The sequence below is a fragment of the Kitasatospora sp. Ki12 genome (genome assembly GCF_054601375.1).
The window spans coordinates 1,589,319-1,646,989 of the sequence record NZ_BAAIHT010000002.1 but is presented as its reverse complement, the minus strand read 5'-3'; the positions used below and the strand labels follow the sequence as shown (position 1 = coordinate 1,646,989).

Below are 57,671 nucleotides of genomic sequence, written 5' to 3'. Positions count from 1 at the left end.
CGACTGCTACGCCCGCCTCGCCGGCGAGCTCGCCGACGCCACCGGCGTCCGCCCGATCCGCGACCTCCCGCTGGCCGGCTACTACCCGGCCGACCTGCCCCGGCCGCTGGGCGAACTCACCCTCGTCAGCCCCACCGAGGCCGCGCTCTGGCAGGCCGTCAACCGGCTGGTCACCGACCACCCGGTGGAGTCCGTCGAGGTCGCCCTGCTCGGCGACCGCCCCCGGCACACCACCGTCACCCTGCGCTGGCCGGCCGAGGACCCGCTGCTCGACCCCTGGTACCAGGTGCGGCTCGGCACCGCCGCGCTCACCGGAGACCCGGAGGCCGTCCCGGTCCGCCCCTACCTGGCCGCCGACGACCACGTCGAGTGCCTGATCGCCCTCGCCGAGGAGGGCCTCGGCCGCCCCTTCCACCCCGGCGACGTGCTCGACGTGTCCCAACTGGCCGGACAGCCCTTCGAACCCGTCGAGACCGCCGCCGTGGTCGCCGCTTACCGGCTCGCGCCGGAGACCGTCGCCCTGCTCGACCTCGCCGCCGCGCACGTGCCGCTGGGCCCGCTGGCGGGCGTGCGCACCGTACTGGAGGCCGAGGTCGGCCCCGAGCTGCGGCGCCGCACCACCACCCGCCCGCTCCGGCCGCGCCACGGCACCCTGCTGCGCCGCACCGTCACCCGGCACGAGTGGGACGAGGCCGTCCTGCTCCCGTCCGGCGCCGCCACCCTGCTGCTCACCCCGGTGGCCGACTACCTGCTCGGCCCGGCGGGCGCCCGGCCCACCGTCTCGGAGCGGGCCGCCGCCCACGCCGCCCTGCGGGCCTGGGACGCGCTGGCGCCCGGCGTCGCGGCCCCGGCCTCCTGCACCGGCCTGTCGGAGCCGCGCCACCGGTGACCGCCGCCGCCGGTGAACCGTCGGAACCCGGTGAGGGGAGGCCGCGCTGAACGGATGCCGTGCGCCCCGGGGTTCAGTTCCGGACCGGGGCGGGTCGAACCCCGGTGGGCGCGCCGTCCGTGCTACCGACTGAGGCCGGCGGCAGCCGGCACGAGGACGGACGCGGGAGGACGACGATGGCCTGGTACCAGGGGCGGAGCCGGATCACGGTGACGGCGGTCGAGGGGCAGTGGCCGCAGCGGGCGGTGGTCACGGTCCGGGGCGGCGCGCGGCTGGAGCTGCCGGGGGAGGTCGGCGCGGTGCGGGTCGTCGAGGGGGAGAGCTGGCAGCTCGACCTGGAGCACCGACACCAGGGCGAGTGGTGCCCGAACATCCGTGCGGTGCAGGGGCGTTGGCAGGAGATCGGGGGCGTCTCCACCCAGGTCGTGCACAGCCGCAACCGCGACCAGGCCGGTGACCGGCAGGACCGCAACCTGGTGCTGCGGATCGAGCGGCTCGCGCCGGCCGGTACGGACGTCCCGGCGGTGACCGCCGCCGCCCGCCGGACCACCGTCGCGCGGCACTCGCCGGGGGCCCCGGCCGGCCCGGCCGCGCCGCGCACCTCGGCCGGACCGGCGAACGGACCGGCGAACGGACCGGCCGTCCCGGGCGTACGGACCTCCGGCTCGGGCGGTGCGGAGCAGTACGGGGCCCGGCCGACCACCTCGACCGGCAGTTCCTGGAACGGCTGACCGGGCCCGGGCCCGGTGCGGGATGGCACCGTTGGGAAACTTTCCTAACCAAAGTCATTGACCCCCGGGCCCGGTGCCCCGATTCTGTGAGACACCTCCCTGACCTGCCGTCACCGTTCCACTGGATCGACGAAAGTGAGTTGGCATGCGCAAGTCCATCGGAGTCCGTCTCACCGCCCCGCTGCTCGCCGCCGCCCTCGGGCCGGCCGCCCTCCTGCTGGCCCCCGTGACCTCCGCGGCCGCCGCCCCTGCCGCCGCGGCGGCCGTGCCCGGCATGGCCGCCGCGCCGTACGAGTACCTCGGCTGGGGCAGCCCGCAGAAGCCGACCGACGTGATGAAGGCGACCGGGGTCAAGTGGTTCACCCTGGCCTTCGTGCTCTCCGACGGCGGGTGCACCCCGAAGTGGGACGGCACCCGGGCGCTCACCGGGGGCTCCGACCAGGCCGCGATCGACTCGATCCGGGCGGCCGGCGGTGACGTGGTGATCTCGGTCGGCGGCTGGAGCGGCAACAAGCTCGGCGAGAAGTGTTCGAGCGCGAGCGCCCTGGCCGGCGCCTACCAGAAGGTGATCGACGCCTACCGGCTGAAGGCGCTCGACATCGACATCGAGGACACCGAGTTCGGCAACGCGACGGTCCGTCAGCGGGTGGTCGACGCGCTGAAGATCGTCAAGACCAAGAACCCCGGCATCGTCACCTACGTCACCCTGGGCACCACGCCCAGCGGCCCGGACGCCAACGGCAAGGACCTGATCAAGCGGGGCGCGGCCGCCGGCCTGGCCAACGACGGCTGGGTGATCATGCCCTTCGACTTCGGCGGCCACAGCGGCAGCATGGGCCAGGCGACGGTCAGCGCGCTGGAAGGGCTGAAGGCCGCGGTCAAGAGCGCGTACGGCTACGGCGACGACGCGGCGTACCGGCACATCGGCGTCTCCTCGATGAACGGGAAGACCGACGAGGCGGGGGAGAGCGTCAGCACCGGCGACTTCCGCACCATCCTCGGGTACGCCCAGCAGCACCACCTCGCCCGCTTCGCCTTCTGGGCCGTCAACCGGGACCGCGCCTGCGGCTCCGGCACGGACGCCGACGCCTGCAGCGGCGTCGCGCAGTCCCCGTACGAGTTCACCAAGATCGTGGCCCAGTACCGGGGCTGAGCCCGCCGGGACGGGCTTCCCCGGCCCGAACGCCGAGGCCCCGCACAACGGGTGTGCGGGGCCTCGGCGTTCAGTCGACGGCGTCCGGACGACAGACGGGTATCACCGCTCGTGGAGCGCCCGCGGGTCGCCGTCGACCGGGGTGGTCCCGGGCAGGGCGATGAGTTCGGGCTTGAACAGCGGCGGTGCGCTCATCGAGGGCTCCCAGGTCGCCAGCCGCTCGTCCTGGGGGACCTCGATCCGGCGGTCCGCGGCGAGGTCGGTGACCACCTTCAGCAGCAGCCGCACGCCGAGCGGCGCCAGGTGGTCGCGCCACAGGCTCCGCGCGGTCGAGCCCGGGGGCACGATCAGGTGCTCCTGGGCGGCGAGCGGGCCGGCGTCGGTGCGCTCGGTGAGGTGGTAGACGCTTCCGCCGGTCACCTTGTCGCCGTCGCGGACGGTCCACCGGATCGCGTCCCGGCCGCGGTGCAGGGGCAGCAGGCTGGGGTGGTAGCCGATGGTGGCGACGGCGGCCCGGGCGCGGGTCTGGCGGCCCAGGAAGGCGTGGGAGTGCGCGGCGACGATGACGTCCACCCCGTCGGGGACGTGCCGCGCGCGCAGTTCGGCCGAGTCCGTCCACGGGATGTCCCGGGGGTACGCCCAGGCGCGCAGGCGGTCCCAGGACATCGCGTCGCCCTCGTCGGTGCGCCCCTTGCGCAGCCGGGGAGCGGCCGCGCCGACGATCTTGTGACCTTCGTCCAGCAGGGCTTCGGCGACCTGCACCGCGAACGCCCCCTGTCCCGACAGGTAGATGTTCATCCGCGATCGGCCTCCTTCAGACCGCAGGGGTCGGGTTCGAACCGCAGCGGCATGGTGGCGAACCCGGTCAGGAAGTTGGACCGGATCCGTCGTGCCGGGCCGGTCCGCTCGAAGCCCGTGGTGAAGTCCCGCAGGGCCTTGAGCAGTTCGGCGATCTCCACCTTGGCCAGGTACGAGCCGACGCAGAAGTGCGGGCCGTAGCCGAAGGCCAGGTGCTTGTTGGGGGTGCGGCCGAGGTCGAACTCCCCGGGCCGGGCGAAGACCCGCTCGTCCCGGTTGCCGGAGGCGTGCCACAGGGTGACGACCTCGCCCGGCCGCAGCCGTACGCCGTGCAGTTCGGTCTCCCGGACGACGCTGCGCCCGAAGTGCATCGTGGGCGAGGCCCAGCGCAGCACCTCGTCGACGGCGGTGCCGACCGCGACCTCGCCGTGCTTGAGCCGCCGCCACTGCTCGGGCCGGTCGGCGAGGGTGCGGACGCAGTCGATCATCGTCAGCCGGCTGGTCTCGTCGCCGCCGATGATCAGGCTGTAGCAGTTGAGCACGATGTCCTCGTCGGACAGCGGCACGCCGTCGACGGAACTGTCGATCAGCAGGCTGATCACGTCCTCGCCGGGGGACTCGCGCCGCTCCTCGACGACGTCCATGAAGTACATCAGGATCTCGTTGCGGGCCATCTCGGAGTCGAGCTCGGAGTCGACGTCGGAGCCGGCCCCGTCGACCCCGTCGCCGTCCTCGTGGTCGGCCGACAGCGCCGCCTTGGTCAGCCCGAGCAGGAGGTCCCGGTCCCGCTCGGGCAGTCCGAGCAGCTTGGAGATGGTGGTCATCGGGATCCGGCCGGCGATCCGGTCCGCGAAGTCGCAGCCGCCGGACTCGACGGCCTCGCGGATCCACTGCCGGGTGTTGGCCCGCACCGCCCGCGCGGTCTCGTCCAGCACCCGCGGGGAGAGCACCCGCTGGAGGATCTTGCGCAGTTCGTGGTGGCGGGGCCCGTCGGTGACGGCCAGCATTCGGCCGGCCCCGGCGTCGCCGCCGCCGAGCAGCGTGACGAGCACGTTGCCGCGCTCGGAGGTGAAGTGGGTGTCGTCGCGGTAGACGGCCATGATGTCCTCGTGGCGGGAGACCACCCAGAACCCCCGGCGGCCGTCCGCCGGAGGGTTCCAGTGCAGCGGGGCGGTGTCCCGCAGGGTGCGCCAGAAGCCGTCGAGGCCGGGGCCGTGGTCGGCGAAGGTGCCCGGGTCGCCCAGGTCCACGGTGTCCAGTGCCCGTGTGCTCACGGTCACCAGTCCGTTCGCCAGAACCGGCGCGGCCGGAACGGGTAGGTGGGCAGCGGCACGCGGTGGCTGGCCTCCCCCCGGTGCAGGGCGTCGAAGTCCACCTGCCCGCCGGTCACCCAGACGGCGGCCAGTTCGGACAGCGCCCGGGGGTCCGCGCCGGACGGCACGATCCCGGCGTCACCCCGGGAGAACGCGCCTGGGTCACCGGCCGGGGCGGCGGCGGTCGAGGTGGCGGCCGGCCCGGTCGCCTCCCCGGCCAGCGCCGCGATCAGCTCGGCGCGGCTGCGGACCACGGCCGCCCACCGGCGGGGCATGACCTTGCGGCCGAGGTTGAGGCTGTAGCAGACGTCGTCCAGCCGTAGCCCCGGGTCGGCCTCCAGCCGCTCCTTGAGCCGGGCGCGCTGACGGGCCAACGCCTCGTCGTCCAGGGCGGAGAGGGTGGCCAGGCGCGGCCTGCCCGTCTCCTCGGGGGCGCGCCGGGCGGGCGTCGGCGGCTCCTCCAGCACCAGGTGCGCGTTGTAGCCGCCGCCGCCGATCGAGGTGATGCCCGCGCGGCGGACGCCGGCCTCCGGCTCCCAGTCCGCGCCTTCGAGCTGCGGCACGAAGGGGGTGGCGGGGAAGTCGAGGTCCGGGTTGACCTCGGTCAGGTTGATCGTCGCCGGGAGCTTCCGGTGGTACAGGGCCAGCGCGGCCTTGATCGCGCCGAAGCCGCCGGACACCACCCCGCCGTGGCCCACGTTGCCCTTGACCCCGCCGATCGAGGTGGTCGCGGTCTGCTTGCCGAAGGCCATGCTGGCCGCGTGCACCTCCAGTTCGTCGGTCATCGGCAGGCCGAGGCCGTTGGCCTCGTACATGGACACGGTGTCGGGTGCGACGCCGCCCACCTCCATGGCGGCGGCGATGCACGCGCTCAGCCGCTCGGGCTGGGCCAGGCCGTACGCCACCGCGCTGACCCCGTTGTTGTTGACGGCCGAGCCCTTGACCACGGCGTAGACGTGGTCGCGGTCGGCGACGGCCCGGTCGAGCGGCTTCAGCAGCACGGTGACGACGCCGCTGGACAGCGCGGTGCCGGTGCCGTTGGCGTCGAACGGGCGGCAGTGGCCGTCCTTCGACAGGACGCGGTTCTCCTCCCACAGGTGGCCGCGGGGGTGCGGCAGGCGGACCATCGCGCCGCCGGCGACCGCCAGGTCGGTCTGGCCGAGCAGGAGCGACTGGCAGGCCAGGTGCACCGCGTAGTGGAAGCCCGCGCAGACGGCGGCGACGGTGACGGCCTCGCCGGTGAGCCCCAGGTAGTACAGGGCGTTGGAGGTCATGGTGTCCGGCGACCACGCCAGACTGGCCTCGATCGCCTCGGGGCCGACCGACACCCGGTCCGGCGGGGAGCTGTAGAGCGCGGCGGTCTGCGGGTTGTTGGCGCCGTACATCCCGACCTCGGCCTTCAGCCGGTCCGGGTCGTAGCCGCCGTCCTCCATGGCCTCCCAGGCGCTCTCCAGGAACAGCCGGTTCTCCGGGGTCATCGCGGCGGCCATCCGGTCGCTGATGCCGAACACCGCCGGGTCGAACTTGTCGTAGGTGTCGAGCAGGCCGCAGGCCCGGACGTAGAACGGGCTGTGGATCAGGGTCTCGTCGACGTGGATGTCGTCCTTGGCCAGGAACGACACGGACTCCCTGCCGTGGACGAGGTTGTCCCAGAACTCCTCCTTGGTACGGGCCCCGGGTGCCCGCAGGGACATGCCGATGACGGCCACGTCGCCCGGGTCGTAGTCCTGCGGGGCGTGGTCCTGTGCTGGTCGGTCGGTCATGGGGAGGCTCCTGTTCGGTGATCGGGTGGGGTGACGGGGACGAGTGCCGAGGGCTCAGCGGCCGGTGCCGGTCGCACTGCTGCTGCCGCCGCCGCGGCCGCGCAGCGCGGCCCGACGGGCCCCGGCGCGCTCGCGGGCCGACCGGACCACCTCGGGGGCGGCGCCGCTCTCGTCGTCGAGCCAGCCGGCGAGGGAGGAGATGTCGCGGAAGCTGAACAGGTCGGGCACCCGGACGCGCCGGTCGAAGCGCCGGGTCATCAGCCGGGCCAGCCGGACGAGCAGCAGCGAGTCGCCGCCCAGGTCGTAGAAGGCGGACCGCACGTCGATGCTGGACGGTTCGAGGTCGAGCAGCTGGCCCCAGATCTCCGCCAGCGCCACCTCGGTCGGCGTGCCGGCGGCCGTCCGGGGCCCGCCGGCGTCGGCGGCCGGCGGCTCGGGCAGCGCGGCGCGGTCGAGCTTCCCGCCCGGCCCCAGCGGGAGGGCGGGCAGCAGGACGAGCGTCGCGGGCACCATGTACTCGGGCAGTTCCGCGGCCAGCCGGGCGGTGACGGCGCCGCGGAGCGCGGCCTCCGGCGCCGTGCCGTCCGCTGTCGGGCCGCCCGACGTCGGGCCGTCCGCCGGGGCGCCGTCGCCGGCCGGCACCACGTACCCGACGAGCCGGTTGCCGCGCACGGCGGCGGCGGCCTCCCGGACCCCGGGGCAGCCGGTCAGCCGGGCCTCGACCTCCTCCAGCTCGATCCGGTAGCCGCGCAGCTTGACCTGATGGTCGGTGCGGCCGAGGAACCGGAGTTCGCCGTCCTCGGTGAACCGGACGAGGTCCCCGGTGCGGTACATCCGCTCGCCGGCGCGGAACGGGTCAGGCACGAACCGTTCCGCCGTGGTGGCCGGCCGGTTGACGTAGCCGTGGGCGAGGCCGGCGCCGCCGAGGTAGAGCTCACCGGGCTCACCGTCCGGGAGCGGGCGCAGCTCCCCGTCCAGCACGTAGACCCGGTCTCCGGCCGTCGGCGGGCCGATCGTCGGCTCGTCCGTGCCGCCCTCGGGCACCAGCCCGAAGGAGCAGAACACCGTCCCCTCGGTGGGGCCGTAGGCGTTGAACACCCGTTCCGCGCCGGTCTCCCGGTAGACCCGGTCCGCCAGCTTGCGGTGCAGGGCCTCGCCGCCGAACACGACGCTGCGCACGTTCGGGGGCAGGGCCCCGGCGTCCAGCAGGCTGTTCATGACCGACGGGACGACGTTCAGGTGGGTGATCCGGTCGGCGTGGCGGCTCTCCGCCAGGTGCAGGGCGCTCTCGACGAGCACGACGGCGCCGCCGCGGCACAGCGCGTTGAAGAGCTCCATCACCGACATGTCGAAGCAGATCGAGCTGGCCGCCGAGACCCCGCTCAGGTCGCAGCCCGCGAGGGCCCGGTCCAGGTCGGCGAGCATCGCCACGCAGGCGCCGTGCCGGACGGCGACGCCCTTGGGACGCCCGGTGGAGCCCGAGGTGTAGATGACGTACGCGGTGTCCTCTGGCACGACCGCCACCGGCTTCGCGCCGGGCTCGGTGGTCACGGCCTCGCCGAGCACGACCACGGTCGGCCCGGGCGGGCAGGCGGCCCGGGACGCGGGCGTGGTGAGCAGCAGCCGGGTGCCGCTGTCCCGGACCATGAAGGCCAGCCGGTCGGCGGGGTAGTCCGGGTCCAGCGGCAGGTAGCAGGACCCGGCGCGCAGGGCCGCCAGGACGGCGACCAGCAGGTCGGGGGTGCGCTCGACGCAGATGCCGACCGGGACGCCCGGCCCCGCGCCGTCGGCGACCAGCCGCTCGGCCAGCACCCGGGACCGCTCGTCCAGTTCGCCGTAGGTCAGGACGCCGGCCTCGGAGTGCACGGCGGTCGCGTCGGGGTTCTTGGCCGCGTGCTCGACGAACGCGGAGTGCAGGGTTTCGGTCACGGTCACTGGTCCGTCTCCTGGGGGAGGCCGGACGGCGCGATGGCGCCGAGGGCCAGGTCGGGTCGGGCGATCGAGTCGAAGAGGACGGTGCGGAACAGCGCGAGCAGCGCCGTCACGGTCCGCCGCTCCAGGTAGCTCGGCTTGAACTGGACGTGGCCGGCCACCCGGCCGTCGATATCGGCCATCGAGATCTCCAGGTCGAACTTGGCGAGGTGCCTGCGGACCTGGAGCGGTTCGAGCGGCAGCGCGCCGTCCGGCGCGATCGTGTCGCCGACGCCGTGGAAGAGCTTGACGGAGCGGGGGAAGGCGTCCGAGGACAGCCAGTTCACCACCACGTCGAACCACGGGGAGCGGCCCTCGGCCCGCGGCGGCTTCAGCTGCGAGGCCAGCAGGTCGAGCGGGTAGTTCATGTGCTCCAGGAGGCCGAGCGAGAAGGCGTGGACCTCGCGCAGCAGCTCGCGGAAGCCGCGGTCACCGGTGGGGTTCGCCCGCACCAGCACCGTGTTGAGGTAGTAGCCGACGGCGGACTCCCAACCGGGCTCGGCCCGTTGGGCGATGGCGGTGGCCAGGACCGAATCCTCGGTCCCGGTAGCGCGGTTGAGCGTGGCGAAGAACCCGGCCAGGACGACGGTGCTGGTCGACACGCCCTCGCGGACCGCGAACTCCCGTAGCAGGCGCGTCTCTTCGGCGCTCCAGCGGAACGCCAGGTCGCGGCCCTCGTAGGTGACGCCCGGCGGCCGCTCCTTGGCGGACAGGTCCAGATGGGCGGGCGGGTCGGCCAGCTTCCGCGACCACCAGTCCAGCGCCGCCTCGGCCGCGGGCCCCGCGAGCCACTGCCGCTCCCAGGCGACGAACTCCGTGTACGGGGCGGCCGGCCCGCGGTCGGCGGGGACGGACCCCTCGTAGTGCTCCTGGAGTTCGCGGATCATGACGTCCGCCGAGGCGGCGTCCGAGGCGATGTGGTGGACCAGCACCAGCAGGGAGTGGTCGGCCGGACCGCGGGTCAGCAGGACGATCCGCACCAGCGGCCCGTCGTCCAGGTCGAGCGGACGGTGCCCGTGCCGGGCCAGTTCCTCGTGGGCCTGCTCCTCGTCCAGCCCGGCGCCGTCCACCACGAGGAACTCGTACACCGGCTCGTCCAGGACGACCTGGTACGGCCGCCCGCCCGCCTCCACGAAGAGGGTGCGCAGCGCGGGGTGCCGGGCCAGCACGGCCCGGACGGCGCGCTCCAGCGCCTGCTCGTCGACGGCCTTCCGGATCCGGGCGGCCACCATGAAGTTGTACGGGACGGCGTCCGGCGCGACCATCTGCATGAACCAGAGCGAGGCCTGGCCGTGCGAGGCCGGCGCGAGGGTGAGGCCGAGGTCGTCGGCGCGCAGCCGCTCCGGGGCCGGGGCGTCGGAGGGCTCCAGGAGTCCGCGGGCTTCCAGCTCCTCCACGACCTCCTCGGCGTCGAGTTCGGAGAGTTCGGCGAGGCTGTCGAGGAGGGGCCGGTCCGGCTCGGGCATCGGGGCGGGGGCCGGAGTCGGCGCCTGTGGGGCCGGTGCCGGTGCTTGAGCGGCCGGTGCCGGTCCGCCGGTGAGCCCGACGACGTGGCCGACGACCTCGGAGATGGACCGGCCGTCCAGGAACACCACCGGCGACACCCGGTGCCCGAACAGCGCCTGCAGGCGGTTGACGAGGCGGATCGCCAGCATCGAGTCCAGGCCGAAGTCGAGCAGGCTGGCGTTCGGGTCGAACCTGCTCACCGGTACGCCCAGCGCGTCGGCGAGTTCGGCGAGGACGACGTCCGCCACCGGCCGGTCCTCGACCGGCTGTGCCACGGTCTGTGCCACGGCCCGTGCCACGGGCGCGGCGTCGACCGTCGGAGCCGCGGTCGGCGCGGGTGCCAGACCGGGTTCGGTGTCGATCCAGTAGCGGTCCTTCTGCCACTGGACGAGCGGTGTCTCCACGACCTCGGCGTCGTCGGTGAACAGCGGGTCGAAGGTCAGCGGGACGCCCCTGACGTACAGCGAGGCGGCGGCCCTCAGCAGGCAGCGGAGGTCGCTCTCCGAGCGCCGCAGGGAGTTGACCGCGTGCACCTCGGTGCCGCGGCTCAGGGCGATCTCCTCGACCGCGCCGCGCAGGGTCTCGTGCGGGCCGATCTCGATGAAGGTGTCGACGCCGCGGTCGACCAGCGCGCCGATCGTCTCCGCGAACCGGACCTGGTTGCGCAGGTTGTGCACCCAGTACTCGACGTCGGTGACCGGGTTCACCGTGTCGGCCAGGGCGGTGGAGTGGAAGTCGAGGCCGGGCGCCAGCGGGGTGATGCCGTCGACGCGCTCGCGCAGCGGCTGGAGCAGCGGGTCCATGCCGGGGCTGTGCACCGGCCGTTCGACCCGGATCCGCCGGGTCGGGACGCCGTCCCGCCGGAGGTCGGCCTCCAGGGCGTCGACGGCTTCGGGCGAGCCGGAGACCGCCGCGCTGGTGGGGCTGTTGACCACGGCGACGGCCGCGTGCGCGGCGTACGGGGCGAGCCGCGGCAGCAGCTCCGCCTCCGGCAGGTCCACCGAGATCATGGCGCCCGCGGCGGCCTCGCGTTCCAGCAGGTGCGAGCGGGCGACCACGACCCGGGCGGCGTCCTCCAGCGACAGCGTGCCGGCGACGCAGGCGGCGGCGACCTCGCCCAGGCTGTGCCCGACGACGGCGGTCGGCCGGATGCCGAGCTCCAGCCAGACCTTGGCCAGCGAGACCTGGAGGGCGAACAGCACCGGCTGCTGGACGTCCATCTCCTCGTACCGGGCCTCCTCGGTCGGCGCGGCGAGCTGGTCGAGCACCGAGCAGCCGCCGGCCGCGCGCACGGCCTCGTCGCAGGCGGTCATCCAGGTGCGGAAGCCGGCGTGCGAGCTCAGCAGTTCGCGGCCCATGCCGACCCACTGGGTGCCGCCGCCGGAGAACACCAGGGCCACCCGGCGGTCGGTGCTGCCGGAGAGCGTGCCGGTGACCACGTCGGGGTGCGGCTGCCCGGCGGCGACCCGGGCGAGTCCGTCCAGCACGTCCTGGCGGTTGCGGGCGAGCAGCGCGATCCGGTGGTGGTGGTGGGTGCGACGGGTGGCGAGGGTGTAGGCGAGGTCGGAGACCCGCAGGCCCGGGTCGCGTTCGAGGTGGTTGGAGAGTTCGCGGCAGGTGTCGGTGAGCGCGTCCGCGGTGCGGGCCGTGACGGGGACGAGCTGGACCGGCTCGTCGGCCGCCACCTCGCCGCGGCTCGGGGCGACGTGCCGGCCGCGGTCGCCGGCCAGGAACGGGTGGGCCGCGACGGGGTGCCCGGCGGCGTACAGGGCGCCGAGCGAGCCGAGCAGGGTCGCGGCCTCGTCGGCGCCGCGGCGCAGCGAGGGCAGGGTGGCGGCGGTGAGGATCTCGGACGCCGACTTGAGCAGCAGGGGGTGCGGGCTGAGCTCGATCACCGCGTCGACGTCGTGGTTGCGCAGGGTGGTGAGCGCGTCGACCACCCGGATCTCCCGGCGCAGGTTGTCCGCCCAGTAGTCCGGTCCGAGTTCGGCGCCGTCGACGAGCGCGCCGGTGACCGTCGAGATCATCGGGACGCGGGTGGTCCGGGGTGCGATGCCGTCGAGTTCGAGCTTCAGCGGGGCGAGGACGTGGTCGACCAGCGGGGAGTGCGGGGCGTGGCCCATCCGCACCCGGTGGCTGGTGACGCCCGCCTCGGTGAGCCGGTGGACGAGGTCGTCGATCTCCTGCGGAGTACCGGTGACCAGGGTGGAGTTCAGGCCGTTGTGGCCGGAGACGGTGAGCCCGCCGGTCAGGTGCGGCTCGACCCCGGCCGCGGGGGTCATCACCACGATGCCCTCGCCGCGCCCCACGGCGAGTTGCTGGAGCAGCCTCCCGTGGTGGGCGGCCAGCCGGGAGGCGTCGGCGAAGTCGAGCGCGCCCGCGATGTGGGCGGCGGCGAACTCGCCCACGCTCTGCCCGACGACGACGTCCGGCTCCACCCCCAGTGAGCGCCAGGCGTCGGCCAGCGCGACCTGGAGGGAGAACAGCAGCGGCTGGAAGACGTCCATGTCGTCGAGGCGTCCGTCGGGGGAGAGCAGCTGGTCGACCAGGGAGAAGCCGAGCAGTTCGCGCATCCGCCGGTCGGAGCGCAGCAGGGACCGGCGGAACACCGGCAGGCCGGCGAGCAGCTGCCGCCCCATGCCCGCCCACTGCGAGCCGTTGCCCGAGAACAGGAACGCCACCCGCGGCCGGCGGCCGGTCCTCTCCCCGACGCTCAGCCCGGCGGCCGCCCTACCGCTGCCGAAGGCGTCGAGCTGGGCCCTGAGTTCGGCCATGTCGCGGGCGGTGGCCGCGAGGCGGAACGTTTCATCGCCGGGGCTACGGCCGCAGAGCGCGCGCAGGTCGGTCTCGTCCCGCAGCGCCAGCGCCCGCTCCGCCAGCTCCTCCCGGGAGTCCGCGGCCAGCAGCAGGAGCGAACTCTCCGGGCGCGGCAGCTCCTCGACCGCGACGTGGCAGATCGCGCCGCCGAACCCGAAGGAGCTCACCCCGCCCCGGCGGGCGTCCGAGCGCCGCGGCCACGGCGTCAGCCGGTCCTGGACGGTGAGGCCGTACTCGTCGAACAGGATCTGCGGGTTCGGCGCGCTGTAGTGCAGGCTCGGCGGCAGCACGCCGTTGCGCACCGACATCGCCAGCTTGACCAGGCCGACGATGCCGGCCGCCGCCTCCAGGTGCCCGACGTTGGACTTCACCGAGCCGAGCCGCAGCGGCTCAGCCCGGTCGCCGCCCAGCACCGCACCGATCGCGTTGGCCTCGATCGGGTCGCCGAGCGGCGTCGCGGACCCGTGGCACTCGACGTAGTCCACCAGGTGCGGGGCGATGCCCGCCCGCCGGTACGCGGTGCGGAGCATCTTCTCCTGCGCCTGCGGGTTCGGCGCCGTCATCCCGTTGCTCAGACCGTCGTTGTTGGAGGAACTGCCCTTGATCAGGCAGTACACCGGCAGATCGCGCTCCAGCGCCACGCTCAGCGGCGCGAGCACCACCACACCGGCGCCCTCGCCGCGGACGTAGCCGTTCGCCCGGGCGTCGAAGGACTTGCAGCGGCCGTCCGGGGCGAGCGCGCCCATCTGCTCCATGGCGGTGTAGTAGTCGGAGACGAAGCTCAGGTTCACGCCACCGGCCAGCACCAACTCGCTCTCGCCCAGCCAGATCGACTGGCACCCCACGTGCACCGAGACCAGCGAACCGGCACACGCCGCGTCGATGGCCATGCTCGGGCCCTGCAGACCCAGGACGTAGGAGACCCGGTTGGCGATGATGCCGTCGTGCATGCCGGTGGCGGTGTGCGGGGTGATCCCGCTGTCCGGCCCGCGGTAGTGCGCCAGCGCGGCGTAGTCACCCCAACAGGAGGCCATGAACACGCCGGTGTCGCTGCCGACCAGACTGTGCGGCGCGACCCCCGCGTCCTCCAGCGCCTCCCAGGCCAGCTCCAGGATCAGCCGCTGCTGCGGATCCATCTGGACGGCCTCCCGGGGCGAGATGCCGAAGAACAGCGGATCGAACCGGTCGATGCCGTCGATGAACCCGCCCCAGCGCACCCGGTCGTTCAGCAGCGCTCTTCGCCCGGCCGGCACCGGCCCGACGGCGTCGCCGCCCTCGACCAGCAGCCGCCAGAACGAGGACGGGTCCGGCCCGCCGGGGAAGCGGCAGCCGATGCCCACGATCGCGACGGGCTCGCGCGCGGACGCCCGGCGCTCCAGGCCCGGATCGGGCTCCTCGGCCCCCGGGCCGTCGACCAGCGCACGGGCCAGCCCGTCGACGGTCGGGTACTGCCACATCCAGGTGGCCGGGACCTGCCGCCCGAGGAACTCGGACAGCGAGGCCGCGAGGGCCACCGCCTTCGCCGAGTCCAGCCCGTACCGGTGCATCGGGGCCCAGCGGTCCAGGGTGTTCGCGGGAATGCCCAACAGTTCGGTGGCGCGCGAAAGCAGGAAATCCGTGACGGTGGGCAGGTCTCGCGCTGCGCGTTCTCGAGGCATGGCGACTCCCTCAGCGGGGCGGATGGAATGGAGGGTGAAAGGAGTGGAGGGCGACGGGAACGACGGGGCGTTCGAGGGCCCGAGGCGGCAGCCGCACGGTTCAGCGCCGTTCCGCGGTGCCCGGGTGGCGTCCGGAGGGTGCCCGGCGTGAATCGGGCCTCCGGTGACGCGCACGGTCGTCGGGAATCGGACCGTCGTCGTGAATCGGACGGTCGGACTCGGGTCGGGGAATTCCGTCGGGGGACGAGCCGCCGTCAAGTCGTCCTGACTCAGGGGAAAATCTCCCCGTGCGTGCGTCGATCACGGGATCACGCGTCGCGTGGAATCCTCACCTGCGCGGCCACTGCCGGCGAAAGCCGAGGTCCATGGGGTCAAGAGTGACGATGATGTGGATTGGTGGGGGACCGGATCGCGTACTGACCCGACCGGCGGGCATCAGCGTGCCACCGGGGGAATGGCGAAACAAGGGTAATTCGAGCAGTGGTCCGGGCAGTGGCGGAATCCGATCTCCCCGGTGTCCGATTCGATCTCCTCAGGAGCGGTAAACGCGCAGTAATTTGGATGTCCTGGCCGAAATCAGGCACCCGGCCCCACGGCCGTCCCCGCAATCCGTCCACGAGATGAACTCCGTTTCCACCGGCCCCCCCTTGTGCCGCTCACTGCGACGAGCCGGAGGAATCGACCGGAGCCGAACCACCCGGCGCCATATCCGGAACGGCGGGGTAGACAGCGGATGAGTGATCAATGCAAGCTGACCGCATGGCAGTTGAGACTCTTGACGCGTCGTCGGCAGGCACCGACGGCCCCTTAGCCGGATGTGACCTCGCCGTACGTGACCTCGCCGGCAGGCCCGCATGACCGACACCACGGGCACCACGGGCACCGCAGGTGGTGCCGACAGCAACGACACCGCGGACAGCAACGACAGGGCCGGTGGGCCGGTGCGCCGGCCGGGACTGGCCCTCGGCGTGCTCGCCGGGGCGCTCGCGCTGGACGTCAGCGGCCTCGGCGTGCTCAACGCCGCCCTGCCGTCGATCGGCACCCGCTTCGACCTCGGCGACACCACCCTCCAGTGGGTCATGACCGCCTACGCCGTCACCTTCGCCGGCTTCCTGCTGGTGGGCGGCCGGCTGGCCGACGTGCTCGGCCGGCGGCGGGTGTTCGAGGTCGGCGTCGCGCTGTTCACCGCCTCCGCGCTGGTCGGAGCGGCCGCCCCGGACACCGCGGTGCTGTTGGGCGCCCGCGCCGTCCAGGGCATCGGCGCCGCCCTGTCCGGCCCGGCCGCGCTGGCCCTGCTCACCGAGACCTTTCCGGCGGGCCCGGCGCGCAACCGGGCGTTCGGCGTGTACGCGGCCGTCGGCGCGGCGAGCTTCAGCGGCGGGGTGATGCTCGGCGGCGTCCTCACCCAGTTCCTCGGCTGGCGCTCGGTGCTCTGGTTCTCGGTGCTGCTCGGACTCGCCGTCCTGGCCGCGACCCGGGCCGGACTGCCCGGCGGCACCGGCCACAGCGGCCGGCTGGACCTGCCCGGCGCGATCACCGGCACCCTCGGCCTCACCCTGCTCGTCGTCGGCGTCAGCACCGACGGCGCCTCCGCCTGGGCTGTCCTCGCCGCCGCGGCCGTCCTGCTGGTGCTGTTCGTCGTACGGGAGCACCGCACCGCCGACCCGGTGCTCCCGCTCAGCCTGTTCCGGATCGCCTCGGTGCGGGCGGCGAGCCTGGCGGCCTTCCTCCAGTACACGGCGTCGGTCGGGATGCTGTTCTTCGCGCCGCTCTACCTGCAGGGGATGCTGGACTACTCGCCCTTCGCGTCCGGCCTCGCCCTGGTGCCGATGTCCCTGGCGGTGTTCCTCACCGCCAACTTCGCCACCGGCCGGCTCCTCGCCAAACACGCCCCGCGCACCCTGATGGCCGTCGGCCTCGTCCTGATCGGCGTCGGCACCGCCCTGTGGGTCGGCACCCCGAACGACGGCGGCTACGTGCAGCACGTCCTGCCCGGCCTGGTGCTCAGCGGCATCGGCCAGGGGCTCAACTTCCCCTCCATGACCTCGGCCGGCCTCACCGGCGTCCCGGAGCGACAGCACGCCGTGGCGGGCGCGGTCAACGTGGTCACCCAGCAGATCGGCGCCAGCGCGGGAGTGGCGGTGATGGTCCTCGTCGCCGAGACCGACGACGACCACCTCTCCGGCTACCACCTCGCCTACCTCACCGCCGCCGTCGCCTGCGTCCTCGGCGCCGCCCTCATCGCCCTGCGCCGCGAGCCCCGGCCGGTCCCCGCCGCGGACTGACCCGTTCACTCGCTCACCATCGACGGCGACCCGGAACAGGACGGCGAAAGCGGACCGCCCGGTGGCCGGCTCGGCTGAGCGGGCGACCGGGCGGTCCGGGGTGTCGGGGCGGTCAGACGGTCCTACGTTGTTGATGGGTTGGACGGGCCAGTCGTATGGTCCTGAGGCCCAGAGACGCCGGGTATGGCTTTCAGTCGGTTGCCCTCGATGGTTCCGGTCACCTGGCCGCCCGGCGCCTCACGACGACTCGGCCGCTGATTAGGAGCTGCGAGCCCCTCGGGTGCATCGCTGAGTAGGACCACGCTGGCGAGGTCGTCCGGAGCACTGAGCACGAGCGAGCGACCGGAGGAACAGGTGGCCCAGATCTGGGCGGGCACGGACATCGGCAAGACCCACCACCACTGCGTGGTGCTGGACGCCGAGGGTAGACGGCTGCTGTCGCGCCGGGTGCTGAACGATGAGCCGGAGCTGATGGCCCTGCTCGCCGACGTCCTCGCCCTGGACGAGGACGTGGTCTGGGCAGTGGACGTCGCAGACGGCATGGCCGCCCTGTGGATCAACATCCTGCTCGGCCACGGCCAGCAGCTCGTCTACATACCCGGCCTGGCGGTCAACCGGGCCTCGGCCGGCTACCGGGGCACCGGCAAGACCGACGCCAAGGACGCGACCGTCATCGCCGACCAGGCCCGCATGCGCCGCGACCTCACGGTGCTGCGGCCGGACGACGAGCACGCCGTCGAACTGCGGATCCTCACCGGCCGGCGAGCCGACCTGAGCGCCGACCGCACCCGCCGGATCAACCGCCTGCGCGGCCAACTCACCGGCATCTTCCCCGCGTTGGAGCGATCCCTCGACCTGGACAACCTGGGGCCGCTGATCCTGCTGACCGGCTACCAGACGCCCGCCGCGCTGCGGCGCGCCGGCCGCACCCGGCTGACGACCTGGCTCCGCAACCGCAAGGTCCGCGGCGCCGAGGCCCTGGCCCAGACCGCCACGGAGGCCGCCGAGCGCCAGCACACCACCGTCCCCGGGGAGAAGATCGCCGCACAGGTGATCCACACCCTGGCCAAGGAGGTGATGGGCCTCAACGAGCAGATCGCCGAGATCGACAAGCTCATTGCGGCCCGGTTTCGCGAACACGACCTCGCCGAGGTGATCGCCAGCATGCCCGGCATCGGCCCGCTGCTGGGCGCGGAGTTCCTGGCCGCCACCGCCGGCGACATGAGCCGGTACGGCAGCCCGGACCGCCTGGCCAGCCTGGCCGGAGTCGCGCCGGTCCCGCGCGACTCCGGCCACGTCAGCGGCAACCTGCACCGGCCACGGCGCTACCACCGCGGCCTGCAACGCGTGTTCTACACCTCCGCGCTGATCAGCATCCGCAGCTGCGAGGCATCCCGCCGCTTCTACGAACGCAAGCGCGCCGAGGGCAAGCGCCACACCCAGGCCGTGCTCGCGCTGGCCCGCCGACGAGTGAATGTCCTGTGGGCCCTGATCCGTGACGGACGGTGCTACCAAGGCGACCTCCCAGTCACATCAGCGGCTTGACAACAGCATTAGGAGGTGACCCTGCCGACGGGCTGCTCGACGGAAGCGGCGGCGGGGGTGTTCTCCTGCGGCGCGGGGAGCACGGCCATGATCACGCCGGAGATCACGATGGTCGCCGCCCAGGCGAGCCCGTACCGGCCGACGGGGGTGTCGGAGAGCGGGCCGGCGAACCAGTCGCACGTGGTGAAGGCGAGCCCCATCACCAGGGCCAGCACCCAGGACACCATCGCCTGCCAGCAGAAGCCGCCCACGTACCAGTACCGGCTGTTCCTGGTGGTGTCCATCAGCGCGTCGGCGTCGTAGCGCACCGCACGCGACCGGCGGCGGAACATGTCGACCGCGTAGACGCCGATCCAGGCCGAGAAGGAGACCGCGAGCAGGATCAGGAAGGTGATGAAGGAGCCCAGGAAGCTCTTGGCGACCAGCATCAGCAGCAGGCCGCCGACCAGCGAGATCACGGCGTTGATGCTGACGGCCATGGCGCGCGGCAGCCGGACGCCCATGGTCTGCGCGGTGAAGCCGGCCGAGTACATCGAGAGGCTGTTGATCAGCAGCATGCCCACGATCGCGGTCAGCAGGTAGGGCACGGCCAGCCAGGTCGGCAGCAGGTCGCCGAGGAAGGAGACCGGGTCGGCGGCCTCCGCCAGCCCGGGCGAGGCCACCGCCATCACGGCGCCCATCAGCACCATCGGCACCATCACCAGGCCGGCCCCGGAGACCGTCACGCCGACGATCTTCCGGCCGGAGGCGGCGTGCGGCAGGTAGCGGGCGAAGTCCGGGCCGGTGGGGACCCAGCTGATGCCGCCGGCGGCGATGGTCCCGACCCCGGCGACCATCATCGCCGTGGTGCCCGCGGGCTTGGAGAAGACCTCGTTCCAGTGGATGGTCGCGATCAGGTAGCCCAGCACCAGGACGCTGAAGACGCCGAAGAGGTACGTCGACCAGGTGTTGCAGACGTTCAGCGCCTTCCGGCCCATCCCGGAGACCAGGAAGGTGCAGGCGACGAAGGCGAAGAGCGTGATCACGATCAGGACGGTGTTGCTCTTGACGCCGAACATCAGGTCGAGGACGGTCAGCACGGCGTAGGCGCCGGTGACGGCGTTGATCGTTTCCCAGCCGAACCGGGCGATCCAGAGGATCGCGCCGGGGAAGAGGTTCCCGCGCACCCCGAAGGTGGCCCGGGACAGGGTCGCGCCCGGCGCCCCGCCCCACTTCCCGGAGACCGACAGCACGCCGACCATGCCGAACGACACGAGCGCGGCGCAGGCGGCGACGACCAGGACCTGCCAGAAGTTCAGCCGGTTGAACACCACCAGGGCGGCACCCATGGTGAGCAGCAGCACGCTGATGTTCGCCGCGACCCAGGTCGGGAAGAGCTCGCGGACTCTGCCCCGGCGCTCGTGGTCGGGGACGGGTTCGATACCGCGGGTCTCTATCGCGCTGCCGGTGTCGACGGCGGACGGGTTGTCCATGAGGGTGGCTCCGGGCGTGTGAAGCGGGAGATAAATCGGGCAAATGGAACATCTATGGAACTCTTCGCGCGTAGCGCGGAAGTTGAGTCATCCTACTTGTTCCTGATGTGCCCGATTGATGCGCCCGCTCGCCCGCCCCGTGATCCGGCACCGCTCGCCCGTACCGCCGTCCGGCCCCGCCGTGCCGGGTCAGGCCGCCGCCCCTCCGGCGGTGTGCCACGGCACGAAGGCGTTCGTCAGGCCCGCGAGCGCCGTCCGCAGCTCCGGGTAGTGGCGCAGCAGCACCGTGACCATGGTGTTGTCGTCGATCCAGGCCAGACCGGCCTTCGAGTAGACCTCGGGGGTGTAGTACTCGGTGAAGAACCGGTCGCTGTTCAGCCGCCGTGAGGCCATCAGGACGAAGATCCGGAAGGCCGTGTCGCTGAAGGCGAATCCGGTGGGCAGCTTCTCCGCGTACATCCCGACCGTCACGTCGACCTTCTCGATGTCGCCCTCGTAGACCCGCTCGATCTCCTCGGCCCACTCCGCGTTGTCCGTCAGCTCCCGGAAGCTCCGCGCGGGCTCCAGCCGCAGCAGGCGGCGGAACTCGTTGTAGCGGGGGATCCCGAGTTCCCTGCTGCGCAGGATGTCGGTGGCGGCGAGGTCCTGCAGGTTCCCGTCCGGGCGCCGGTACTCCTGCAGGAACCTCGGGAAGTTGTGCAGGGTGACCAGGCCCGGCGGGAGCGTGCCGAAGCTGTACAGCAGGTCGGCGGTCCGCAGCGTCCCGAGGACCTTCAGCGCGTCGGGCCCCGAGATGTCACGGAAGGTGCACTGCCGCAGGCCGGCGTCGTCGTCGGCGGAGCGCAGGTCCCAGTCGTCGCGGACGAGGGGGTGCATCCGGTAGACGGCCACGAACTCCTCGGTGAGCGAGTACGGGACGCCGTAGTGGTCGGTGTCGCCGCCGGGGATGCCGCTGACGACCTCGCTGTCGCTGATCCGGCCGAACAGCCCGTGCACCCGTTCGCCCGCGACGCCCCACCAGTTGGCCCGGAGCGCGGCGACGGTGGTGGGGTGGCTGATCACGGCCGGCGTCCACTCCACGGTGTGGATCTTGGCGAGGAGCGCGGCGTTCACGAGCCTGGCCCGCTGGAACAGCTCCTCGTCGTCCCAGGACGGGTAGGCGCCGTGCAGGTGGTCGCAGATCGCGTTGTGCTCCCGGACGAACAGGGCGTGCATCATCGCCAGGCCCAGCCAGAAACCGGGAAGCCGGGCGGGGTCGCGGGAGGGGTCCGAGGCGAACGGGCTCTGCCCGTTGTCCCAGGTGTGGAGCCGGCCCAGCTCCCCGGTGCGCAGCAGGCGCTGCTCGGCCTCGTCGGTCCCGTAGATCTGGGAGGCGTCCCACCAGTGGGAGGAGACGTTGACGCGGGTGTCGGGGGTCCCGGCGGGCGCCCGTGGGTCCCGGGTCGGGTCGTCCGGGGTCCGCATGATCCGCATCGGCCGCTCGGGCCACGGGTCGTCGTCCAGGAGCTGCACCTCCCAGGGGCGGTCGGTGGGGCTGGTGCCGTGGCTGAACCAGTCGCGGATCATGAACTGGAGCCAGGCGGCGACCAGGGAGTTGACCGACCCGGCCGGGATCAGCTCGTGCCGGGTCAGCAGGACGCGGCTGACCTCGCGCGGGCTGGGCCCGGTCAGGACCGACTCGGCGGTGGCGGGGGCGATCCGGTCCAGCGGGATGTTGCGGCCGAAGCGCATGCCCGCCATGCCCATGCGCGGCTCGCCGAGGTCGTTGTGGCTGCCGTCGGCGGTCCGGTTGACCTTGTGCTTCGCGGACGGGGGCGCGGGGTCGGGCAGGTCGACGGAGGGCAGCCCGCCGGTGTCGTACAGGTTCTGCTGCCGCAGCCGGACCCGCAGCCCGAGGAGGGTCAGCAGACCGGGGACGACCGGCAGCCGGTCCCAGCCGAGGTGCCGGTCGACGTACTCGGAGGCGCTGGTCACGATCCGCCAGGGGAGCGAGGTGCGGTATCCGCCGCCGGTCCGGCCCGGGGCGGGGTGGTGCGGGTCGCCGGGCGTCGTCATGATGACTCCCCGTGATTGCGGTGACGGGCCGTAAGTGCGGTGACGGGCTGTGATGCTGCGCACGGGGCACCGGGAATCAGCGCGGACCCCTCGGCAGGTGCGCTTCCTCTGTGGACGTCTGATTTCCACGATAGGAGCGTCTCCCCCCGCCCGCGCGCCGGGAACGAGGCCGTCGGCGGCCAACCGCGGCCCGGAGTGACGGCCCGCGCCGCGGTGCGGTGCGCGGCGAGCCGAGGACGGGTCCTCGACCGGGTCCCCGATCGGGCGGGGGATACGAGGTGATCCCCAGTCAACACCGTTCCACGGTCCTATAGTTCTCTCGTCGGACGGGCGCTCGCGCCGGGTTCCGGCCATGCACAGGACTGAGGGGAGTCGGCTCGTGGGGGACGTCATCACGGTGGATCTCGGCGAGGGCGCGTTCGTCCACGCCGAGGTGACGGTGCTGGACCGGGCGGAGACCGGGTTCACGCCGGCGGCCGGTGAGCCGGGCGGGGACGCCGGGGTCCGGGACACGGCCGCGCGGGCGTTCGCGGAGCTGCCGCAGCGGCTGGACGCGGTGCGCGAGGTGGTGCGCAACGTCGGGCGCTGGGCCGCCGACAGCGTCTCGGGCACCGGGCCCGCCGTGCCGGACACGCTGGAGATCGAGTTCGGGCTCAAGCTGGCCGTCAAGTCGGGTGCGCTGGTGGGCGTGCTGGCCGAGGCGGGCGGCGAGGCGTCGTTCACGGTGCGGATGAGCTGGGACACCGCCCGGGTGGCGGCGGCCAGGGCCGCGCGGGCCGCGACCCCCGACGGCGACCGTTGACCGGCCCGGCCGCCCGGGCCGCCGCGGTCGAGGTGCGGGACGGTCACTCCTTCCTGGGCAGCGGCTTCCTGGTGGCGCCCGGCACCGTGCTGACCGTCGCCCACGTGGCGCGCCGGGCCCTGAACGGCCCTTCGGTGTCCGGAAGCTGGGGGAGCGCGAAGACGGCGGGACCGGCCCGGCTGTTCCCGGCCGACCCGGGGACGGGCCGCTTCCACGCCTTCCCGGACCTCGCCGTGCTCACCCTCGAAGTCCCGGTCGCGCCACCGGAGCTCGTCCTGGACCCCGAGGTGCCGCCCGCCGGAACGCCGGTGCTGGTGGCCGGATTCTCGCCCCACACGCCGACGAACGGCGTCCACGACGACTCCCTGCTGCTCACCGTGGCGGGACCGGCCGCCGACTACGTCCGGGTGACCGGCGACGAGGTGCGGGACGGCTTCAGCGGCGGCATGGTGATCCGGCTGGACACCGGGGCCGTCTGCGGGGTGCTCAAGGGCAGCCGGGACTTCGAGGGCGTGCGCGGCGGCTGGTTCACGCCGCTGTCGGCGCTGGCCGCCGTGCTGCCCGCCGACGACCCGCTGCGCGCACGCCTCGCGGCACCGCCGGTCGCCCCGACCGCCGCCCTGCCCGTCGCTCCGCCCGTCGCTCCGCCGGTCGCCCCGCCCACCGCGCGTCGGCTGCTGCCCGTCCTGCTCCGGGTGCCCGGCATGGACGACCCGGACTTCCGCCGCGGGGTCGTCCGGACGGCGAACGAGACCCTGGCCGACCCGCTGAACGTCGCCTACCGGGCCCACGACACCGACCATCTGCTGGAGTTGGCGCAGGCCTGCCTCTCCCACCGGGACCCGTGGGCCGCCCTGGCCGCAGTGGTCGAGGCGCTGGACCTGCTGCGCCCCGGCACGGCCGCCGTCGACGACCTCCACGCGCTCACCGGCCTCCCGGAGGGCGGTTCGTGAAGGACGTCCGCATCCTGCTCGCCAAACTGAGACTCAAGGCCGATGCCGAACCGCCCCCCGGCGAGCCGGCCGGCCGGGAGCCGTGGTCGGCCGGCGCGGACGCGGTGCTGCACGACTTCCTCTGCCAGGTCCCCGACCTCCACCAGCCGGACTTCCGCCACCTCGTGCTGGCGGACCTGGGCCGCCGGCTCGGGCTCGCCACCCCGTTCGCCGTCGCGGACAGCGCCCAGGCGGTGGACCACCTCATGGACCTGGTCCACGCCTGCCGCCGCTGGCAGGACCCGCTCCGCGCGCTCGCCCGGCTCGCCGACAGCATCCGCACCCTGCGACCCGGCACCGCCGCCGTCGGCTGGCTGGACGCCGCCGTCGACGCCGTCACGGAGAAGGGCCTGCTCACCCCGGACGCGCAGCACGCCCTGCTCCGGACGCTGCGCTCGCTGAGCCCCCAGCCCCGGCCGGCCGAGGTGCTGCGCCTGGTGGAGGCCGCCTGCGCCGGACGGACCCACCCGGTCCGCGCGCGGGACGGTCTGGCCGAGGCGGCGAGCCGGCTCAACCAGGCCCGGCTGGACGACGCGCCCCCGCTGCTGCTGGGCTTCCTGGCCCGGCTCGCCGCGACGCGCCCCGGGCCCGAGGGCGCCCAGCTGAAGGAGCTGGTCAAGCGCCACGCCCATGAACTGGGGCTGACCGAGGGCGACCTGGCCGAGCCCGTGACGTCGTGCGGGGGCGCCTTCAGCGCCCGCACCGGCCCCGCGCAGCGCCACCCGCTGGTCCTGCAGATCGCCCTGGACGACGTCTCGCCGGTCGGCTCGGAGGCCGAACCCGTCTACGCCTTCGAGGCCGCCCTCTACGACACCACCGAACAGCCCTGGCGGCTGATCTCCAAGCGCGCGGGCGACGAACCCGTACCGCAGTCCGCCCTGCGCGCCCGCGGCAGCCGCCACCTGACCACGTGGGGCGAACTCGCCGCCGCCGCGGCCGACGCCGAGGGCCTGCGGGTGGAGTTCCTGCTGCCCTGGTCCCTGCTCGGCCACCCCGCCGAACTCTGGCCGATGGACGAGGACGACTACCCCGTCGGCATGCACTTCCCCGTGATCGTGCGCTCGCTGGACCGGATCAGGGCCGCGTTCTGGCACACCGCGTGGAAGAACAAGTGGCGGGCGCTGGAGGCCACCCTGGAGAACTGCGGCCAGGACACCGTCGCCGACCTGCCCGGCTGGTTCGTCCACACCGAGGGCGCGGCCCCGCTCGACGCCGAGGTGACCGGACGCACCCTGCACATCGGCGGCACCAAGGGCGACGTCCGGCGCTGGCTGGACAGCCGGCCGCTGACCGCCGTCCTGGCGCTGTCCTTCCCGTACGCCTACCACCCGAAGCGCCGGGCCGTCCCGTACCAGGCCGTCAAGGACGCCGTCCGCGAGGGCATCCCGGTGATGATCTGGCGGCGCGACACCGACGGAAGCCCCACAGAACTCCACGTACTGCTGGGAGAGTTGGCCGCCGGCCAGCTGGCCGGGCTGGCCGCCCACGTGCAGCGCCGGCGCCGGGCCGCCAGCGAGGACGACCGGACGGACCTCGGCCACCACATCACGCTGCTCTGGGACGAGCCCGGACACGCGGCCTGGCTCACCCCGGCCCCGTTCCGCGCCCCCGTCCCCGCCTCGGCCGCCCCCACCGCCGCCCCCACCGCCGTCCCCGCGCCGCCCGGCGCCGGCGCACCGGCCCCGCTCGTTCCCGCGACACCCGCCCCCGCCCCGCCCGTCTCCCCGACACCGGAAGGACCCCACGCATGACCACCGCCCAGGACGACGCGGCGATCCCGGACTGGTGGATCTACCGCTCCACCGGCGCCCCGCACGACGGCATCCGCGACCTGCCCGACGCCCCGCCCTGGCGCTCCTTCCGCCGCGAGGACGAGGAGCGCGCCGACCTGCCCGTGCCCCCGGAGATGGACACCACGACGGCCGCCCGCAAACTCGGCCGGGCCCACCAGGCCGCCGCCTACCAGGCCGACGAGAAGGAGATCCACCTCGTCAACATGGCCCTCCACCTGCGCCGTCCGCTGCTGGTCACCGGCCCGCCGGGGGTCGGCAAGTCCACGCTCGCCTACAGCGTCGCGCACGAGCTGAAGCTCGGCCCGGTGCTGCACTGGCCGATCACCAGCCGCTCCACCCTCCGCGAGGGCCAGTACCACTACGACGCGATCGGCCGCCTCCAGGACACCGGGCTGCGCCCCGCCGACGCCGACGGCCGGCCCGGGCCGGCCCCCGGCATCGGCCCCTACCTGCGGCTCGGCCCGCTCGGCACCGCGCTGGTGCCCTGGGACCGGCCCCGGGTGCTGCTCGTCGACGAGATCGACAAGGCCGACCTCGACCTGCCGAACGACCTGCTCACCGTCTTCGAGGAGGGCGAGTTCGTCATCCCCGAACTCAGCCGTCTGGACGAGGAGCACGCCCGGGTGACGACCGCCGACGACGAGGGCTGGGCCGCCCTGCACCGGGGCCGGGTCCGCTGCAGCGAGTTCCCGCTGGTCATCCTGACCAGCAACGAGGAGCGCGAGTTCCCGCCCGCGTTCCTCCGCCGCTGCCTTCGCCTGGAGATCCCCCGCCCCGGCCCCGACAAGCTGGCCCGGATGGTCGCCGCCCACCTGAGCGGTCCGGCGGCCGTCCCCGCCGAGGTCCGCGAGCGGCTGATCGCCCGCTTCCTCGCCAAGCAGCACGAGGAGGGCGCCGACCTCGCCAACGACCAGCTGCTCAACGCCCTGCTGATGGCCACCCGCGGACTGTGGGACGACGACGCCGGACGGCGGCTGGTCGACCGTCACCTGCTGCGTTCCCTGGAAGAGCGCTGACCTCGATGCCCGCCGCCCGCCCCGTGCCCGCCGAGCTGCTGCGCCAGCTCGGCCGCCTGCTGACGGCCGACGGCGCCGAGCCGGGCGGCAGCACCGACCCGCGCGACCTGGCCGACGTGCTGTGGCTCGCGCGGGTCTGCGGGATGCGGCCGGACGAGTCGCCCGGCACGACGGGTGATCCGTCGGTGCCGCCCGCCGAGCTGCCGCCGCTGCCCGCGATCGACGCGGAGGCGGACGAGCGGGCGACGGCGGCCTGGAGCGCCGCGCTGCGGGCGGCGGTCGACCGGGTCGTGGAGGAGCAGGCGGGGGAGGGCGCTCCGGTGCCGGCCCGGACGCCGCGGCAGGGCCTGCCCGAGGGGGCGGCCGGGGCGGTGCCCGCCGCGGCGGGGGCGCCGGTGCCGGAGCCCGTCGTCCCGTTCTTCCTGCCGTCCGTCCCGGGCCCGTCGGAGCCGGCCGACGCACCCGCGGCCACCGTCCGCACCCCCGCCCGGCCCGCGCTGACCGGCACCCTCGCCCTCTCCCGCGCCCTGCGCCCGCTGCGCCGCACCGTCCGGTCGGCCCACGAGTTCGTGCTGGACGAGGAGGCCACCGTCTCCGTCTCCGGCCGGGCCGGACTGCTGCTCCCGGTCTGGCGGGGCGCCCCCGAACGCTGGCTCGACGTGGACGTGGTGGTCGACGGCGGACCGACCATGGCGGTCTGGTCCACCCTGGGCGACGAGCTGGTCGGGCTGCTCCGCCGCCACGGCGCGTTCCACCGGGTGCGCGTCTGGTCGGTGCACGACCGCGCCGGGGCACCCGTCCTGACCCCGCGCGGGGTGGGGGCGGCGCAGGGCGGCGGCATCGGGCCGGCCGCGGATCCGCGCGGCCGTCGGATCGTGCTGCTGCTCACGGACGGCGTCGGCCCGCTCTGGCACAGCGGCGCCCTCGCGGCGGCGATGCGCGAGTGGAGCCGGCAGGCGCCGGTCACCGTCCTCCAGGTGCTGCCGCGGCGGCACTGGCACCGTACGGCCCTGCGGCCGGTTCCGGCGCGGGCCCGGGTACGGCCGGGGGTTCGGCCGACGGTCCACTACGCCCCGGACGACGAGGGCTGGGCCGACCCCGGGACGGCCTGGGCCGGGGTCCTGGAGCTGCGGGCGGACTGGCTGGCGCCGTGGGCCCGGATGCTGTCGGGGCGGGCCTCGGACTGGACGCCGGTGCTGGCGGTGCCGTTGGACGGCCCGGCGCGTTCCGGCGAACCGGACCCGGCCGGAGCGCCGGCCCCGGTGGCCGAGGAGAAGCCCGCCGACCTGCTGGCCCGGTTCCGCCGGGAGGCCTCGCCGACCGCGTACGAGCTCGCCGGGTTCCTCGCCGCCGCGCCGCTGAGCCTGCCGGTGATGCGGCACGTCCAGGCGGCCATGCTCGGCGACTCGTCGGCGACGCACCTCGCCGAGATCTACCTGTCCGGGCTGCTGGAGCGCCGCTGCCCGGAACGGCCCGGGGAGGACCCGGAGGCGGTGCTGTACGACTTCCGCCCCGGTGTCCGGGACCGGCTGCTCGGCACGCTGACGAGGCGCGAGTCGGCGACGGTGCTGCGCGTGCTGGCGGGGGTGTCGCAGTCCGTGGCGGGCGCGTTCGGCGGGACGCTGGACTTCCGCGCGCTGGCGGCGCTCGCGGACGCGGGTACCGGCGGTGGTCCCGGACTGCCGTCGGAGAGCGTGCCGTTCGCCGAGGTGGCGGTCGAGGTCCTGCGGGGCCTCGGCGGCGCGGACCGTGCGCTGGCGGAGCGGCTGGCGGTCAGCCTGCCGGCGGGGTCGCGGGTGCGGGAGGCGGGGGCGGCGGCCCGGAAGGGGGAGCGGCGGCCACCGGAGGCGGCGCCGGGGGAGGGGAGGACGGAGCAGGCGGGAGCGCCCGTGCCGCCGCCCCCGGCCGGCACCGACCCAGCGGGGTGGCTCCCCCCGTCGGACGAGGCGGACGCCGCCCGCCCGGAGCGGCGCTGGTGGCAGCGGCGCAGGACCACGACCACCGGGGCGACCGCCGGACCGCCGCCGGCGTCCGCGCCCGAGCCCGCCCCGCCGACCTGGAACAACCTGCCGCCGGGCCTGCCCGACATGACGGGCTGGGAGAGCCGGCTCGTCCAGGTCGAGCGCATCCTGCACCCCGGCCGCTCCGCCGCGGACGTCCGGCGGGCGGCCCACCCGTCCGAAGGGCGTTCGCTCTGCCTCGTCCAGGGCCAGGAGAACACCGGCAAGACCACCGTCGCCCTCGCCTATGCGCACCTGCACCTGACCGACTACTCCCTGGTCTGGTGGGTGGACGGCCGCAGCCACGAGACCATCGCGCAGTCCCTCGACCACCTGGCCACCCTCCAGGGCCTGCCGCTCGACGGCGACGTCGCGGGCGCGCTGAACCAGTGGCTCGCCGAGCACCCCGGCTGGCTGATCGTCATCGACGACCTCGCCCGGGAACTCCCCGAGGACGAACGCTGGATGGCCGGCTACTCGCCGCGCGCACTGGTGGGCGACCGCTGGCCGCCCGACGGCTTCGGCAGCGTCCTGATCACCTCACGGGTGGCGACCAACACCGGTGCCGTCCTCCAGGACCACACCCTCCACCTCCTCGCCGACCAGTGGCGGCCCGAGCCGCTCGCCACCGCGGACACGCCGGACGACGACCTGGCGGCCCTGCCCGGCCTGCTCGCCCGGGCCACCGACACCGCCGCGCCGCCCAGCGCCGGGTCCCGTCCGGCGCCTCCGTCACCCGAGCCCGAAGAGCGGGTCGCCTACGGTCCGTTGCTCGACCAGCTGGCCGGAGAGGACGGGGAGGCCCTGGACGTCCTCAAGGCCTGCACCTTCCTCGCCGCCACCGGCCTGTCCATCGAGCTGATCAACCAGGGCCTGCTGGCCGCCGGCGGTGAGCCCGGCACCGGCGTCGAACGGGAGGTGCCCCGGCTCTCGGCCGCGGTGATCAGCAAGCTGTCCGCCCGGCGACTGCTCCGGGTCGCCCCGAACCACCGCGGATCGGCCGCCCTCAGCGTGCCCGTCCCGCTGCAACAGTCCGTCCGGGCCCGGCTGACGGCCGGTGAGCGGAAGGCCTGGGCGATGGCCGCCGTACGAGCCGTGGTGGCGAGCTTCCCGTCGGACCCGACACCCACGGAACGATGGCCCGCCTGCACGGCCCTCCTGCCGCACGCCCACACCGTGCTCCAGCAGCCCGGCCTCGACGACCGCTCGCTGCGTCTGCGCGCCGAACTCCTGCACCAGCTGGCCAGGTTCCGGGCCGCCCAGGGCGAGTTCGACTCGGCCGAGGCGTACCTGCGCCAGCGCCGCTTCCTGGTCCGTGAACTGCCGGCCGGGTCGGCGGACGTGGACGCCGCCCTGCTGATGGCCAGGGTCCTGCACGGAGCCGGTCGCTACGCACACGTCCTCGAGTACGTCGAGGAGGTCCTGGGCGGCGACGGCGAGCGCGACCTCAGGACCGTGCAGGCCCACCGGCTGGCCGCCGCGGTCCTCCGCGAGTCGTACCTGCTGGAGGAGTCCAGGACGCAACTGCGGGCCGCCCGGGCGACCCTGACCCCGACCTCACCCGCCGGCCTCCTCACCCGCCTGGAGATCCAGCGCGAAACGGCCCTGACCGAACTGGAGGCCGGCCGGCTGGCCGAGGCCGAGGAGCAGCTGGAACTGGCGTGGACCGGGCTGCTCCGCCTCGGATCGGACCGGCCGCGCAACGCGGACCTGCTGGAGGTGACGATCCGTCAGGACCGCGCGCGGATCTCCCTCCTCCAGGGCCGCCCCAGCCTCTCGGTCTGCGAAGTCCTCGCGGCGAGCATCCGCAAGGCCGGGAAGCGGCACGACACCGAGGGCCTCGACGTGATCATGAGCGCCAGCGAGACCCTGGTCGACATCACCCGGGCGGCCCTCGACGAGCTGAAGCCCCGTGAGCAGGCCGGGATGGACACGTACCGGAGCCTCTGGCAGGGGCGGGTGACGGCGCTGACGGCCATCGCCGAGGCGGTCCTGGCGTACCGTCGGGAACACGCCGGGGAGCAGCCGCACCGACTGGCCACCGCCCTCGACATGTACGGCATGCTGCTGTCCGCGCTGGGCCGGTTCGGGCCGGCGGAGGAAGTCCTCGGCGAGGCCGCCGGTCTCCACCTCGCGGTGCACGGCGACCACCACCCGGCCTGGGCCGAGAACCGCTGGCGGCTGGCCCAGGTCCTGGCCGCCGCCGGCCGTCGGCAGGCCGCTCGGCAGCTCGCGCAGCACGCCCACGTCCTCCTCGGCTACCGCCTCGGCGACGACCACCCCCGGCTCACCCCCGTCGCCCGGATGCTGTGACGGGTTCTCGTCTCACCCTGCGGTGGCGGGCCGTGCCACCGGGCTGAAGCGCACCGGGGTGCCCGGGGCGGCCTGGGCGGCGGCGGGCAGGGCGGTGGCGGGGACGACGCCGACGACCGGGTAGCCGCCGGTGGTCGGGTGGTCGGCGAGGAAGATGACCGGGCGCCCGCTCGGCGGCACCTGCACGGCGCCCAGCACCATGCCCTCGCTGGGAAGTTCACCCTCCCGGGCGCGCTCCAGGCCCGGCCCGTCCAGGCGCAGCCCGATGCGGTTGCTGGTCGGCGAGACGCGGTAGTCGGCCCGGGCCAGGGAGGCCAGCGAGCGCGCGGTGAACCAGTCGTCGCGCGGGCCGAGGAGCAGCGGCAGCACCACCACCTCCGGCGCCCCCGAACACGGCACCACGTCCGCCCCGCCCGACGCGCCCGACGGCTCCCCGAGCGGCAGCGCGTCCCCGGCCGCCAGCGGCGGCGGCCCCAGCCCCGAGAGCAGGTCGGTCGACCGGCTGCCGAGCACGGGGACGACGGCGATCCCGCCCGCGAACGCCACGTAGCTGCGCACGCCCCGGGTCGCGGGCCCGACCTCCAGCAGCGCCCCGGCGGGCAGCCGCACCGGGGCGGCCCAGGCAGCGGGCCGCCCGTCCACCCGTACGGCGCACGGCGCCCCCGTCACGGCCACCGTCACCGCGCGCTCCACCCGCACCGCGCAGCCCAGCAGGGTGGTCTCCAGCGTGGCCGCCGTCTCCGGGTTGCCGACCAGCCGGTTGGCCAGCCGGTGCGCCGGCCGGTCCAGCGCGCCGGAGCGCGGCACCCCCAGGTGGGCGTGCCCGGGCCGGCCGAGGTCCTGAACGGTCGTCAGCAGGCCTGGGCGGGCGACGGTGACCGTCATCGACTCTCCTCGATCGCGAACCGGACTCCGGTGCCCGGCGCGAGCGGCGCGACGGGCTCCCGCGCAGGGTCCCACAGCTCCGCGCCGGTGCGGCGTCACCGATGAGTGCCCGTCATACGTCGGGCCTCGTCACCGCCGGACTCCGTCATGGCCGGGTCTCCGTCATCGCCCGGACGATCACCGCGCGCGCGTCGTCCAGGTACCGGGTCAACTCGACCTCGGCGTCGTCGATCTCACCGGACTCCAGCAGTCCGGCGAGCGTCTGGTTGCGCCGCAGGAACGGCTCGTGCAGGGCGTGCGCCGAGGGCACCGCCGCGAAGGCCAGGCGCAGCTCCGCCACCAGGTGCGCCATCGCCTCGTCGATCCGCGGGCTGCCCGCCAGCCCGGCGACGGCCTGGTGGTAGTGCAGGTCCGCGGTGCCGACCGCCACCCAGTCGCCCAGCGCCTCGGCGGCCTCCGCCCGGGCGAGCGCGGTGCGCACCGCGGCCAGCCGCTCCGGCGCGGCGCTGTGCAGCGCGCGGACGCCCGCGGTCTCCAGCGCGAGGCGCAGCGTGTAGATGTCGGCGACGTCCTGCGGGTTCAGGACCTTGACGAACACGCCGCGGTTGAGCTCGTGCACGACCAGGCGCTGGTCGGCGAGCAGTCGGAACGCCTCGCGCAGCGTGTTGCGGGAGACGGCGAGCGCCTCGCCGAGCGCCTCCTCCGACAGCCGGGTGCCCGGGGCGAGGCGGCCCTCGGTGATGTGCTCGCGCAGCACCTCGGCCACCCGCTGGGCAGCGCTGGCGCGTTCGATCCGGCTGCGATCGGCCGCGAGCGCGTCGAAAACCCCTGCCATGTGCTGTCTCCCGCCTTCCGCCGGACGGGGGCCGCCGGATTCCCCGGGGCCGCCCGGGAGTTGCCGCCCCATGGCCGTCCTGGAAGCCGTCCTGGGAGCCGCCCGAACCGAACACTGACCGAACTATTGCCGGATTGTTCCACAATCCCCTAGCCTCGCGGCAACCCCCGCAAGGCCGCCGCCCCAGGGCCCCGGCCTCCTCCGCCGGTCGGCGTCCCGAACGGTCGCCCACCGGGCGGATCCCCCTTTCCGAAAGGCGGCCCGGAACATGATCGTCCTTGTCGGCATCCTCGTCGTGGTGGCCGGGTTCGCCACCCGGCGGAATCCGCTCCTCGTCGTCGGCGCCGCCGGCGTCGCCACCGGCCTGCTGGGCGGCCTGAGCCCGATGAAGGTACTGGACGCGTTCGGCACCGGCTTCGCCTCCAGCCGCTCGGTGACCCTCTTCGCCGTCACCCTGCCGGTGATCGGCCTCCTGGAGCGCCACGGCCTGCAGGAACAGGCCCGCACCCTGATGAACCGGCTCGCCAAGGTCAGCGCCGGCCGGGTGCTCGCGCTCTACCTGGTGATCCGTCAACTCGGCGCGGCCCTCGGGCTCACCGCACTCGGCGGACCGGCCCAGGCGGTGCGGCCGATGATCGCGCCGATGGCGGAAGCCGCGGCCGAGCGCCGCCACGGCCCCCTGACCGAGAAGGCCCGCGAGCGGCTGCGCTCCTTCGCCGCCAGCGCCGACACCGTCGGCCTGTTCTTCGGCGAGGACTGCTTCCTCGCCGTCGGCTCGATCCTCCTGATCACCGGCTTCGTCAACGCGACCTACCACACCGCCCTGGAGCCCGTGCAGCTCGCCCTGTGGGCCATCCCCACCGCGGTCTGCGCCACCCTCGTCCACGGCACCCGCCTGCTGCGACTGGACAGCTCCCTCGCCTCCCTCACCTCCCGCACCGGCGACCTGCCGGCCGCCGCCGAGGGCCGTACCGGCCGAGTCACGGAGGGCTCCAAGTGATCAAGGTCGAGTGGCTGTACTGGCTCGTCGGCGCCGTCTTCCTCGCGATGGCCGCCCAGATGGCCGCCGACCGCGGCAACCCCAGGCGCTACGGCAACGCCGCCTTCTGGGGCCTGCTCGGCGCGAGCTTCGGCTACGGCACCTGGGTCGCCGACAAGAGCGCGCCGGCCGCGCCGCTGGGCGCCGCCGTGCTGGCGATGATCTGTCTGGCCGGCTTCGGCCTCACCGGCCGCGGCACGCCCACGACCGCCGCGCCCGAGCGGCGGGCCGCCTCCGCCGCCCGCCTGCGCAGCAAGCTGTTCATCCCCGCCCTCACCCTCCCGCTGGTCGCGCTCGCCTGCGGCACCCTGCTCAAGGACGTCCACCTCGGCGGCGGCCCGCTGCTGCAGAGCGGCAGCGAGACGCTCCTCGGCCTCGGCATCGGCTCGATCGTCGCCCTCGTGGTCGCCCTCGTCCTCACCCGCGAGCGCAACCCCGCCGTCGCCCTGACCGCCGGCCGCGGGCTGCTGGAGGCGATGGGCTGGGCGCTGCTGCTGCCCCAACTCCTCGCCGTGCTCGGCTCGATCTTCCAGAGCGCGGGCGTCGGCACCCAGGTCGGCAAGATCGTCACCCACGTCCTGCCGGACGGCAGCAGGTACACCGCCGTGGCGCTCTACTGCCTCGGCATGGCCCTGTTCACGCTCATCATGGGCAACGCCTTCGCCGCCTTCCCCGTCATGACCGCCGCCATCGGCTGGCCCGTCCTGGTCGCCCAACTCCACGGCAGCGCACCGGTGGTCCTGGCCGTGGGCATGCTGTCCGGCTTCTGCGGCACCCTGGCCACCCCGATGGCCGCGAACTTCAACCTCGTCCCGGCCGCGCTGCTGGAACTCAAGGACCAGTACGGGCCGATCAAGGCGCAACTACCCACCGCGGCGATCATGTTGGTCTGCAACATCGCCATCATGTCGTTCTTCGCCTTCTGAGCCCTCTGAGCCCTCTGAGCCCTCTGAGCCACGCCGCTCCGACCCGCATCACGCCGTCCGACAGAAAGGGCCAGCCCGCCCATGCCCCGGGTCCTGCTCACCGGTTTCGAGCCGTTCGACGGCGCCGCCCTCAACCCGTCCTGGGAGGCAGCCCGCCTCGTCGCCGCCGACCCGCCGCGGGGGCTGGAGGTCACCTCCACCCGCCTGAGCTGCGTCTTCGGCCGGGCCGTCGACGAACTGCGGGCGGCCGTCCGGGAGACCGGCCCGGACGTGGTGGTCTGCCTCGGCCAGGCCACCGGCCGCCCCGACATCAGCGTCGAGCGGATAGCCGTCAACATCGACGACGCGCGCATCCCCGACAACGCCGGCCGCCGGCCCGTCGACCGGCCGGTCGTCCGGGGCGGCCCCGCGGCCTACTTCGCCACCCTGCCTGTCAAGGCGTGCGTGGCCGCCGTCCGGGAGGCCGGCCTGCCCGCCTCGCTCTCCCACACCGCCGGGACCTTCGTGTGCAACCACGTCTTCTACGCCCTGATGCACCAGCTCGCCACCGAACGCCCCACCACCCGCGGCGGGTTCGTCCACGTCCCGGCCCTGCCCGAGCAGGTCCTCGACCGGGCCCAGCCCTCCCTGCCCGCCGCCACCACCGCCCACGCCCTGCGCGCCCTGCTCACCGCCTCCCTGCGCCCCAGCGACCTGCACACCCCGGAGGGCATCACCCACTGACACCGGACCGGACCGCACGCCCCGAGGACGGGGCGAAACGCCGGATGGCCCGTCGGATTCCTCCGACGGGCCATCCGTACCGGTCCTGGGGCTGGTTGTCAGCGCGCGACCTGCTGCTCCAATGTCTCCTTCATGACCTGGGCGCCCCGGACGACGCGCGGCCGGACCTGCTCGATCATCTCGTGCGGCAGCACATCGGTGGTCCAGACCAGCCGGCAGCGCCCCGGCCCCTCGGGAAGGACCTGGAACGAGGCGTGGTGGTGGGTGAGGGGGATCTTGAAGCCCTCGACCGCCGAGTAGGCGAGCCGGCGGAGGCCGTCGTCGATGCCGACGATCAGCTCGCGGATCACCGCGCCGCCGGGCACGGTCAGGTACCGGGTGTCGCCCTCCACGCGGGCGTCGAGGACATAGCCGGGAATGAGGCGCTTGTGCACCGCCGCCACGTCCCGGACCGCGTCCCACACCTCGTCCGCCCCGGCTTCGATCACGATGTCCTGAACGATGGTGGCGATGGCCGTTCTCCCCTCGGATGTGGATCGTCGTCGGCACCCTGGTGCCGCTGTGGGCTCGGCGGTGTCAGTGCGACCAGTACGGCTCGTCGACCGTCGCGCAGTCGGCGGCGTAGTTCAGTGGTCCCCGGACGAACCCGCCGTTCCCGTTGCTGTCGGTGGTGTCGGTGACATCGGTCAGGGTGGCCCGGACCTCGGCACAACCGTTGACACCGACGGCGAACCAGAGGCCGAACCCCTGGGCCCTCACCTCCACCGAGCCCTTGTTGCGGTCGACCGCGTAGCCCTTGCCCCTCCAGAGCGCCTGGACGGTGTCGAGCGGCTCCTGATCGTGGGTGGGGGCGATTCGGACCCGGGCTGCCTGTCTGACGATCATCTCCGTCCGGCCCGTTTTCCTGCAGCCGGACGTACCGCAGAATCCGGTCAGGTCGGGGTCGCTCTCGTACTTCGGCTCGGCCCACTGGAGCCCCGGGTGGAAGACCCCGGCGACATCGGCGAGTTCGGCCTCGACCCGGTGCTGCGCCTGGTCGACCGGCACGGTGGGCTTCTCGGGCTCCGGCCAGGCGTACCAGCCGGCCAGGAGCGCCAGCAGCACCCCTGGCACGCCCACGCGCCATACCGTCGCCTTCACCTCGGGTCCTCCCTGGTGATCGTGTTCCCGTGGCCGCTCACGATCTTCCCGATGTTGGGGAGCGAGTCGCCGCCCTTGCCGTGCTTCCCGAAATAGTTGTCGTGGGAGTCGGTGACGGTCCCGTCCGCCACCGAGAAGCGCTGCCCGCCGAAGCTCTCGCTCGCCGGGTCAGTGCCGTGCCAGGAGCCGTCGGGATTCGTGATCGCCTCGACCGCGGCCCAGCCGGGGATGAGCATCCCGGGGGACGGCGCGTCCGCGACGGGGTCGTACTTGGCCGTGCCGACGTACACGTGGTCCGCACCGATCCCGAGCTGTGACGCCTTGTCCACCCCGACACCCGGGCTGCCGACCAGGACGATGTCGTCGACCGGCAGGCCGCCGGGCTGCTGGGTCGCCTTCCCGACCACCAGGGAGCCGTAGCTGTGCCCCTGCGCGGTCATGTGGGCCGGCTCGCCCTCGTGGGTGGCCCGGAGACCGGTGAGGAACTTGTTGTACGCGGCCCCGCCCTCCTCCGCCCGGTCCTGCATGAGCACCGAGGGGCCGTCCAGTTGCGGCGCGTCGTACCCCAGCCAGAACACGGACGCGACGCTCGGCGTCTCCTTGTTGTCCGTCGCGCTCGTCACCGCGGCATCGTAGACGCGCTTCGCCGTCATGGCGTCGCCCCCTCCGACGCCGGACACTGTGCTGTTCAGCCCGGGCACCAGGGAGGAGACGTTGCGGGCCTTGTCCGGGTCGCCCCAGGACACGATCGCGCGGCCCTGCCCCTGATCGCCGATCCCCAGCAGCAGCAGCGGCGGGTCGGAGTTCGGCCCGCCCACACCGTTGTCCAGTTTGCCGTCGAGCCGGTTCTGGATGGACTGGAAGCCGTCGAGCTTCTCCTGCAGGGCGTCGCGCTTGGCCTTCCACTCCGTGTAGGCGGGGTTCGGGCGGATGAACCTGCCGGTACCGATGGTGGCGGCCGGCGCGGGGCCGAGGTTGGCGAGCTGGATCTGGCGGTCCTGGATCAGGTTCTTCAGGTTGGTGCGGTTGGCCTGGTCGCGGGCGGCGGCGGGGATGCCGTCGAGGTTGCCGATCAGGTCCGGGTGGTTGAGGATCATCCGCTGCTGCTGAGCGTCGGTCAGGCCGTTCCACCAGGTCTTGACGCTGTTCGGGTCGGTGCCGGCGGCGGGGATCTGGTGGAGCGCGTTCGCGGCGTCCGTGTCGGCCTTCGCGGTGGCGGCGTCGAGGCCGGTTCCGTTGCTCGCGTTGGTGGCGAGGTGGTTGAGCCGGGCGCTGATGGTCTGGTCGGTGTGGTCGGCCTCGGTGAGCGCGGCGGTGATCCGCTTGCTGATCGCCTGGGCGGTGGCCTCGGCCTTGTCACCGGCGTAGTTGGCGGAGTTGGGGTCGTTGTCCCAGGTGATGCGGCCGTCGGGGGCCACGGTCATCTTGTTGTTCTTCGCGTCGTCCAGCGCGCTGATCAGGTGGGCCTGGGCCGCCGCGATGCCCTCGGCGGCGTCGGCGAGCGCCTTGCTGACGAGGTCCAGTTCCTGCTTCGCGGACTGGAGTTCGGTGCCCAGGAACTGGATCCGGGTGTTGGCGTGGCCGGCGGCGGTGCCGGTCCACCCGGAGTGGTTGAGGCGGTCGACGACCTCGTGCTGCCAGGACTCGATGTGCTGACCCAAGGCCGAGTAGAGCGCGTCGAAGGCGTTCTTCGCGGTGGTGATGTTGTTGATGTTGGCGTCGTAGAGCGTCTTGATGTCCATCGGGCTACTCGGCCGCCTTCGCGCTCGAAGGCTTGACGGGGCCCGGGACGACGACCGTGCCGAAGGGGTCCGGCTCGGCCGGGGCCGGGGCGGCCGGGTTCCGCATGCTCGTGTGGACGTCCTTCTCGACCTGCCGGTAGTAGGTGGCCGTCGTGCCGAGCTTGGTGCCGACGTCCCCCATGTCGCCGGCGAGCTTGTCCAGCAGCGTCTTCCAGTTCGTCCCGCAGTTCTGGACGGCGGTTGCCGTGAGCCAGCCCTGCAGGGTGCCGGCCGCCTGGTTGCACGGCTCCGCGAGTTTCGACGTCTCGCCCGGTATCAGACCGCCGATGTGCTGCGCGCTCTGCCCGCAGCCGTCGAGTTCGGCCGGCTTGACCTTGAACTGCAAGCCCGCGTCAGGATCTGCCATGCATGCCCCCCATGCGTTCGGGCCGGTGACCGGCCCGCCCGTGCGTTCGAAAACCGACCACGCATGCTAACGGATCCGATCCGGAGGAAGATCGCCTAGGGCCGGAAGGTGCGCCGGTAGGTGTCCGGCGGGACGCCGACGCTGCGGTGGAAGTGGCGGCGCAGGGTGGTGGCGGTGCCCATGCCGGTGGCCGTGGCGATGGTGTCGACGGTGGCGTCGGTGGTTTCCAGCAGTTCCTGGGCGTGGCGGATGCGCTGGGTGTGGAGCCACTGCAGTGGTGTGGTGCCGGTGAGGTGCTTGAAGTGGCGGCCGAGGTGGCGTGAGCTCATGCGGGCCTGGCGGGCCAGGTCTTCGACGGTGAGCGGCTGGTCGAGTCGCTTGAGTGCCCAGGGGAAGAGTTCGCCGAGGGGGTGGTTGCCCGGGGCGGGGAGGGGGGTGGCGATGAACTGGGCCTGGCCGCCGTCCCGGTGTGGTGGGACGACCAGGCGGCGGGCGATCCTGTTGGCGTTGGCGGAGCCGTGGTCGAGGCGGACCAGGTGGAGGCAGAGGTCCATGGCGGCGGCCTTGCCGGCGGAGGTGAGGACGTCGCCGTTGTCGACGTAGAGGACGTCCGGGTCGACGGTGGCGGCGGGGTGGCGCCGGGCCAGTTCCCGGGTGTGGGCCCAGTGGGTGGTGGCGCGTCTGCCGTCGAGCAGTCCGGCCGCTCCCAGGACGAAGGCGCCGGTGCACAGTGAGACGACGCGGGCGCCGGCCTGGTGGGCGGCGCGGACCGCGTCGACCAGCTCGGCGGGCGGTTCGCGGTCGGTGTCGGCCCAGCCGGGGACGATCACGGTGTCGGCGTGGGGGAGGTGGTCGAGTCCGTGGTCGGGGTCCAGCCGGAAGCGGTCGAGGCGTACCGGGCCGGGTCCGCAGAGGGAGAAGTCGTACCAGGGGTCGACGAGGTGGGTCAGGTCGGATCCGAAGACCTCGACGGCGACGGACAGTTCGTAGTGGAGCATGCCGTCGGTGACGGCCAGTGCGACCCTGTGCATGTCCGAAAGTGTACGCGTCATGTCGTTTCCGACACTCACATGGGGTGCCGCCGGACGGACAGGATTGGGGGTGTCGGGCCGCGGCGGATCAAGACCGCGGCGGACGTTCGAGTACAGGGGAGCGGTTCCATGGGGGCAGGCCAGTCGGTGGCGGTGTTCGGCGCGTACGGTCACACCGGGCGGTTCGTGGTCGCGGAGCTGGCCGCGCGCGGATTCGTCCCGGTGCCCTCCGGGCGCAACGCGCAGGCGCTGGAGGAACTGGCCGCCGCGCACGGGCTTCAGGCCCGGGTGGCGTCGGTGGACGACCCGGCCTCGCTGGACCGCGCCCTGGCGGGCACGGTGGCGGTCATCAACTGCGCGGGCCCCTTCGCCTCGACCACCGGCCCCGTGATCGAGGCCGCGCTCCGCGCGAGGATCCCGTACCTGGACGTGGCGGCCGAGATCGAGGCCAACCTCGACACCTTCGCGCAGTACCGCGAGCCGGCCCGGGAGGCGGGAGCGGTGGTCGTCCCGGCGATGGCCTTCTTCGGCGGCCTCGGCGACCTGCTGGCCACCGCTGCGATGGGCGACTGGGCCACGGCCGACGAGGCGCACATCGCCTACGCGCTCAGCAGCTGGCACCCCACCGCCGGTACCCGGCTGTCGGGCGCGGTCTCCCGCGAGCGGCGCGGCGACCACCGGCTGCGCTACCGCGGCGGGCAGTGGGAGCGGCGCACCGATGCCGCGCCCACCCTGGAGTGGACCTTTCCGGACCCGGTGGGACGCCGCCCGGTGATCGGGGAGTTCACGATGGCGGACGTCGTGACCGTCCCCCAGCACCTGTCCGTCTCCGACGTGACCACCTACATGACCACCGAGGCGGCCCGCGACGTCGTCGCCCCCCACACCCCGGCCCCGACCGCCACCGACGCGGCCGGGCGCTCGGACCAGACCTTCCTCGTCGACGTCCTCGTCCGCTCGGGCGGGGCCGAGCGCCGCGCGACGGCCGGCGGCCAGGACATCTACGCCGTCACCGCGCCCCTGGTCGTCGAAGCCCTCGACCGCGTGCTGACCGGCCGCACCAAGGCCGTCGGCGTGGCCTCCGCCGGCGAGATCTTCGACGCCCCCGACTTCCTGCGCGCGCTCGCCCCCCACATCACCCTCGACCTGCACCCGCGGAAGGAGACCGCCTGACCGAAGCTCCTCTCAGGGCGCCGGCAAGGACGGGCTCAGCTGGCGTCCTCCCGAGACGCGGGTGAGCGTCTCCAGCGGCCGGGTGAGCACCTCGGAGAACGCCAGTTCGGCGGCGCCGATCAGGACGGTGTCACCGCCGAGTTCGCTGACCCGCAGTCGCAGGTTCTCCCGCACCGCGGCGAGGGCGTTGGTGTTGATCCGGCTGCGCACCTGTGCGGCGGATCCGAGGAAGACGTCCCGGAGGGTGCCGCCGAGGATGACCAGCTCCGGATCGAAGAGGTTGGCGAGGTTCGCGATGCCGATGCCGAGCCAGTCCCCGACGCGGTGCAGAGCCGCACGCGCGGTGACGTCCCCGTGGTCGGCGGCGACGACCACCGACCGTACGGCGTCGACCCCGGTGACGCTGCCGTCCCGGCCGGCGGCTTCCAGGAGGGCGCGCTCACCCGCCTCGGCTTCCAGGCAGCCGTGGGCGCCGCAGCCGCACGGCCGTCCCTGGTACGGGTTGACGTTCATGTGGCCGATCTCGCCGGCGTATCCGCGCTCGCCGCGCAGGAGTTCACCGTCGGTGATCACGCCGGCGCCGATCCCGACCTCGCCGTGGAGGTAGACGAGGTTCTGGCTGCCGCGGCCGACGCCGCGCCGATGCTCGGCGAGCGCGCCGAGATTGGCCTCGTTCGCGACGAGGACCGGGACGTCCAGGCGGAGTCGGTCGGCGAACGCGCCGCCGAAGTCGATGCCCTTCCAGCCCATGTTGGGAGTGAGGCTGATCAGCCCGTCGGGGTGGCGGACGATGCCGCGTACCGCCACGGCGACGCCGACGCACGAACTGCCGGTCGGTGCGCGAGCCAGCATCTCGTGGGCGAATCCCGCGAGGATGTCGGCCACGTGCGCGGGGTCCTGCGGGTGCCCGCCGGGCCATGGGCACTCGCGCCGGTCCAGGAACACGCCGCCGAGTCCGATGAGGGCCGCCGCCAGGCGTTCCACGCCCACGTCCGCCGCGAGGACGTGCACGCGGGTGGACTCGGGCTTCACGACCAGCGAGGGCCGCCCGGCCCGGCCGGTCTCCTGCGGCAACTCCTCACGGACCAGGCCCGCGGCCGTCAGATCGCCGACCAGGCCCAGAATGGTGCTGCGGTTGAGGCCGAGCCGGGTCGCCAGGACGGCTCGCGAGGTGGGCCCGCCGAAGTGGACCTGGCGCAGCAGGGCACTCAGGTTGTGCTGGCGGACCTCTTCCTGGGAAGGACCGGCTTTCATGGCTGGCGACCCTCATCGTCGGGGCTGGCGCCCCTCATCGTTGGGCTGAGCGGCGGCGGGACATCGCGTCCACACCGGCGGCCACCAGCAGAACCGATCCCGTGACAGCGTACTTGACGCCCGAGGAGTAGCCCATCAGGCCCATGCCGTTCTGGATCACCGCGACGACCAGGCCGCCCAGCACGGCGTCGACGACGCGGCCGCGGCCGCCGAACAGGCTCGTGCCGCCGATGACGGCGCTGCCGACGGCGAGCAGCAGGACGTTGCTCCCGCCGGTGTTGGGGTCCACGGAGTTGCCCCGGGAGGCGGCGATGATGCCGCCGACGGCCGCCAGGCAGGAGCAGATGACGAAGGCGGAGGTCCGGATGAAGGCGACGCTGATCCCGGCCCGGCGGGCGGCTTCGGCGCTGCCGCCCACGGCGTAGATGTGCAGGCCGAAGCCGGTCCGCTGCAGGGTGAACGTCCCGAGCAGCAGAAGGGCTCCGATCACCGGCACGACGATGGGCACGCCCTTGAGGGAGCTGACGATGACGTTGCGGCTGCGCTCCTGGTTGAGCAGGTAGACGGCCGCGCCCCCGAGGACGACGACGGCGCCGGTGCGGACGGCGAGGAGCGCCACCGGGGTTCCGGCGAGGCCCCGGCCGAGCCGGTCGCGGCTGCGGCGCAGTTGCAGGACGGCGTAGCCGACGGCGCAGCCGGCCAGCAGGACCCAGCCGAGGACGGGGCTGAGGTTGTCGTTCGCGATGGCCAGGATGGTCGGGTCCTTGACCGAGACGTTCGTGCCTTCCTTCAGCAGGATCAGGACGACGCCCTGGAAGCCGAGGAACGCGGCCAGCGTCACCACGAACGAGGGGATGCCGACCTTGGCGACGAGCGTGCCGATGAGCAGGCCGATGACCGCGCCGGTCAGCATGGCGGCGGCCACGGCGCCGTACCAGGGCCAGCCGTGGTTGGTCAGCAGGATGGCCAGGACCGCGGCGCACACACCGCTGGCGTATCCGGCGGACAGGTCGATCTCGCCGAGGAGCAGGACGAAGACCAGCCCCATGGCGATGGCTATGCTGCCCGCGCTCTGGGTGAGCAGGTTGGCGAAGTTCAGGTTGGACAGGAAGACCGGGCGCAGCAGGGAGAAGAACACGCACAGGACGACCAGGCCGGCGACGGCGGGAAGGGCGCCGAGTTCGCCCGCGCGCACCTGGTCGAGGTAGCGGCGGCCGATGTCCCCGAGGCCGGCGGTCGGGGGGCGGCCTTCCTCGGAGTCGGTGGGCCGGTTCGGCCGCTCGGGCTTCTGGGGGGCGAGGGCGGAGGTCATACGGCGGCTCCGTTGGGGGTGGTCCGAGGGCCCAGGTCGCCGCTGCGGCCCGAGGTGATCAGTTCGACGACCTGTGCGTGTGTCACCTCGGAGGCCTTGACCTGAGCGGCCATCCGCCCGAGGTGCAGCGCGGCTATCCGGTCGGAGACCGCGAAGACGTCGTTCATGTTGTGCGAGATGAGCACGACGGCCAGGCCGTTGTCGGCCAGCCGGCGCACGAGTTCCAGGACCTGCGCGGTCTGGGCGACGCCCAGGGCCGCGGTGGGCTCGTCGAGGACCACGAGCTTGCTGTTCCACAGCACCGCCTTGGCGATGGCGACGGTCTGGCGCTGGCCGCCGGAGAGGCTGGAGACCTTCTGGCGAAGGGACTTGACCGTGCGTACCGACAGTCCCCGGAGCGTCGCGGCGGCCATCTCCTCCATGGTCGAGTCGTCGAGCACCAGGCCGCGGCGCTTCTCCCGCCCCAGGAACATGTTCTGCACGATGTCGAGGTTGTCGCACAGCGCGAGGTCCTGGTAGACGATCTCCACTCCGAGCGCGGCGGCGTCGCGCGGGCTGTGCACGTGGACCGGCCGGCCGTCGAAGAGGTAGTCCCCCGCGTCGATGGGGTGGATGCCGCCGATGCACTTGACGAGCGTCGACTTGCCCGCGCCGTTGTCGCCGACGAGTGCGGTGACCTCCCCCGCGTGGGCGCTGAGCGCGATGTCGTGCAGGACCTGGACGGGGCCGAAGCTCTTGTCGATCCCGCGCAACTCGAGAGTCGGTGTCTCTGTCATGGGTGAGGCTCCTGGGGATTGGCGGGGTGGGCCCCGCGCCGCGGGCGGCCGGGGCCCACTGGTGAGGCCGGTATGCGCGCTACTTGATGCCGGCCTTCGTGCACAGCGCGTCGTAGTCGCCGGTGCACAGCTGCGCCTTGGTCACGTAGCCGTCGTTGATGACGTCCTGGATGTTGTTCTTGACGATGGCTTCGGGCGTCAGCAGCACCGACGGGACGTCGCGGTTGCCCGTCGGGTCGTGGACGGTGGCGCTGGTCTGGCCCTTCTTGCCGCCGGCCAGCTCGACCGCGAGGGCCGACACGGCGTCGGCCTCCTTCTTCACGGCCTTGTAGACGGTCATGCACTGGTCGCCCGCCAGGATGTTCTGCAGGCCCTGCACCGAGGCGTCCTGGCCGGTGATCGGCACCTGTCCGTTGCGGTGGTTCTTGCGCAGCACGGCGATGGCCGCGTTGGCGAGGTTGTCGTTGGCCGCGAGCACCCCGCCGATGTTCGGCTGGCTGGTGTTCATCTGCTCGAAGATCGTCTGGGCCTGGGCGCTGTCCCAGTCGGGCACCGCCTGGTCGGGGCCCTTGGTGTACTCCCCGGAGGCGAACAGCGGGTCCAGCACGCTGTTGTAGCCCTTGGCGAACAGGGTGGCGTTGTTGTCCGTCGGTGAGCCGTTGAGTTCGGCCACGACGGGGTTCTTGGCGCCCATGTCGGTCAGGCACTTCGTCAGGCCCTGGCCCTGGAGCTTGCCGACCTGGTCGTTGTCGAAGCTGACGTAGTACTGGGCGGAGCCGCCGAGGGTGAGCCGGTCGTAGTCGATGGTGGCCACGCCCTGGGTCTTGGCCTTGTCCAGGACGGCCTTGCCGGTTCCGCTGTCGAGGTTGACGATGACCAGCACGTTCACGCCACTGGTGATCATCTGGTCGGCGATCGTCTGGAACGCCTGCTTGTCGCCCTCGGCGTTCTGGATGTCGTAGTCCACACCGGCGGCCTTGAAGGCCGCCGCGAGGTACGTCCGGTCCGCGGTCTCCCAGCGGACGGACGACTTGCTGTCCGGCAGGATCACGCCGATCTTCGGCTTCTTGGCGCCTGACGAGCCGGAACCGGAGCCGGAGCCCGAGGAACTGCAGGCGGTGACCGTGGAGAGCAGGGCTGCTGACAGGGCAGCAGTGGCGAACAGGAGCCCCTTGCGCATGGGCAGGGTCCTTTCGGAGGCGTGTCCGACCTGTGCCGGACGTGCGTTGGCCGATGAAGGGTGGGGATGGGCACGAGCACGAAGCGGGGGCGGGGGAAGCATCCGGCCGCTGTTTGTTGCCCGCGACAACATACGGCTTGTGATGAGGTCCGCCAAGCCCTTGCGCCGACCCGCGTGCGTAACGATCGAATCACCGGAGCCTGGCCGCGGCGCCGAGCGGGCGCGCGTTTGCCGGTCTCCAAGTCGATCTGTCCATCGGCCAGTTGCTCGTGCGGCAAGGCGCCGGGGCGACGGCGAGGCCGGGTCCACCTGCGGGGTTGCCGCGGGCCGGCGGCTCCGCGGGACCTCCGGCGGCTCCTCGGACCGGACCGCGGCACGGTGATCAACTCGGCCGCCGGGGCGGGCCCGCTCCCGGGCCGGCTCGACCGACGCGTCGGGCCCGCTCCCGGGCCGGCTCGACCGACGCGTCGCCCCTGCGGCCGGCCGCTTCCGCAGACTCAGGAAGAAGGCAGCTCGCCGGACGCGAACATCGGTCCGCCCCGACGGCAGGAGTCCCGCTCCTGCCGTCGGGGCATCACTCTCCGGGTGGAAGTCAGCCGAGCTTCCACTGCTGGTTGCTCTGCCCGTTGCAGGCCCACAGCTGGACCAGGGAGCCGTTCGCCGTCGACGCTCCACTGACGTCCAGGCAGAGTCCGGACTGGGCGCCGGTGACGGTGCCGTCGGCGTTCCGGGTCCACTGCTGGTTGGGCTGTCCGTTGCAGGGCCAGATGATCGCCTTCGTGCCGTTCGAGGTGCCCTTGTTGTCGGCGTCCAGGCACATCTGGCCGCTGCCGGAGTACACCGTCAGCCGGCCCGAGGAGGTGGCGGTCCACGTCTGGTTCGCGGCTCCGGAGCAGGAGTAGATCTGGGCCTGGGTGCCGCTGGTGGTGCTGGAGCCAGGGACGTCCAGGCACTTGGCGGCGCCGACGGCGTGCAGCGGGCCGGTGCTGGAGCCGCCGCCGGAGCCGGGGCTGTACCCGGCTGCCGCGATGTTGGCCTGGACGGCGTCGTCGGTGGCGTCGGACGGGTAGCCGCTGACGACGGCGCCTTCGTAGAACGTGCCGAGGCTCTGGTTGGTGTTGCCGGCGCAGCAGTCGCCGCCGCTGCCCAGGATGACGGCGCCCTGCTGCTTCATCGGGCTGTAGCCGGGCGGGAGCGCGCCGTTCCAGAGCGTCGTGAGCCCGCCGGACTGGGCGTCACCGCCCTTGAGCGCGAACCGGGAGGTGCCGTTGTTCTTCAGCATCGCGGTGACGTAGCGGCTGGAGAAGGCCCGCTGGTTCTGGTTCCAGGACGAACTGCCGCCGGAGTACAGGCCGTACTCGAGGTCGGCCTGAACCCACGGACCGGTCCCCGAGCAGCCGCCGAACCAGCAGCTGGTTCCGAAGTAGATGGCGTTCATGGCGCCCGCACCGTCCGCCTTGCGGTCCGTCTCGCTGTTCCCGTAGTCGAAGCAGCAGCCGCCGTTGACGTGGGTTCCGCTGGTCACCATGTACGCGCCCTGGGGGGCACTGCCGCGCGGCATCCCGGAGGAGGACCCGTCGTGCCAGTAGCTGTTCCCGGGGTTGATGTAGAGCGAGTACGCCTTGGCGCCGCCGACCGTGAGGGCCTCGCTGGTCGCGGTGGCCGGGGTGTCACTGCCTCCGGCACCCCCGGGGCCCTGGTAGGCGAGGTCGTTGCCGTGCCCGGACTGGTCGAAGACCACTGTGACCACGCACGAGGTGCCCGCGCAGAAGGCGTCCTGGGCGGACGCGTCGGCGACGCCCCCGGCGCTGACGACGCCGATGTTCCGCGTCCTGCCGTCCGAGCTCCGCACTTGGTAGAGCGCTCCGCTGTACGTCGAGTAGAGCGCGCGGGTCGTGGAGTGCGCGGCCACGCAGGGGGTTCCGCCCGCCGCGTAGATGTCACACGGGCCGGCGGTGGCGGCCCTCGCGCTGGTAGTGAGGGGGCCCGCACCGGTGAGACCGGCGACGACCAGGAGGATCGTGGCGGCCACGCGGATCAGCGTGCCGAGCCGGTGGTGAGGCGAGGGCGTGGTCCTCGGTCGTCGTTGCGGGCCTTGACTGTCGCGCATCTGAGCTCCCTGCGGCTCGTCGGGGGATACGGGGCGTGCTGGACGGGCGGTGCGACCGCCGTGCTGCCTCAGGAGGTGGGGAACCCGGAGGCAGCACGGCGGTCGCGCCTGGCGGTGACCGCTCAGACGGCCCACTGCTGGTTGGTCTGGCCGTTGCAGGTCCACAGGTCGATCAGGGCGCCGTTGGCGGTGGACTTGGCGGTGACGTCGAGGCAGAGTCCGGACTGGGCGCTGGTGACGGTGCCGTCCGCGTTCACCTTCCACTGCTGGTTCGCCTGGTCGTTGCAGGTCCAGATCTCGACCTTGGTGCCGGGCGCGGTCTGGCCGTCGTACGCGTCCAGGCACATCCGGGTGCCGCCCGAGGTGACGGTCAGCTGGCCGGAGGAGGTGCGGGTCCAGGTCTGGTTCGGCTGGCCGTTGCAGTCCCAGATCTGCAGCTGGGTGCCCGGGGTGGTGGTCGAGTTCGGCACGTCCAGGCACTTGCCCGCCCCGACCGCGCGCACCGGGCCGGTCCGGTCCGTTCCGCCGCTGGTGCCGCCCGCGACGCGGAACATGGTGGTGCCGTGCGCCGGAACCGAGGCGCTGATGGTGCCGGTGGTGGTCGACGTCGCGCCGGACCACAGGTCGGTGAGGCTGTAGCCGGCGGCGCCGGTCTTCCCGATCGCGGCGGCGGAGGTGCTGATGGTCGCGGTCGATCCGGTCTCGTTGAACAGGGCCACCGAGACGTCACCGTTCGCCAGCGGCTTGGCCAGTACGTCGAGGCCGCCGACGGAGGACACCAGGGTGCCCTGCTTGCCGAGCGGGTCCTGGTCCACCGCGATCACCCGGGCATTGGTGAGCGTGGCCAGGGTGGCCGGGCTAGCAGAGACGATGTTGGTACCCGCGATCAGCGGGGCCGCCATCTCCGCCCACAGGCTGAACTCCGAGCGGGCCTCGGTGTCGGTGAGCGGGCCGTTGCCGACCTCCAGCATGTCCGGGTCGTTCCAGTGACCGGGCCCGGCGTAGGCGGCCAGGTTCACGTTGCTGTGGAAGATCGACAGCATGCTGGAATAGCTGGCGTTGATGTCGCCGGTGGTGCGCCAGCTGTTGCCGACGCCCGCCCCCCAGGTCCACACACTGTCCTCGCCCCAGATGGACATGTTGAACAGGATGGGCCGGCCGGTCGCGGCCAGCGCGTCGCGCATCGTGGTGTACCGGGCCTGCGTGGGCGCCTTGTTGCCGTTGGGACAGGTGTTCAGCCAACAGCCGGGCCCTGCATAGCAGTTGTCGTACTTGAGATAGTCCACGCCCCAGGCGGCGAAGCTCTGCGCGTCCGTGGTCTCGTGGCCCAGGCTGCCCGGGAAGCCGGCGCAGGTCTGCAGTCCGGCGTCCTCGTAGATGCCCAGCTTCAACCCCAGCGAGTGGACGTAGTCGGCGGTGCCCTTGATCCCGTCCGGGAACTTGGTCGGATCGGGCACCAGGCGCCCGTCGGAACCCCGGGAGTGGGTCATCCAGCAGTCGTCGATGTTGACGTACTCGTACCCGGCGCTCTGCATGCCGTTGTTGTGCATGGCCGACGCCGTGCTCTTGATCAGTGACTCGGAGACGTTGCAGCCGTAGGCGTTCCAGTCGTTGAAGCCCATCGGCGGCGTGGCCGCCAGACCGTTGCCCACGGCTGCGGGCACCGGGGTCGCGCCCACGGCCGCGGCCGGCGGGGCCGCGCCCAGGGAGAGCAGCGGAATCGCCAAGGACAGGAGTAACGCCGAGAGGACGCAGGCGAGCGTCCTCCGCAGCCGTGGGCGCGCCGGTGGTCGGGTGGCGCGCGGGTCCGCGTGGAGCATGTGGTCGCCTCCTGATGGAGTGGTGGGGGAGGTGTCTGTTTCTCGCGGTTCGGCATTCACCCAGGATCTACGTGAGCATGACAAACGCGTTTTCGGTGAATGGCCGCACGGTTGCGGAGCGGGGACTCCGAGAAGACTCGATCGGGCGACGAGGTCGCCGCGTGAAGAAATGGAGGAATGCGCGCCGGTGTTTCCGGTGTGACTTCCCTGGCATATCGGGGCGGCGAATCCGGACCGGATCTCCGGTTGTTAGCGCTAACAATCACTCGTAAAAAAGATCACCGAGGTGAATGTCCCCGGCGTCGGCCAATGGGAGCTTCCAATACCCCGCCCGCAGTGTCAACCCTTCTTGCAACAATGCGGCGCCGCTCGGTGGCCCTGAATCGCCCCGGGCTCGGTGGAGATTTCACCGGCGTACTCGCACCGGTGCGAGTACGCCGGTGGGGCAACGCGGGAAGCCCGCCAGGCTGATCCCGCATCGGTGCCACACGGCCCTACCGGCTCACGCACGTGCCGATCCCACGGCCAGGCACTGGTAGTGGCTCTCGAAGTGCACCAGGGGGTCGGCGGCGCCGTTCCGGTCGCACCACACGGGCTGCCCCAGCACGAGCAGGTGGTCGGCGGCGGCGACGGTGCGCTCGACCCGGCACACCAGGGCCGCCATCGCCTCGTCGATCACCGGGACGTCCCGGACCAGCCGGTGGCCGATCCCGGTGAACCGCTGCTCGGCCGGTGCGGTGGCGAACCGGTCGGCCAGGTCCTGGTGACGGCGGCCGAGGAGGTTGATGCCGAAGGCACCCTGGCCGGTGATCGCGGCCAGGGTGCTGCTGCTCCGGTACAGCGACACCAGCACGAGCGGCGGGCTGAGCGAGACCGAGGTGAAGGAGCTGGCCGTGCAACCGGTCGGCCGGCCCTGGGCCGTGGCGGTGACCAGGGCGACCCCCGTGGCCCAGCGGCGCATGACGCTCCGCAGGGCCGGTCCGGTGACGGCCGGGGTCTCCGGCCGGGGCGTCGCCGGACCGGTCACGGTGCCGGGATCCGGCCCGGCCGTCACGGCACCCTCACCGGATCCGCGACCTCGTTCGGCGGGCTCGCGGCCGACTCGGCTGCCGCCAGGTCCGCCTGATGTGCCGTCGGGTCCCCCAGTGCGAGGTGGCATTCGGCGCGCTGTCGCAGCAGGTCGGCCCGGTCGGCGCCGGGCAGCAGCAGTGCGGCGGTGTAGTCGCGGCGGGCCGGCTCCCAGTCACCGGCGCTCTGGTGGACGTAGCCACGGTTGTAGAGCAGGTCCGGATTGTCGGCCTCGATCGTCAGCGCCCGGGTGAGGTCCGCGACCGCGGTGCGGTGGTCGCCCGTCTCCAGGACCAGGGCCGCGCGGTTGGCCAGCGCGCTCACCAGGTCCGGCTCGGCGGTGAGCGCCAGGTCGAAGTCGCGCAGCGCCTCCTGGTCGGCGCCCGCGTCCAGCGCCAGCAGCCCCCGGGCGCACAACAGGCGGGCGTCGCCCGGATGGTGGCGCAGCCCCTCCTCGACCTGGGTCAGCGAGCCCGCCGCGTCGCCCTGCTCCCGCAGCAGGCTGGCGAGGTTGATCCGGGCGTCCAGCTCGTCGGGTTCCAGGTCGAGCACGTACGACAGGTCCGCGATCGCGCCCGCCAGGTCACCCAGTTCCAGGCGCAGGTCGGCCCGGTTGTAGTGCATCTCCCAGAACGGCGCGGCGAAGGTGATCGACTCGCTGTAGTCGGCCAGCGCTCCGGGCAGGTCGCCCATCCGGCGCCGCAGGTCGGCCCGGTCGAAGTAGTAGTCCGGGTAGTTGGGATCCAGCTCGATGACGGTGTCGATGTCGGCCAGCGCCTCCTCCAGCCGGCCGAGCACCGTGTACACCCGGCCCCGGTTGTGCACCAGCACGGAGCGGTGCAAGCGGTGCTTCTCGGCGGGGAGTTCGCGGTCGATGTCGGCCAGACCGGTGCTGACCAGGCGCAGCGCCTCGGCCGGGTTGCCCAGCTGGAGCTCCACCAGGGCCAGGCCGTTGCGGTTGAAGACCGACTGGAAGACGCGCTGGTCGTGGTCCGGCAGCAGGGAGGCCATCGCGAGCACGTTGTTCAGGTGGGCCTTGGCCAGCTGGTGGTCCTTGTGCTCGGCCGGGTAGTAGCGGGTGTAGAGCATGGCGAGGGCGTAGCCGGAGAAGATGTGCAGCATCGGCTGGTCGAACATGGCGCGCAGCTCGATGTAGCGCCGTTCGGCCTCCTCCGGCCGGCCGAGGATCGACAGCGCGGTGGTGACCTTGGTGCCCAGCATCCAGTACTTCCGGGGGTCCTCGGCCGGGTCCATCAGGGCCGTGCCACGTCCGGCCACGTCGAGCAGCGCGTGGTAGAAGCCCATCGAGACCAGGTACTCGGCGGCTTCGAGGAACGCGTCGGCGGCCGCTTCCCGGTCGCTGCCGTGCTCCAGGTGATAGAGGATCGCCCCGAGGCACAGACTCCAGTCCCCGCCGCGGCGCAGCTCGGCCGCCCGCCGGTCGTGCAGTCGGGCCCGCTCGGCGGCGTCGAGGCGGCGGTAGGCGGCTTGTTCGGCGGGGTCGTGGGAGGTGCCGTCGGACTCGACGTAGGCCAGGGCCGACTTGTGACGGTCCATCAGGTCTTCGTGCTCGCCGGGTTGTCGGGCGAGGGTGTGGGCGAGGGTGTGGGTGGCGTGGGCGGCGAGAGCCGTGGTGAGTTCGGGGATCAGGTCGGCGCCGCCGGTGTGCACGGTGACCGTCACCAGGTCCGGCAGGGCCCGGCGCAGCAGGATGGAGAGGAACTCCTGGTCGGTGTGATCGGCCTCGTCGACCCGGTCGAAGCGCAGGGCCAGCGCGTGGCCGCGCCCGCGGGCGTGGCCGTGCAGGAACTCGATGATGCCGTGGGCGAGACGGCGGGTGCGCTTCGCCGGGTAGAGGCGGGTGCGCTCGTTGGGCACGGCCAGTGAGGTGAGGGTCTGCGGTCCGGCGCCGATCAGGTCCTTGAGCTCCGGAGCGGCGGACAGGATTTCGACGGCGTGGTGCGCCACGAGCTCCGGGCGGGCCCGGTGCGCGTCCGGCACCAGTGCGCGCAGCAGGGTGCCCAGACCGGTGTACGGTCCGCGCAGCCGCCGGTGGCAGTCGGCTCGGGCGTCGTACCGGTCGTCGTACCGGTCGTCGTGCGCGGTGCCTTCGGGCTGGACGCGCCAGGTGTGGGAGGTCACGGGTTTTCCTTTCGTGAGTGCGCGGGCGGGTCACGCGGCGGCGCGGCGTTGCCTGCGGCCGACCAGCAGGGGCAGCACGACGACCTGGACGACGATGACGAGCAGGGCGACGGCGGCGTCCCAGAGCCGGCCGTCGCCCAGCGAGCGGTGCGCGATGCCGTCGGCGAGCCGCCGGGCGAACGTCACGGCCGGCAGGACGACGGTGAACACGGCGGTGACCAGCAGGACGGCGGTGCCGATCGCGGTCAGCAGGGCGTACCAGGGGGCCAGTGCCCGCTCCCGCGCCGTCCAGCGGTCCTCCGCCCAGCCGCCCCGGCCCAGGCGGTGGCGCAGATAGGCCGAACCCACCTCGTGCAGGTCGGCGCAGCCCAGGGCCGTGGCGAGGACGTAGTAGAGGTCGGTGCGCAGGAAGATCAGGAACTGCCAGGCCAGCCGGGGCAGGATCACGTACGCCACGGCGAGGGCGAGCCGCCCGGCCCAGGACGGTCCGGTCGCGAGGTCGGCCGCCGCCGCGAGGGTGAGCGCGCCGAAGAGCACGACCTCGCCGAGCATCCCGGCCAGGAAGGGCAGGTAGCGCTGCGCGGGCCGCACACCGAACAGCGCGTTGAGCCGGGTCTCGAAGACCACGAAGTAGAGCCGCCGCCCGACGCCCAGGCCGGTGGGCAGGCCGAGCCTGCGGCCGGCCAGGACGTGCCAGCCCTCGTGCCAGAGCATGAGCGGCATCTGCAGCGCGGCGAGGGTCACCTCCACCGCGACCAGGGACGGGACGAAGAACAGGTTCCGGGTGTGCGGCTGCAGTCGGGGCTCGTGGATCATCGCCGCGATCGCCAGTGCGGTGATCAGCGCGTAGCAGCCCCAGGCGAGCGGCGAGAACATGGCACGTCCCCAGGCCTGGAGGCGTACGGGCACGGGCTCGGCGGCGGCGCCGGGCTCGTGGACGAAGCCGAGATCGCGCATGGTCTCGATGAAGTCGGCCAGGTCGACCGGCTCTCCGTAGACCGCTTCGTACCAGGCGGCGGCCTCGGCGGGCGGCATGCCGTCGGCCAGGCGTCGCAGCAGCGCCGCGCCGTCCTCCGGGAGCAGCGCGAAGGACCCGGTGTCGGGCCGGCCCACCAGCGTGCCGTCGCGTTCGGTGACGAAGGTGAGCGGATGGAACGCGAGGTCGGCGGTCGCCATGGTCTCTCCCTCGGAGGGGTGCGGGCCGCTCGGACGGGTGCGGCCCGCTCGGGCGGGTGCGGCGGTACGAGCCCGGGCCCGCGTGCTGTGCCGCACGCGGGCCCGGGGGTGTCACCGGGTCAGCAGACCGTGAGGATGTAGGACGCCGGCGAGGTGAGCTTGATGGAACCGGTCTTGCGCACAGTGATCTTCTTCATGGTTCGACTCCCTTGATGAAGAGGCGGGTTGGCGCCGCCCGCCCTGGAGGCGGATCGGCGAGTCCGACGATGGCACGGCGCCCGGTGGGCGGACATGGGTAGTCGGTCCCCGTCTTCCTGCCGGGAGCCGGGACGGAAAACGGGGGCCCGATCCCCATACCGGGGCGGCCGGGCTCGGACACCATCCATGACATGCGAAACGACGCCCTCTCCGTGATCGCCTGCGGCTCGATCGCGGCCAAGGACCTGCCGAGCTACCTCGTCTTCCTCCGCCAGGAGATCGACCTGCCGTTACGGGTCCTGCTGACCGCGAGCGCCGCGCGCTTCGTCCAGCCCCAGGTACTGGCCTGGCACGCGGACGAGGTGTACGTCGCCGACGACCCGGCCCTCAACCCCACCGAGTTCGCGCACCGCTCGCTCGGCCTGGTGGTGCTGCCCGCCACCGCCAACACCCTGGCCGCGGCGGCACTCGGGCTGGCCGCCACGCCGGCCCAGACGGTCCTGCTGGCCCACGAGCGGCCCGCACTGTTCTTCCCGAACATGAACGGCTCGATGTGGCGCAAGCCCGCGACCCGACGTCATGTCAGCACGCTGCGCGCCGACGGCCACACCGTGGTCGAGCCGACCGAGCGCGAGATGTTCCTGCTCTGGCAGAAGGAGAACGGCGTCGGGCCCGCCATGCCGGGGCCGGACGAGGCCGCCGAGACGGTCGTGACGTGGCTGGAGGAAGCCCTCAACGGCGACGACGAGCCGGCTTAGGGTCCCCCTTGATCGGATCGGCCTTGATCGGATCGGCAGACCGGAGGGGAGCACGATGACGGAACCGCGTGTGGACCGATCCAGTGGACTCGTCGGACGCGAGGACGAACTCGCCCTGCTGGACCGCGCCCTGCGGGACGCGCGGACGTCGCGGGGCGGCACGGTGTGCGTGATCGGAGAGCCGGGTATCGGGAAGACCAGGCTGGCCGGCGAGGCGATCACGCTGGCCCGGGAGGCCGGGATGACCGTGCTCAAGGGCCGCTGCGTCGCCACCGGCCCGGCCGTGCCGTACCGGTCGCTCACCGAGGCACTGCTGTCACTCGCCCGTGCCGGCGGCGCGCCGCCCACCGACGCGCTCGGACCGTACCTGCCCGTGCTCGGCCGCCTGGTGCCCGAGTGGGCGATCGGGGACGCCTGCGACCGGTCGCCGATCGTGCTGGCCGAGGCCGTGCTCCGGCTGGCCGCCGCCTGCGGACGGGAGCGCGGCTGCCTGCTCGTCATCGACGACCTGCACGACGCGGACCTCGAGACGCTCGCGGTCCTGGAGTACCTGGCGGCCAACCTGGCCCTGCTGCCGGTCGCTGTCGTCGCCACCCTGCGGGACACGCCGGGCACCGCCCACGCGCTCGCGGACACGCTGGCCCAGCGCGGGGAAGCCGGCCTGCTGAGACTCGGCCGGCTCGGCGCCGCGCAGGTGCACGCGCTGACCGCGAGCTGTCTCGGCTGCCCGCCGGACGAACTGCCGGTGGCGGTGTCCGACCGGGTGCTCGCCGACAGCAGCGGAATCCCGTTCACCGCCGTCGAGTTGATCCGTGGCATGCGCGTCGAGGGCCGACTCGTCCGCACCGAGGACCGCTGGCGGCTGGTCGGCACCAGCCGCGCGGCCATCCCGTTCACCCTGGTCCGGGCGGTCGAGCAGCGGGCGGAGCGGCTCGGAGCGCAGACGCTCCGGCTGCTGTCGGCCGCCGCGGTGCTGGGCCGCAGCTTTCCGCTGTCGGTGGCGGGGCGCTGTGCCGCGCCGGACGGCCACGAGGCCGCCGGCTCGCTGCGCTCCGCCGTCGTCGACGGCCTGCTGGTGCCGGACGACGAGCGTGGGCCCGACTGGTACGCCTTCGAGCATCCGCTGACCCAGGAGGCGTTGCTCGACCGGCTCACGCCGGCCGACCGGGCCGAGCTCGCCGCCCGGGCCGTGGCGGCCATGAACGAGCTCGAGCCGAGCCTGCCCGGCACCTGGTGCCTGCTGGCCGCGCGGCTGCACGCGCAGGCGGGGGACCGCCGGACCGCCGCCGTCCGCTACCTGGAGGTGGCCCGCCGTGCCCTGGCCGGCCACGGGCCCGGAACGGCGATCGCGGTGCTGCACGAAGCCCGGTCGGCCCTGGGGCCCGTCGACGGATCGGACCTCCACCTGCCGGACGACGCCGTGCCGGCCGGCGTGCGACGGGAGTTGCTGGAGACCCTGCTGCTCGCCCTCGCGGACGACGGCCGGTTCGAACGGGCCACCGAGGTGGCGCGGCAACTGCGCCGGGCCGATGTCGAGGCCGATCCGGGACGCCGGGTCGAGCTGCACGTGCGGCTGGCCTGGGCGGCGCAGGTGGCCGGGCAGTGGGACGCGGGACTGGAACAGGTCCGCGCGGCCCGGGAACTGCTGCCCGAGGGGGCGGGGGCGCGGGACACCGCGGGCATCGACGTGGTCGAGGCCTACCTGATGGTGTCGACGGCGGAGCAGGGGCGGATCGGCCGCAGCGAGCAACTGGCCCGCCGGGCGATCGAGGGCGCGGAACAGCGCGGTGACCACGCACTGGCCTGCCAGGCGTGGTACGCGATGGGTTTCGCGACCCGTGGGCGCTCCCTGGCCGAATCCGACCGGTGCTTCCGCCGCACGCTGCGGATGGCCGCCGAGAGCCGCCAGGTGAGCTGGCACAACCACGGGCTGATCGGCCTGGGCAGCAACGCCTGGCTCGCCGAAGCCGACCTGGACGGGCTGCACCACGCGCACCAGGAGACGATGCGAACCGGTTGCGTGAGCCTGGCGCACAACGTCGGGGCGATGCTGGCGCTCGACGCGGTGCTGCGAGCCGACTTCGACCGGGCCGCGGCCCTGCTGGACGGCTCCAGGGCCGAGACCGAGCGACTGCAGTTGCACTCGGTGACCCGGTACGCCCTGATGGTGGGCGCGGTGGCGGCCGCCCACCGGGCCCGCAGGCCCCAACTGCGGGCGGCGCTCGCCCGGTTCCGGAGCAGCGGTGGGAACGAGTCGCGGGAGGCACCGCTCGTGCTCGGCCTCGCCGAGCTGTTCTGCGCGCTACTGGAGGAGGACCACGAGCAGGCGGCGGAGCTGGCCGCGCGGCTGACCGCCGCGGTCCCGCCGGACGAGGAGAACTACTTCCACCTCGCCGGCAGCCACGGGCTGGTCCTGCTGCTGTCCGTGCTGGCCGGGCGAGCCGACTGGGCGGAGGTCGAACGGATCACCGCGAGCCAGGCGGGCCGGATGCGGTGGAACCGGCAGTTCGTCGGCTTGGCCCGGGCCGTCCTGTACGGGCGGGAAGGCCGCCGGGCCGAGGCGGTGGCGGCGTGCCGCGCCGCACAGGCCGACGCGGTGGTCTTCCCGACGGCTCGTCACCTCGGCCTGCGTCTGGTCGCCGACGCCGCGGTCACCGACGGATGGGGGGCGGTCCGTGACTGGTTGACGGAGGCCGAGACGTACTTCCACCACTCGGGTGTCGACGCCGTCGCCGCCGCGTGCCGTTCCCGGCTGCGTTCGCTGGGCGCTCCGGTCGGGCAGCGCCGCACCGGCACGGACCGGATTCCGGCCGAACTCGTCGCGCTCGGCGTCACCCCGCGCGAGTACGACGTCTTCTGCCTGCTGGTCGAACGGGTCGGCAACAAGACCGTGGCCGCCCGCCTGCAGATCTCTCCCCGGACGGTCGAGAAACACATCGCCAGTCTGATCGGCAAGACCAACTCCGCCACCCGCGCCCAGCTGTGCGATTTCGTGGCGGACTTCCTCGCCGCACGCTAGGGCCCGTCAGGGCCTGCCGAGGCCTGCCGGGAATCCGACGCACCCCCCTGTCGAAAGTGGGTGATGGTGTGCCAGAGTCGTGGAGT

39 protein-coding genes (1 of these 39 only partly in view) are annotated in these 57,671 nt (G+C 73.3%); 16 read left to right on the top strand and 23 right to left on the bottom strand.

Annotated elements, in window-relative coordinates:
• The 3 genes from ACYP53_RS24770 to ACYP53_RS24760 form a co-directional block, all read left to right on the top strand.
• Positions 1-889, top strand: partial view of a hypothetical protein gene (locus ACYP53_RS24770; protein ID WP_459649012.1) — the 3' portion only. Its footprint begins 182 nt before the window's first position; only the last 889 of its 1,071 coding nucleotides appear in the window; its start codon lies beyond the left edge, outside the window; it ends in the stop codon at positions 887-889.
• Positions 890-1,065: 176 nt separating this feature from the next.
• Positions 1,066-1,620, top strand: a complete 555-nt coding sequence (locus ACYP53_RS24765) for a hypothetical protein (RefSeq protein ID WP_459649011.1) — start codon at positions 1,066-1,068, stop codon at positions 1,618-1,620.
• Positions 1,621-1,765: 145 nt separating this feature from the next.
• Entirely contained in the window at positions 1,766-2,773 is a 1,008-nt protein-coding gene (locus ACYP53_RS24760) for a chitinase (RefSeq protein WP_459649010.1), read from the top strand.
• A gap of 102 nt (positions 2,774-2,875) precedes the next feature.
• Here the strand turns inward: ACYP53_RS24760 and ACYP53_RS24755 are convergent, their stop codons facing one another.
• From ACYP53_RS24755 to ACYP53_RS24735, 5 genes are read right to left on the bottom strand one after another with little or no spacing between them, the layout of a single operon-like run.
• The gene (locus ACYP53_RS24755) at positions 2,876-3,571 is read right to left on the bottom strand and encodes a formyltransferase family protein (protein ID WP_459649009.1); all 696 of its coding nucleotides are present in this window, start codon (positions 3,569-3,571) and stop codon (positions 2,876-2,878) included.
• A complete protein-coding gene (locus ACYP53_RS24750; protein ID WP_459649008.1) occupies positions 3,568-4,851 on the bottom strand; it encodes a cytochrome P450 in 1,284 nt (427 codons plus the stop codon). Before ACYP53_RS24750 ends, ACYP53_RS24755 begins: the two co-directional genes overlap by 4 nt.
• The gene (locus ACYP53_RS24745; protein WP_459649007.1) at positions 4,848-6,647 is read right to left on the bottom strand and encodes a beta-ketoacyl synthase N-terminal-like domain-containing protein; all 1,800 of its coding nucleotides are present in this window, start codon (positions 6,645-6,647) and stop codon (positions 4,848-4,850) included. Before ACYP53_RS24745 ends, ACYP53_RS24750 begins: the two co-directional genes overlap by 4 nt.
• A 54-nt stretch (positions 6,648-6,701) precedes the next feature.
• On the bottom strand, positions 6,702-8,582 hold the full coding sequence (locus ACYP53_RS24740; protein ID WP_459649006.1) for a non-ribosomal peptide synthetase: 1,881 nt from the start codon (positions 8,580-8,582) through the stop codon (positions 6,702-6,704).
• Positions 8,579-14,599 (bottom strand): acyltransferase domain-containing protein, encoded by a 6,021-nt coding sequence (locus tag ACYP53_RS24735; RefSeq protein WP_459649005.1) that lies wholly within the window; start codon positions 14,597-14,599, stop codon positions 8,579-8,581. Before ACYP53_RS24735 ends, ACYP53_RS24740 begins: the two co-directional genes overlap by 4 nt.
• Before the next feature lie 854 nt (positions 14,600-15,453).
• Here ACYP53_RS24735 and ACYP53_RS24730 point away from each other — a divergent pair.
• Together ACYP53_RS24730 and ACYP53_RS24725 are read left to right on the top strand one after the other, a co-directional pair.
• The gene (locus ACYP53_RS24730) at positions 15,454-16,884 is read left to right on the top strand and encodes an MFS transporter (protein ID WP_459649004.1); all 1,431 of its coding nucleotides are present in this window, start codon (positions 15,454-15,456) and stop codon (positions 16,882-16,884) included.
• A 354-nt stretch (positions 16,885-17,238) separates the two neighbouring features.
• Positions 17,239-18,429 carry an IS110 family RNA-guided transposase gene (locus ACYP53_RS24725; RefSeq protein WP_387959312.1) on the top strand — a complete coding sequence of 397 codons (1,191 nt, stop codon included), beginning with the start codon at positions 17,239-17,241 and terminating at the stop codon, positions 18,427-18,429.
• An 8-nt stretch (positions 18,430-18,437) separates the two neighbouring features.
• Here the strand turns inward: ACYP53_RS24725 and ACYP53_RS24720 are convergent, their stop codons facing one another.
• Positions 18,438-19,901 carry a purine-cytosine permease family protein gene (locus ACYP53_RS24720; protein ID WP_459649003.1) on the bottom strand — a complete coding sequence of 488 codons (1,464 nt, stop codon included), beginning with the start codon at positions 19,899-19,901 and terminating at the stop codon, positions 18,438-18,440.
• 189 nt (positions 19,902-20,090) lie between these two features.
• Positions 20,091-21,956 (bottom strand): peroxidase family protein, encoded by a 1,866-nt coding sequence (locus ACYP53_RS24715; protein WP_459649002.1) that lies wholly within the window; start codon positions 21,954-21,956, stop codon positions 20,091-20,093.
• 379 nt (positions 21,957-22,335) lie between these two features.
• On the opposite strand from ACYP53_RS24715, the gene ACYP53_RS24710 reads away from it, so the two are divergent.
• From ACYP53_RS24710 to ACYP53_RS24690, 5 genes are read left to right on the top strand one after another with little or no spacing between them, the layout of a single operon-like run.
• Complete coding sequence (locus ACYP53_RS24710) at positions 22,336-22,758, top strand: CU044_2847 family protein (RefSeq protein ID WP_189922123.1); 423 nt, start codon at positions 22,336-22,338, stop codon at positions 22,756-22,758.
• Positions 22,755-23,711 (top strand): trypsin-like peptidase domain-containing protein, encoded by a 957-nt coding sequence (locus ACYP53_RS24705; protein WP_459649001.1) that lies wholly within the window; start codon positions 22,755-22,757, stop codon positions 23,709-23,711. The genes ACYP53_RS24710 and ACYP53_RS24705 overlap by 4 nt, the downstream gene beginning before the upstream one ends.
• The gene (locus tag ACYP53_RS24700; protein WP_459649000.1) at positions 23,708-25,501 is read left to right on the top strand and encodes a VMAP-C domain-containing protein; all 1,794 of its coding nucleotides are present in this window, start codon (positions 23,708-23,710) and stop codon (positions 25,499-25,501) included. Before ACYP53_RS24705 ends, ACYP53_RS24700 begins: the two co-directional genes overlap by 4 nt.
• A complete protein-coding gene (locus ACYP53_RS24695) occupies positions 25,498-26,559 on the top strand; it encodes an AAA family ATPase (RefSeq protein ID WP_459648999.1) in 1,062 nt (353 codons plus the stop codon). Before ACYP53_RS24700 ends, ACYP53_RS24695 begins: the two co-directional genes overlap by 4 nt.
• 5 nt (positions 26,560-26,564) lie before the next feature.
• Entirely contained in the window at positions 26,565-30,872 is a 4,308-nt protein-coding gene (locus ACYP53_RS24690) for an SAV_2336 N-terminal domain-related protein (protein WP_459648998.1), read from the top strand.
• A gap of 12 nt (positions 30,873-30,884) precedes the next feature.
• On the opposite strand, the gene ACYP53_RS24685 is transcribed toward ACYP53_RS24690, so the two are convergent.
• A complete protein-coding gene (locus ACYP53_RS24685) occupies positions 30,885-31,757 on the bottom strand; it encodes a 5-oxoprolinase subunit C family protein (protein WP_459648997.1) in 873 nt (290 codons plus the stop codon).
• A gap of 145 nt (positions 31,758-31,902) precedes the next feature.
• Positions 31,903-32,592, bottom strand: a complete 690-nt coding sequence (locus tag ACYP53_RS24680) for a GntR family transcriptional regulator (RefSeq protein ID WP_459648996.1) — start codon at positions 32,590-32,592, stop codon at positions 31,903-31,905.
• 268 nt (positions 32,593-32,860) lie between these two features.
• Here ACYP53_RS24680 and ACYP53_RS24675 point away from each other — a divergent pair, with 268 nt between their 5' ends.
• The 3 genes from ACYP53_RS24675 (at position 32,861) to pcp (ending at position 35,280) form a co-directional block, all read left to right on the top strand.
• Positions 32,861-33,592, top strand: coding sequence for a DUF969 domain-containing protein (locus tag ACYP53_RS24675; protein ID WP_189922139.1), 732 nt, complete (start codon positions 32,861-32,863; stop codon positions 33,590-33,592).
• Positions 33,589-34,557 (top strand): DUF979 domain-containing protein, encoded by a 969-nt coding sequence (locus tag ACYP53_RS24670; RefSeq protein WP_459648995.1) that lies wholly within the window; start codon positions 33,589-33,591, stop codon positions 34,555-34,557. The genes ACYP53_RS24675 and ACYP53_RS24670 overlap by 4 nt, the downstream gene beginning before the upstream one ends.
• An 81-nt stretch (positions 34,558-34,638) precedes the next feature.
• Positions 34,639-35,280 carry a pyroglutamyl-peptidase I gene (gene pcp / locus ACYP53_RS24665; RefSeq protein WP_459648994.1) on the top strand — a complete coding sequence of 214 codons (642 nt, stop codon included), beginning with the start codon at positions 34,639-34,641 and terminating at the stop codon, positions 35,278-35,280.
• Between the two features lie 98 nt (positions 35,281-35,378).
• On the opposite strand, the gene ACYP53_RS24660 is transcribed toward pcp, so the two are convergent.
• The 5 genes from ACYP53_RS24660 to ACYP53_RS24640 form a co-directional block, all read right to left on the bottom strand.
• Positions 35,379-35,783 (bottom strand): SRPBCC family protein, encoded by a 405-nt coding sequence (locus tag ACYP53_RS24660; RefSeq protein ID WP_459649822.1) that lies wholly within the window; start codon positions 35,781-35,783, stop codon positions 35,379-35,381.
• Positions 35,784-35,856: 73 nt separating this feature from the next.
• Entirely contained in the window at positions 35,857-36,399 is a 543-nt protein-coding gene (locus ACYP53_RS24655) for a hypothetical protein (protein WP_459648993.1), read from the bottom strand.
• 17 nt (positions 36,400-36,416) lie between these two features.
• Positions 36,417-38,162: an alpha/beta hydrolase gene (locus ACYP53_RS24650; protein ID WP_459648992.1), complete on the bottom strand. Its 1,746-nt coding sequence runs from the start codon at positions 38,160-38,162 to the stop codon at positions 36,417-36,419.
• A 4-nt stretch (positions 38,163-38,166) separates the two neighbouring features.
• Positions 38,167-38,568, bottom strand: a complete 402-nt coding sequence (locus ACYP53_RS24645) for a WXG100 family type VII secretion target (RefSeq protein ID WP_189922149.1) — start codon at positions 38,566-38,568, stop codon at positions 38,167-38,169.
• 95 nt (positions 38,569-38,663) lie between these two features.
• Positions 38,664-39,599: a helix-turn-helix domain-containing protein gene (locus ACYP53_RS24640; RefSeq protein WP_189922151.1), complete on the bottom strand. Its 936-nt coding sequence runs from the start codon at positions 39,597-39,599 to the stop codon at positions 38,664-38,666.
• Positions 39,600-39,728: 129 nt separating this feature from the next.
• Between ACYP53_RS24640 and ACYP53_RS24635 the strand changes: the two genes are divergently transcribed.
• Complete coding sequence (locus tag ACYP53_RS24635) at positions 39,729-40,772, top strand: saccharopine dehydrogenase family protein (protein ID WP_459648991.1); 1,044 nt, start codon at positions 39,729-39,731, stop codon at positions 40,770-40,772.
• A 12-nt stretch (positions 40,773-40,784) separates the two neighbouring features.
• On the opposite strand, the gene ACYP53_RS24630 is transcribed toward ACYP53_RS24635, so the two are convergent.
• From ACYP53_RS24630 to ACYP53_RS24590, 9 genes are all read right to left on the bottom strand, one after another.
• A complete protein-coding gene (locus ACYP53_RS24630; RefSeq protein ID WP_189922155.1) occupies positions 40,785-42,026 on the bottom strand; it encodes an ROK family transcriptional regulator in 1,242 nt (413 codons plus the stop codon).
• Between the two features lie 34 nt (positions 42,027-42,060).
• Complete coding sequence (locus ACYP53_RS24625; protein WP_459648990.1) at positions 42,061-43,338, bottom strand: sugar ABC transporter permease; 1,278 nt, start codon at positions 43,336-43,338, stop codon at positions 42,061-42,063.
• A complete protein-coding gene (locus ACYP53_RS24620; protein ID WP_189922160.1) occupies positions 43,335-44,114 on the bottom strand; it encodes an ATP-binding cassette domain-containing protein in 780 nt (259 codons plus the stop codon). Before ACYP53_RS24620 ends, ACYP53_RS24625 begins: the two co-directional genes overlap by 4 nt.
• 79 nt (positions 44,115-44,193) lie before the next feature.
• Positions 44,194-45,294 carry a sugar ABC transporter substrate-binding protein gene (locus tag ACYP53_RS24615; RefSeq protein ID WP_459648989.1) on the bottom strand — a complete coding sequence of 367 codons (1,101 nt, stop codon included), beginning with the start codon at positions 45,292-45,294 and terminating at the stop codon, positions 44,194-44,196.
• A gap of 592 nt (positions 45,295-45,886) precedes the next feature.
• Positions 45,887-47,326: an arabinofuranosidase catalytic domain-containing protein gene (locus ACYP53_RS24610; RefSeq protein WP_459648988.1), complete on the bottom strand. Its 1,440-nt coding sequence runs from the start codon at positions 47,324-47,326 to the stop codon at positions 45,887-45,889.
• Between the two features lie 200 nt (positions 47,327-47,526).
• A complete protein-coding gene (locus tag ACYP53_RS24605; protein WP_459648987.1) occupies positions 47,527-49,224 on the bottom strand; it encodes a glycoside hydrolase family 27 protein in 1,698 nt (565 codons plus the stop codon).
• Positions 49,225-49,726: 502 nt separating this feature from the next.
• Positions 49,727-50,251, bottom strand: coding sequence for a flavin reductase family protein (locus tag ACYP53_RS24600; protein ID WP_459648986.1), 525 nt, complete (start codon positions 50,249-50,251; stop codon positions 49,727-49,729).
• Between the two features lie 23 nt (positions 50,252-50,274).
• Positions 50,275-52,434, bottom strand: a complete 2,160-nt coding sequence (locus ACYP53_RS24595; RefSeq protein WP_459648985.1) for a tetratricopeptide repeat protein — start codon at positions 52,432-52,434, stop codon at positions 50,275-50,277.
• 30 nt (positions 52,435-52,464) lie between these two features.
• Complete coding sequence (locus ACYP53_RS24590) at positions 52,465-53,610, bottom strand: hypothetical protein (protein ID WP_459648984.1); 1,146 nt, start codon at positions 53,608-53,610, stop codon at positions 52,465-52,467.
• 389 nt (positions 53,611-53,999) lie between these two features.
• Here ACYP53_RS24590 and ACYP53_RS24585 point away from each other — a divergent pair, with 389 nt between their 5' ends.
• Positions 54,000-54,566, top strand: coding sequence for a flavoprotein (locus ACYP53_RS24585; RefSeq protein ID WP_459648983.1), 567 nt, complete (start codon positions 54,000-54,002; stop codon positions 54,564-54,566).
• A gap of 70 nt (positions 54,567-54,636) precedes the next feature.
• Complete coding sequence (locus ACYP53_RS24580; RefSeq protein ID WP_229929010.1) at positions 54,637-57,585, top strand: ATP-binding protein; 2,949 nt, start codon at positions 54,637-54,639, stop codon at positions 57,583-57,585.
• Positions 57,586-57,671: the final 86 nt, after the last annotated feature.

Excerpts from the sequence above, each read along its gene's own strand:
- ACYP53_RS24765 (WP_459649011.1), top strand. The coding sequence starts at position 1,066 with ATGGCCTGGTACCAGGGGCGGAGCCGGATCACGGTGACGGCGGTCGAG.
- ACYP53_RS24760 (WP_459649010.1), top strand. The coding sequence starts at position 1,766 with ATGCGCAAGTCCATCGGAGTCCGTCTCACCGCCCCGCTGCTCGCCGCC.
- ACYP53_RS24755 (WP_459649009.1), bottom strand. The coding sequence starts at position 3,571 with ATGAACATCTACCTGTCGGGACAGGGGGCGTTCGCGGTGCAGGTCGCC.
- ACYP53_RS24745 (WP_459649007.1), bottom strand. The coding sequence starts at position 6,647 with ATGACCGACCGACCAGCACAGGACCACGCCCCGCAGGACTACGACCCG.
- ACYP53_RS24735 (WP_459649005.1), bottom strand. The coding sequence starts at position 14,599 with ATGCCTCGAGAACGCGCAGCGCGAGACCTGCCCACCGTCACGGATTTC.
- ACYP53_RS24730 (WP_459649004.1), top strand. The coding sequence starts at position 15,454 with ATGACCGACACCACGGGCACCACGGGCACCGCAGGTGGTGCCGACAGC.
- ACYP53_RS24720 (WP_459649003.1), bottom strand. The coding sequence starts at position 19,901 with ATGGACAACCCGTCCGCCGTCGACACCGGCAGCGCGATAGAGACCCGC.
- ACYP53_RS24715 (WP_459649002.1), bottom strand. The coding sequence starts at position 21,956 with ATGACGACGCCCGGCGACCCGCACCACCCCGCCCCGGGCCGGACCGGC.
- ACYP53_RS24695 (WP_459648999.1), top strand. The coding sequence starts at position 25,498 with ATGACCACCGCCCAGGACGACGCGGCGATCCCGGACTGGTGGATCTAC.
- ACYP53_RS24690 (WP_459648998.1), top strand. The coding sequence starts at position 26,565 with ATGCCCGCCGCCCGCCCCGTGCCCGCCGAGCTGCTGCGCCAGCTCGGC.
- ACYP53_RS24685 (WP_459648997.1), bottom strand. The coding sequence starts at position 31,757 with ATGACGGTCACCGTCGCCCGCCCAGGCCTGCTGACGACCGTTCAGGAC.
- ACYP53_RS24680 (WP_459648996.1), bottom strand. The coding sequence starts at position 32,592 with ATGGCAGGGGTTTTCGACGCGCTCGCGGCCGATCGCAGCCGGATCGAA.
- ACYP53_RS24675 (WP_189922139.1), top strand. The coding sequence starts at position 32,861 with ATGATCGTCCTTGTCGGCATCCTCGTCGTGGTGGCCGGGTTCGCCACC.
- pcp (WP_459648994.1), top strand. The coding sequence starts at position 34,639 with ATGCCCCGGGTCCTGCTCACCGGTTTCGAGCCGTTCGACGGCGCCGCC.
- ACYP53_RS24650 (WP_459648992.1), bottom strand. The coding sequence starts at position 38,162 with ATGGACATCAAGACGCTCTACGACGCCAACATCAACAACATCACCACC.
- ACYP53_RS24645 (WP_189922149.1), bottom strand. The coding sequence starts at position 38,568 with ATGGCAGATCCTGACGCGGGCTTGCAGTTCAAGGTCAAGCCGGCCGAA.
- ACYP53_RS24640 (WP_189922151.1), bottom strand. The coding sequence starts at position 39,599 with ATGCACAGGGTCGCACTGGCCGTCACCGACGGCATGCTCCACTACGAA.
- ACYP53_RS24635 (WP_459648991.1), top strand. The coding sequence starts at position 39,729 with ATGGGGGCAGGCCAGTCGGTGGCGGTGTTCGGCGCGTACGGTCACACC.
- ACYP53_RS24630 (WP_189922155.1), bottom strand. The coding sequence starts at position 42,026 with ATGAAAGCCGGTCCTTCCCAGGAAGAGGTCCGCCAGCACAACCTGAGT.
- ACYP53_RS24625 (WP_459648990.1), bottom strand. The coding sequence starts at position 43,338 with ATGACCTCCGCCCTCGCCCCCCAGAAGCCCGAGCGGCCGAACCGGCCC.
- ACYP53_RS24620 (WP_189922160.1), bottom strand. The coding sequence starts at position 44,114 with ATGACAGAGACACCGACTCTCGAGTTGCGCGGGATCGACAAGAGCTTC.
- ACYP53_RS24615 (WP_459648989.1), bottom strand. The coding sequence starts at position 45,294 with ATGCGCAAGGGGCTCCTGTTCGCCACTGCTGCCCTGTCAGCAGCCCTG.
- ACYP53_RS24605 (WP_459648987.1), bottom strand. The coding sequence starts at position 49,224 with ATGCTCCACGCGGACCCGCGCGCCACCCGACCACCGGCGCGCCCACGG.
- ACYP53_RS24590 (WP_459648984.1), bottom strand. The coding sequence starts at position 53,610 with ATGGCGACCGCCGACCTCGCGTTCCATCCGCTCACCTTCGTCACCGAA.
- ACYP53_RS24585 (WP_459648983.1), top strand. The coding sequence starts at position 54,000 with ATGCGAAACGACGCCCTCTCCGTGATCGCCTGCGGCTCGATCGCGGCC.